This window comes from Roseiconus lacunae (assembly GCF_008312935.1).
GTDB lineage: Bacteria > Planctomycetota > Planctomycetia > Pirellulales > Pirellulaceae > Stieleria > Stieleria lacunae.
Window position 1 is genome coordinate 57,672 of sequence record NZ_VSZO01000003.1, and the last position, 46,059, is coordinate 103,730.

The following is a 46,059-nucleotide window of genomic DNA, read 5'->3' on the forward strand; positions in this document are numbered from 1 at the left end:
GGATGGCTGGACCGGTTCTCCGCTAGAGGACATCGCGTTATGGACCTTGGCAATGATCGATGCAACACGATTCCATTCAGCTTTGTCGTGCTCGTGTGCCATCAACACGAGCTGTCCGAAGGTCAGTTCGTGGGGGAGGATTGCAAGGAGTCCGGCAAGTCGCCAGACGTCGGGCCAGATGGATTTGAGGGGTTCTCGCGAAACACCTTTTCGATGAGCTGGTCCATCTTGTCCAGGACCTGCTTCCCCCACGGAAAAAAATCAATGATCGCGCCTCGCATTGCGTCTTCAATGATGCGTGATGTTGGTCCGTCCATCGACTCTTGTAGCTGTTCGTAATTCTCGATCTCGATCGACTGCAGGCGGTCTTGGTAGTGGTTCCAGACGACTTGGCAGAGTACTTCGGGGTCCATGAAGATCTGCTGGTGAATGCCGCTTTCCAAGTTTCCAAGGTCGGTGCCGTTTTGCTTACCAAGATGTTTTCGGCCGACAGTGAGGGCGAGGCTGATTTGCGAGCCGTTGATGGTGGCAGTGGTGGGAGAGTTCATTGGGGGCGGATGTTGCGAGAGGCGTGGCGGAGGGGGCCGCGGCTGATGAGGGAAGCGACAAGAGAAACGCGTGGCTATTTGCCAGTGGGCTTGGCGGCTCGGTTGATGCCGCCTTTACGTGGCGGGTCGGGTTTGTAGTCTTGGAGCTTGTTCAAGTAGTCGGCGCAATCGACGAGTTGAACGACATCGTTTGAACGGCCACGGATTGGACGCTGCTTGCTTTGTTCCTGCAGGGCGGCTTGGGTTTCCGGTGTCAGCTCGAATCCGAGCTCCTGCAGGATTTTTGCACTGACGGGGATTTTCTTATCCAGCATTTCGTCTTCGTGCTTGTGGACGCTTCGCTCGGCGGCACGAAGCAGGTGGGCGTGAACCTTGGCCGAAATGCGTTTGGTAGTCATGAGAGTTGCGAGAAGGAGGGGGGGCTGTTGCCGGTGAATTGCGGCTGATGAGGGCGGAGAGTTAGGCGACAGTGACGCTATGCCAGCGTGGGGCAAGGTTGCTACTGGTTTCGAGATTGAGCACGAGTTCGACGTCAATGACGACGCCATCTTCCATTTGGCGTTCTTTTCCGAAGTTGGAGATCTCGAATGCGGCGAGCAGCCCGTACCAGGTGCCGGTTTCGGTTGCGTCACCGTCCGCCAAAAACAGCACGACCTGCGTGTCGTTGAAAAACGCTTCTTGGAATTCCTGGTAGTCGGCGTCGTCTGGGTCGTAGGTCATCGTGATCGTGACCGTCCCTTCCTTGAGCGTCGGTTTCTGCAAACGCCAGCCGTCTGATCGACGGTCGGTGACATCGGCCAAGGATTTGGACAGGCCGATCGATTCATCTTTGATGACGCCAACAGGGTTGTCGTAGACGGGGGTGCCGACGGAATCGGCGAGGTAAGTGACGAGATCAAGACCGGTTCGTGCGCCCATCGTTTTGGCTCGCTAGGAAAGTGGATAAGTGACTAGAAAAGAAGTTTGGAAAACGAGGGCTTGCCTGAGCTGACGCCAGCCGAGCCGCTGCATGAACCGGATCGATTTGGCTTTGCGGCCGTCGACTTTTCGATTGCGAATCAAGGCGAGCAATTCATCGTCGATGAATTCCAGCCAGGCGTCCTTTTCTGCTTCGGTTTCCGGATCCCCGTCGTCGCCGGGTTTGCCTTGTGGGGCGTTGGCAATGATTCGCAGTGTGGGAATCACGCCCCAGCGATCGCGAGCGATCCGGACATGTTCAACGCTGCCATCGACGTAGATGGTTGGTTTGTTGATCGACGTTTTTTCCACGGACGCGTTGCGTGCGTAGACGATTGATGGAGCGTTGCTAAATGGTGCATCGCCGAGCAACGTGACCATTGCCTTGGCGAGGGTGACGTCGATTGCGGGCATGAGCGATCGTAGGCGGGGATAGCTAAGGCAGGATCAAATCGCGTTTCAGCACTGATAGTCGATTTCGTCCACATGGACCCTGTGAAACGCTGCCGAAGCATCACTGGGGGTCGTGCAAGTGTTTGTGGACGGATCGTCGACGACAACGAATTGTCGCTGGAGCGTGTGAAAGGTGATGAGGTCGCCGATTTTGGCTTTCTCGAAAACCGGAGTTAGAAAAACCGGTCGGATCAGGATTTGCGTTTGTTGGTGCCGGATCGCGAACCCGTCGTCGTCAAACCCACGGGTCTTTGGGTCGCTGATCGTGGCTTGGATTGATTCGAAGATGTCGCCGCGACGGTATTCGGCCGGGTCTTCGGATTGCTGGGCCGTGCGGCCGTAGCCGGCACGGACGCGGTCATGAAAGCGAGACACGGAAAGGTGAGAGCTTGTGACGCTGATTCGCGGACGCCGGCGATTAGCTGGCGTCGATGATTTTCAGCTTCTTGGTTTTGGGGGCTTCGTTGGCGAGCTTTGCGGCGGCTTCGGATCCGCTGACGCGGACGAATTCGTCCTTCCACTTGACTCGCCCGGGTTGCTCTTCGAAGCACAAGCGAAAGTTGCCTCGCTTGACCTGGTCTTTGCCAGTGGATTCGAGGTCCGCATGGGCTTCGGCCAGGATCTGCTTGCGTTCGCTAGCCAAGGCGGAGCTGTCTTTGGCGATGGTGGCAAGCTGGGATTCAATCTGGCGAAGTCGAATCAGGCGATCGGGTTTGATGCGTGGCATGGAGCGGCTAGAGGCTAGAGGCAAGTTGCTAGAGGAGAGAGGAGAGAGGCCCGTAGTGAGGAGTGGCCGATTAGGCGTTGAGGGCGACGTAGACTTCGGTTTCGCCGTTGGCTTTGCCGCCGCGGCGTGCGGCGCCAACCTTGTAACCGCCGCTTGCGGCGACAGTGTCCGATGCGATGTGCACGGCGGCGCCGTCGGCAAGGACCAATGCGGACGGTGCCGGCAGGACGACAATCCCCTGGGTCCGGACTCTGGCCGGTTTGCCGGAGACTAGCGTGTTGTTGCTGTTGTTGATCGCGGCGCGTCCGTCATCGAGTTCGATGACTTCGCCCGGTGCGATGTCTGCGGCCGGGGTGATCAACGCTTCAAAGTCGTCGTTTTCGCGGAAGGTTCCAATCATTGGTCAGGCGTCCGAATTAGGAGAGGTTGTCAAAAGGTTGGGCGGTCGATGAATTACAGTCCCAAGGATTCGACCGCGGCAGTGTTTTGTTCGTCGCTAAGGAAGTCGGCCAGGTTGCCCGCATCGGCAAAGTGTTTGCGGATGTCGCCCAGCGTTTCAATTCCGCCCGCGGTTAGTGCGGCCGTGGTTTCATCATCGAGACCCAACGCGTCGACGGCGATGGCGTTGTCAGGATCCGCGTCGTCTGGCGTTCCGTCGGCGGTCGGATCGGCCTGCGGTTCGCTGGCCTCTGTTTTCGATTTGCGGCTGGTCGACTTTCGCTTCGTCTTCGCCGACGTCGTCTTTCGCGACGTCGTCTTTCGTGCGGTCGGCTGAGGGTTTGCTTCGCCGGATCCGGCATCGTCCGGTGGGGTTTCGTCCGACGGGGGTTCATCTGATTCGCCAGCGATAGCGATCATGTTTGCCATGCGCAGCGATGCGACGGTCCCAGCTGGCAATTGGCTGATGGGCGTCCCGGGTTTGATCTTCTTTCGATCGATGACGATTTCGGATTTGAGGACTTCTTTCATCGCTGGCTTTGGAGTTGTGAGTTGCTAGTTGCTGGAGGGAGAGAACGGCGGCCGGCAGGTGCTTCGTCAGCATCTGAAATTAGGATTAGCCGATTGGCGTTAGCCACGGTTTCGCTAACCGGGGCTAACGCCCGTCGGCTGATGAGTCGAACCCAAATCTTTGTTCTAGACGGATCACTACGCTTCGCTGCGGAAACGAATGATGCCGAGAGCCGCTAGGAACGCGAATCCGAAAATGTGCATCACGTCATAGTGATAGCCCCACCTGCCCTGGGTCAGTCGTGAGACGCGGACCATCGGAGCGCGGCTTGTACCACGTTGATAGACCCGGACCGCGACTTCGACGCTGTTGGTGGCAAGGTAGTGCGTCGTGACTGAACCGGTTTGGAATTCCTTGGTCATCGGGTGACGGGCACCGGCCGAGAGTCGAGAGCTTCCCACCGCACGGACGCCATAGTCGGCGATTGCGTTTTTGATGCCGTCGCCCCCATCTTCACCGATGGACGCGGATTGATAGATCTGCTTGCCCTTGGTCAACAGCTGGGTCGGCAGGAGTGCAAAACCGGCTTCGAAGTCCAGCGTTTCTTCGCCCATTGTCTGGCTCATCAACGCGGCGACGGCAAAGTCCGCGTTGTCGTGCGTCAACGGTTTTAATCCGTAGTCGGTTCCGTCGGTCGAATTGAACAACGCACGGCCCGTCGATTGCATCGTTGGGTTTGACAACAGGGTCGCATAGCCGAGTTTTTCCTCGGTGCGATAAGCTGCGGTTCCCATTCGCTTGGGGATCCGGTTGATGATGCCGAGGTTGTTGTCTTTCCAATCGTGGTAGCCGACCTCCTGTTCGCGTGTGAACATGTCGACGGCGATCGCTTCGTAGTCGGCGCCAATCGTGGTGTGTTCGGCGCGTCCGTTGCGTGGCGTGTGTGCCAGGTCCTCGGGCATGTCTTCGCGGAAACGTTGAACTTCCTTGAAGTCGTCGACTTCATCAACGCCGGTCCACATCGGCAGCGTTGCCGGTGCTTCTCGGTAGCCGAGCAACAACGATGCACCTACGGAAGCCTGGTAAACCTTTTGCAGGGTTCCCGAGCTGCTGGCCGCTTCCATCAACGCCCTTTCACCGCGAGGGATCGGCTTGCCATCGGCACGCAGGGCATCGATCGCCAGTTGTTTGTGGCTGACCGTTCCGTAGGCGTGTGCGGCTTCGAGTGCTTTCTGACGCGAATCGTCATTCAAGCCAGCCCGCAATTCCTTGGGGATCCCCATTTCGATCGCGGCGGGGTCCTGAAAGTGTTTTGAGTCCAACTTGTGACCGGCTTCTAGGAGGCAGGCGGCGGTCATCGCGTGGACGGTGCTGTTTTCGTCGCCCGAATGCGAGTGGATTGCGGGACCACGGGGGGCGCTGTTTCGATAGATGGTCAATTCGACTTCCTGGGCTTCCATGCCGGTTTCGATCGCGTGTGCCAGCAGATCAACCGATTCACCGTCGACGGTGATTTCTGGGCTTTTGTGCAAGGCGCACAATCGTGTGATCGTGCTGATGCGTTTCTGTTCGGCGGCGACGGCAGATCGCTGGGAAGCGACCAGGTCGATTTCGTCGTCCTGCGCTTCGACGCGTGCCGGGCCGTTGCCGGCTTTGATGTCGGCCGGTTTGCGCTGGGGCGTTTTGGGGTTGGACCGCGCAGGGCCCGAATCGCCGCTACCGTCGGAGTCGTCCGGATACTGGGCGTCGAAGGCCGCTTGCAAATTGGCGGTTTGTTCGGCAGAGATTTCGCCGGCATCGACGCCGCAGGCTTCCAGGAATTCTTCGAAGGTGGGAGGCATTTCGGTATCCGTTCCGATGGGAGAGAGTTCGGCGGCGATCGACGCGCGAGCGCTGGTGTCGCCGGCCGTGGTGACGAAACCGAAGCCGGTAAAGACACCGGCTCGGAGGAGTAGAAAAGGGCCTTTGATGCGTCGACCGTTGACGGTGACGATTTGGTTCTCTTGAATTGCTTCGATCTTGGTCTCGTCGGGCGAGCCTTCGACCGAGGTCCGCCAGATGTATCCGTTGCGGCTAGCGGCGACGATCTTTTCCCGTGATTCGCCGGGGACACTGAGCGGTCCTTCGCAGATCACGCGATTGTTGATTTGGTGGTTTTCAATGTGGCCAACGGGATCGGTGCGATCGTGTTGCCAGTTGCACGCGCTTTGTCCCGGTTGGAATTTCCAGCCCGCCAAGTCCAACACGACGCCGCGGCCGTAGTAACCGATACCGGACAAACGCGGCCGCATCAGTCCACCGCTGTAAACGATCGTGCGATAAGTCGGCGTCTTGGGTTCGTCGGTTTCATCGCCTCCCGCTTGCAGGTCGATCTCCGCTTCACCAGTGAGCCAAATCGTTTTCAGTGATTCGGGAAGTTTTGGTGCGGGTTTTCGACGTCTTGGTTTTTGGCGGGTGGGTTTGCGTGTTTTCGGCATGTCGCGTTATTGGTCCGAATCAGAATCGTCGTCGCTGGATTGGCGTTGCTTGTCGCTGGAGGGACGCGGTGACGGGGTGCGGATCCGGATCTTGTCTAATTCCGCATCACGCCGGCGTTGCTGGCGAATGTCGTCCCAGTGGGCTTCGGGATCGCGGCCGCGTTCGAGTAACGCTTCGTTTTTGGTCATCAGTTCCGCGTCGACGAGCGTGACGAGTGAGTCGGCATGCTTTTGTTCGTCGATGTGCGGTTGGCCGTCGAAGTACCAAACGTGATCTGGTAAATCGTCGGGATCGATCGAGCGGAATTCCGGGTACACCAATCGGGCATCGCGGAAGTACCAGCTGGCGATTTTGTCGAGTCCTTCGTTGCCGAGGTCGAAACGCTCGGTCTTTTGCATCGACCAGTAGGGTTGGTTGTCTGCGCGGACGGACGAATAGTTGTAGCCGGCTGCGGATCCGCGGCTGATGTTTGATGGTGCGACCTGGCCGCGGCCGGCTTCATCGATGATGGAGCCTTTGAAGTCCGGGTAGGTCGTGGTGGGTTGTTCGGCCTTGATCTGGCTGACCTTGTGACCTCGTGGGACGCCTAGAATCGTGCCGTGTTCGATCGGCATGGATTCGAGGGCTTCGAAGTCGTTGTCGTAGTCAGGGATACCGTCTTCACCGAGCGGCATTGATTGGGTTTCGAAGTAGGCGGCGATCGCGGCGGCGGTTTCGGCGGCGGTCAGTGATGCGAGCGACAGGCGTCGAGCTTGCGCGTACAGTGACAAGCTTTGGCACATTTCGCTGACGAAGCGGACCTGGTCACCACGTTCGAAACGCCCCCAATGAAACAAGTCGTCGGCGTCGATCGTGTCGGTGGCCAGGTCCGCATAAAACGTGTCACCCGGATGGGTGCGCATCATGGTGTAGCGGCTTGGTTCGCCATCGAGTGGGTCGATGTGGACACCACCGGTATAGTTTTCCTCTTCGCGTCCCATGGGATCATCGAAGTAGTCGCATTCGCACAGGCGGACTGAGGTTTTGACCTTGTTCTTGAGTCGCGGCGAGTATTGACGCAAGAACATCGATTCGCCGTCGACGCTGCGCATCACACGGCCGGTGCGAAGCTTGCGAGCCAGGTTTGTCACACGCATCCATTTCATCAACCGACGTTCGAGCAGTCGGTCTAGGTCGGATTCACCCGATTTGAATTGGACGCGTACTTCGCTGCCGATCAGGTCGTTGGACAGTGTCCACGCCAGGCCCTTGGCATAGCCGTTGTTGGCATATTCATACCGGGCGCGTTCGCGAATGCGTTTTCTGACGCTGGGGCTGTTGGCAGCACGGGCGGACAGTCCGTCCGCCATCTTCCAATGCTCTTCATTCCGGCCGCCATCGCTGGCAACGTCGTACAAGGCCTGGAGCGTCGGATGCTTGTTTGCGACCAGCGATTGGTATTCGCGTTCCGAGCGAACGGTGATGCGAAAGTTTTGCCCATGCTGGTCGACAATTTGGCTCTTGAAAGTCTGGCTCATCCTGAGCTTGAAAAGTACCGCGTCGGCATCGTGCCGGCAAAATTGGGAATCGTTCCCAGACGCGGTAAAGAGGGAGAGGCGTGATTAGGAGGCGCCAGGCATCCGAGCCTTGGCAAAGGCGAATCCGAATCCACGTCGCCTGAGCGATTTGGTCGATGCGATTCGCTCTTCCGCATCGAGATGGTCTTTTAACGAATGTTCAACATTGGTGGTCCCATCGACGGTGGTCTGTTTCGGCGCCGCCGCGGCTTGGCGGAGCGAGTCTTCGGTGGCTTGATCCATGCATCGACGATACCAGCCGCTCCGATGTTTGAGGGTGGAAGGATTTACAAACGAGCGGCAATTTTTTCATTTGTAAAACGATGAGCCTACGTCGGATGCGGGTTTCCGCGATGTTTTGCGGCATCTTCACTACGTGATGGCTTTTACAAAACGAACGAAGTGACCAGGTTTGTAAACCGCGATGAAAGGGATTCACGAGCGAGGTGGTATCGTGAGTTCCGTCGGAAGCATTGACGGGGTGACAGTCAGGTCGCAGTTGCATTCCTTCCATGATCGCGATCGCATGACTTGCGATGAACATGGATCACGGCGGTTTCTTGCCGACCGCCAGCACGTCATTGAGCGTGTCTTGTCTCGCTTGTCTTTCTCTTGCTCGTTCTGAGCTCGCCCACCATCAAGATGAGCCCACCGAAGCAGCTATGTCCCGATCGGTCGCCCCGTCGATGCAACCAAGTTAGTTCCCGTTTTCGAATGAATGTTCGTTGAGTCACCCGAGTCCGGATCCCCGATGTCCAAGCAACCCAAGTCCCTTGGCCTGTATTCGTGGTTGAAGTTCGATTCACGCAAGCAAACGCGATTGATCGGACGCGACCTGTATATGACGAAGGCGTTGAGTGTTTGGGCGTCGCTTGAGGACAGTGAAATCCGAGCGATCGCAAAACAAAGGTTGGTCAAACGTCACGCGTTTCGTGGCGTCACTAAATCGATCTGGATTGCGATCGCCACGCGTTTGATCACCGAGCTGATCAAACAGTGGGTGATCAACAACGTGTTCACGCCATCGTTTACCTACCAACCCAACGAGCCAGGGTATGAATCAAGTTCCAAGTGAAGTCCGGGGCTGGCGATTGTTGATCGGCTATCTGGGCATCATCGTTTTCACGTTCTGGTTTTTCACCGGGCGTGTCTTTAACCCGCTGTCCGGGGCGTTCGTCGCGATGGCCGGTGGATCGGCGGAGGCACCGGTCTACGGTGACCCGTTGTCGGATGTCGCCGACATCTTGTCCGCGATCGCTTATGTCATCGGCACCGTTTTGTGGTGGACCTTTTTCAAGGGCTATCGCGTGGCGTCGAGTCTGACGGACATGATCGCGTCTCGATTGCGTCAGTCACGTCAAGTGACCGATGACGCGGTGTCGTCGAACGCAAACGCCGACGCTGGGGATTCGGCAGCGGATCCGGATCCGCTGGAAGCGGTCATCCTGCGGTTCGATGAGGCCGCCAGAAAGGTCGATGTGACCGCAAAACGAGTCGATGAATTCGAGGCCCGAATCATCCGTTTAGAAGAGGCACGACATGGACAGTGAATCAACAAAAGCCATGGCGGAATTGCTGCGATCGATTCGTAGTCAACCATCATCCAGCCACGTGACGCGTGAGCCGGTCGCGATGCGATTGGTTTGGCCAATCGCGTTTGTCGTGGTCGCGATCTCGGCGATCATCATGCTGCCCGGACGGTCGATCGGTCCACAGCCAGGTCCGGAGCCAGGTCCGGAGCCAACGCCAGTGGTGGCCGATGTCGCCGAGCTGACCGAGTCATTGTGCGCGAAGTACATGGCGGCGATGGCGGAGGGGCAAACGTACCTGGCAGAGGAAGTCGCGGCCGGTCGTGTTGCCAATCAAGAGCAGTACTTTGCGATGAGCAAAGCGCTTTCCACGGCGGCACGCAAGGATGCGTTCATGCCGCTGTCAGATCATGAGAACGTGGCCATGCCACACAACCCGATGGGCGATTGGGACGCGAGCCAACGCGAAACTGTCGTCCGTCACACCCAGCAAGTAGCGGAAGGATTCCGGAGGGCATCGCAGTGAGCGAAGAAAAACCAAGCCAGGAACAGGACGTCGCGTTTGACGAGTACTCGCACTTGGTCGGCGGATTTGATCCGGACCGCGAAGATCGTGAGCAGCTGGAGCAAACGAAGGCTGAACCGGTGGTGTTGATGATGGGGGATCTGCCCGAGGAGGTTGACCCGCGAAATCATCCCGAGGCCGGCAAAGGTTTTTTGCGAGTCGAAAATCAGGGATCCATCGGTAGCTGCCAAGGCAACGCACTGACCGATTGTGCCGAGTTTTGTTTCTTCCTGGTCACCGGAAAGGTGGTGCAGTTCAGCCGGATGTTTGCGTACCTGGTTTCGCAAATGTTTGATCGGTTGCGCGGCGATCGCGGAAGTTCGCTGAGTGCCGGCACGAAGGCGGCAAAGGAAGTCGGATTCTGCCCCGAGGATGACGCGCCCTATCCGAACAGTTATCCCGGTTGGGGTTGGGTGACGGACAAGATGCGAAAGCTGGCGGAGAAAGCCCGCTTGATGTCGCACACGTTGCCCAAATCGGCGATGGAGTGCAAGCAGTTTCTGGGGTCCGGGCTTGGGGTGCTGCAGATCGGCATTTCCTGGGGGCCCGCCATGCAGCCAGACAAGTACGGCTGCATTCGCAAGTTCTTTACCACCCGGCGTGATGGCGGGCATAGCGTCGTGATCGTGGGTTACGTCACTGATGCGACCGTCGGACAACGCAGCACGGCCGGGTATTGGTTCTTGGTCAAGAACAGCTGGGGGCTGCGATGGGGAATCAAGGGGTACGCGTATTTGGATCCGGCAGCAGTCGACCAAATGCTGAAACATCCCTGGACGGTGATCATTGGCCGTAGCGATATGGAGACACCGACGCCGAGACCGATTCGCGTTGATTTCACAAAGCAAAGTCGATTCGGTCGCACCTCGATCGAACTAGTGATCGCGGCGGCGATCGCGATCACGTTGGCCGGTTCGGTGATCCATGCCGGGCCGCCCAGTTGGTTCTCGCCAGATGTGACCGAGCAGGCGGATGTGACTGAGCAGGCGGATGTGACTGAGCAGGCGGATGTGACTGAGCAGGCGGCCAGTTATCGAGATCTCGAGAACAACCCCGCGAAGGGCATCCAGCCGGTCAGTTGCGATTGTGATTGCCAGGCGAAGCTGGATGGGTTGGCCAAGCGGATCGCAGAGCTGGAGCGTGAAGTTGCGTCGATACGATCACGATTGGTTGAAAAGGCGCCGCCACGAGTGACGAAGCAAGCCGAGCCCCGGGTGGTCGTGACGATGCGCAGTTTCAAAGATGGGGAATGCCCCGCATGTGCTAGGTGGATGATTGCCGAAGCACCTAAGTTGCGAGCCAAGGGAATTGAGGTTTTCGAAGTCAAAGACATCGAAGGCGAGCCGGCACCGCAGTTGGAATTCAGCGTTGACAATCAAACGTTCCAGTTGAAAACCGGTTACTTCTTTGCCGAACAGATCCTCAAGACGATCGACACGAAGCGATGATCTGGATTCAAATTCTTGCCGCATGGTTGCTGGCCGATTTTATCACCGGTGTTTTTCATTGGTTCGAGGATCGTTATTTAGACGATACCCAGTCGCTTGAATTCGCACGCGGATTGGCGACGGACAATCAATTGCACCACGAACGCCCGACGGCAATGTTGTTGTCGACGCATTGGCAAAACATGCGATCGGCCGCAATCGTCGCTTGGCCACTTGCCATGCTCGCGTGGTCGATGGGAGCGCCGGTGTGGTTCTGGTTGGGATTGGCATTTGCAGCGTTCGGGAACCTGGTTCACCGATTTGCACATGAGCCGAGACGAAAGCTACCGCGGTGGATTCGCGGCCTGCAGGAGTTCGGATTGTTTATCAGTCGCGAGCACCACGATTCGCATCATCGCGAAATGGGGCGGCTGATCCCCAAGAGCCGGGCGGCGATCGCGTATTGCCCTATGACCGATTGGGTCAATCCGCTGCTGGACCGCGTCCAATTCTGAGCTCGGTTGGAATCGTTGTTGCGGATGATCGGAGTACGGACCGTCGGAGATCGGTTTCAATGATCGGACAAGTTGAACAAGGCGTTGATGCGCTGGTCAAGGTGACCGATGGCCGAAGCGAAATTTTTGTCGCTGGCGTGCTGTTGTTCGTTGGGGCAATCCTAGCGGTGTTCTTTTCATGGAAGTTTCGGACCGACGCGATCGAACGCGAAGACCGCAGGGAAACCGAGCGACAGAAGATGGAAAAAGAGCGTTCGGCGAAAGAAGAACAGCGGATGCAATCGATGATTGATCACGCTAATTCGATGGCTGCTCGCAACGCGGATCAGTTGGACGTGTTGTGCGGTGCGATGGATCGAACATCGCGATGCATGGAATCAATGGCCAAGACATCCGCCAACATGGAGACGGCGGTCCTGGAGTTGTCCGAGCAACAACGCAAAGATCGTTCGGCAATTGGATCCATCATCGACGCGACCGAGCTGGCACATCGCGGTGAATCGGATCGGTTTCAGGATGCGATCCGCGATGCGCGAACGGCCCTGCAGAGTAGCAATTGAATCAGGAACCGATGATCGCCCACCTGCAACCAACGATTTACGAGCTACGGATCTTTGAAGATGGTGGCCAGTACCCGCACGATTCACCGATCGCGGTCGCGATGGTTGCGGTTCGCGATCACGGAAAAACGGCCGAAGTACGGATGGCAATGACTAAACGCCGGATGCGGCCGTTTGAGACTCGCCGGCTGGTGTTCGATGCACTGCGTGCACATGGATTTTGCCGCTGCATTTGGGATCGGGGCGGCGACACTGAACCGGAGTTGATTGAACTATGACTATTTATGTGTCCACATCTGGCAACGATAGCAACCCAGGAACGATCGGATCCCCAAAGCGTGCGATCGCGGCGGCCATCAATACAGCCAGCAGTGCTGGAGATTCGCACGTGATCGTAGAGTCCGGTACCTACCGAGAAGGCAGTACCTACGGGTTAGACGTGCCTAGCATCAGCCTCGACATCACGGTCACCAGTGACACTGACGACTACGACGATGTGACCATATCACCCGGCACTGACAATGCCTCTACGGCACTTAGGTGCGCGCAGAACATGTCGCATAAGCTGACATTGCGGGGCATTACGCTTGCTCCGCACGGGGACGCTGACGCATTCAACTTCGGAACGGTTTTTTTGCATCAGAATGCAGGCAAGATTCGGTTCGAGAACTGCCACATTGCACACACCGGCGTAAACGATGAAGCCGTCGAAGCCCGAACAAGCTGGTCCGGCGTTGACGCAGTAGCAGAGTTCATCGACACGAAGATCACGGGCGGCAAAAGTGGTAACCCGCTTGTCAATTTCTTCGGCTCATCTTCCGCGACTCGGCGGGTCGTTTTCGAAGATTGTGAAGTCATTCACGGGGGCGATTCTGCAGCCATTCAATGTGCCAATGTTGGCGACGTAACCGCAAGCGGTGGTGACAACGAGACCATCATCCGCCGTGGAATCTGGAAAACAACGTCGGGGAGCTACGCGATTCATATCGGCCCGGTCGATGCAGCACAGCCAACATTCAACACGTTCGATTACCTGATCGAAGACGTGAAGATCTCTGTCAACGAGGTCGCCGGTGCGCATGGACTGCTCGTTGGTGGTGGCGTTAGCAATTACGTGTTACGCAGGGTTGCGGTGGGAAATGCACCTAGCGGTGCTGACACTTGTTACGGGATCGTTGACAAGGGCCAGAATGGGCTACATGAAGACTGTGTCTACATGGTTAGCAACGCGGGTTCCTTCGGCTGTGTCTTACTAAAAGGCGCAAAGAACGTTCGCTACGAACGGTGCCTCATGACAGTACAAACCGGTGGCGTCATCCGAACGGCACCGGGTTCGAGACTGGGAGGTGCTGGCCTGAACCAGGATGAGACTGAAGAAATCACGTTCAGCGATTGCACTCTCATCGCCGCGAATGACGTGGCTACATCGCAGTTGTTCCTGGAGATGAGCGATGCCGACACTCACAACATTAGCTTTGAGAACTGCCGGCTGATGGGCAATGCTGATGGCTTGGGCGCGGCTCCGCAAACCGTCTGGCCGTTATCAGGCGAAAACGCAAACACGTGGTCGCGTACTGCCGCCGTAGAAGGTGCTACTGGAGGCATTGAAGATCCGCCGGCATTGCCCGCCGAGGCCGCAGTGTTAGCAAACGTAGAGTACGGGTACGCGAGTGATCCTCGCACCGGATCACTCGCAGTGGGAGGAGTAACAGGATTTTCCGCTGCAGCGCTTAGCGAAATACTAACTGCGATGGGGCTAACTGAAGGATCACTTGATTCGAAACTAGGCAGTGTGGGTTCAACGACGAGTAAAGTCCTGGTGGCTGTCGATAGCATTGCGAAATCAACCAACCTTTCGGACACCCCTCTTGCCACACTGACAGCTAATGGCGGCGTAGATCAGGCTGCCTGGCAGATGGATACTTCGGTCTCCGAAGGCGCGTCCGGCATTGGCAGAACATTTTGGCAAGTTGGTAATTCGCAACGCGTTCGCCGCGTTGGAAAGCTGGTACAGGTGCAGCTACAAACTGCCGCGGTGCACGATTTTGGTGTCCCCGCAAAGATCAAGGTATTTCGATCTGGATCGGTTGTATCGGAATCAGAATGGTTCGATCTAAGCGACTCTGCCGGAGTTCGCCAAGTGATTGACTTAGTTACACCAATTGGTGTCCAAGTTGGCGACTATCTTGGGATCTATGTTTCCGACGCCGGGGCGGGAGATGCATCTGGTCTGGCTCTGACGAATGCGGCAGGCGAATCCGTCAAGTATGTCGACGGCGATGTGAATTCGGACGCAGTGTCGGCAACGCTCACCAATTACTCGATTAATCTTGCTGCTATGAGTATCGCGCCTCGACTCGCGATCACTGGCGACTCGATCGCAGAGGGTCACAATGGTGCAAGCGACTACCACGGTTTTCTTCATACCAGCAGTACACCTGGAGGTAATGAGGCGAGCGAGATTGGGCATGCGATTCGGAAAATCAAGGGGGACGCATTTGGGTACGAAAACCATGCACTGGGATCGCAAACTTTTGCATGGGTCCGATCGACCGGTGTGCCTTCCGCCGTGGCATCGCGGGCGCCGAATATTTTGATTCATTGCGGCGTCAACGACATCGCTCAGTCGCGGGAATGGTCGGACGTTGAGGCAGACCTAGACGCGATCCGCGCCGCAGTGCCAGCAAGCACGGCCCTGTACATAAACGAAATCCTACCGTGGACAGCGGGCAGCGACACACAAGCCGCGACGATCCGCGATTGGAACACCCGGCTTGCTGTGTGGTGCGATGAAAACAACGTATTGCTAATTCGGTGCCACGACGCGATGGGCCAAGTACGTGGAACCACTGGCGAAATTGACGATTTAGCAACCCAATACAATCAAGATGGCGTGCACCTTACCGAAGCCGGTGTAAACAAGATCGCCGAAATTGTTTCGTTCGTGCTTGCCGGTTCCGATATCGAAAGCTTGGGGCAAAAGATTGACGAAGTCGCCAACAGAACGAGCAAGTCTGCGATTCGCCAAAGCATTGGTGGCCGTTGGACCGACGAAGATGGCAAGACATTCGATTTGGAGATCACCGATACGCCATGAGTTTTGCGGATGTGTTCGGACAGGGGACGTCGGGTAGTGATCCCGCAGAAATTGCCGCTGCGATTATTGCGGAGCTTGGCGATCGACCGATCGTGGTGACTCGGAAGTCGCCCCAGTTCGATCCGAAGCAGGCGAAGTTTCGGTTGGTCGTCGGCGACGATTACTTGGTCGCGAATCATCGCCAAACATCGTTTGCGGTGGATTTTGATCGGACGCCGACTCCAGCTTGGACAGTTGAGGTCGCTGCGAAAGACAAGTACGGCAATCAGTTTGCCGGCGTCGGATCAATCGATGCGAATCCGGATCCAGAATCGGATTACATGATCACAATCCAGTGGCCCAGGGCGGACCTAATCCCAATGGATGCAACCGCCAACGGTGTGTGGATGGCTCGCGTGAAAGACGCCGAGGGCAACCAACAAACGGAAGTGTCCGGGCCGATTACCGTGGCGAATAGTTCGATCGATTAAGTTTTGCGCGCCCGACGCGTGAAGCAAACGCTGCCTACAATCAATACTACTCGATCCCCAAAGGAGGCCATTCATGGCCAAATTTTTGAGATCGGGCTAAAAACCTCGGTCACGAGGCCCACGGCACCTGCCCGATGGATTGACAGCGAATCCTGAAAGGTGAATCACACGTGGTTTCGTGGCGAGGCAAGGCATGGGGCCAGCCGGTGCGTTGTCGACCGGCTGGCTTTTTCTAACGAAACAAAATTCGGGCGATGTCGACTCAACCGTGGCCGGCGCCGATCGGTCAACCCTTGGAGAGTGGGCTAGCGATCGCGTTTCTTGTTCTTCATCGCGGCACGTCGCTCGGCAAGCGTGGGTTTGCGTTTCTTGTTGGCCGATGCATCGGCCTGGGCCTTGTTGCTGATGCCGGGGATCGATTTTGGTTTCCCACCGGATGTTTTCTTGTCGCCCGGGATGGTGATGCCGGCGATGCTGGCGGCGACGGCCGCCATCCGCTCGGCGTCTTTCCAGTGGTTTTCGCAACCGGGTTTTAGCGACCATTCGAAAAGCTTGCGGCCGCGTCCGTAGGTTTCGGTCGCAGTTTCCGCGGACAGCTGATCGGATAGCATGCGGTTGAGCGCATGCGGGGCTTTGTACAACGACCAAGACCCGGGGGTGCCGATCGGCGTGGCCCATCGCATGGCCATCCGTGTGGCCCAATCGTTGGTGTCGATCATGACGTGGCGTGATTGATCGGTACCGATGACGGTGGGCATTTTCCATCCGGGGCCACGGCGTTCGCCAGGCTTTCGCCGGGTGACGGCCCAGGGAGTGCTTTTGGAAGTGACGCCGACGCCCTTTGCCGGCAGGACGGCCAGCGGCGACGATCGGCAGAAGGATTGAACGACGCGGGTCAGGTAGCCATCGTCGATCAGGCATAGCTCGAGCTTCAACTTGCGTGAACGATCGGCGGTGTAGACGTCGCGATCGAACAGACCACGCGTCAGCGTTTCGAGGGCGATTCGTAGTGCGCCCTCGGGACGGCCGTCGCCGGTGACGTCCATCATTGTGCGGCCGCCTTGTTCGACCTGGTTTAACGTGAAGTACGGCCCCAGGGCGGGTTGCTCGGGCCAGACGCCACGGTCGACCACGTATCCGGTGAAGTCTTCGGTGACGGCGACGATGTACCACCACAGCGATGACATTTGGACGTCGATTCCGCAAAACATTCGCGTGGCGTCGTCGGGCACGGTGCCGCGGCGATGCGTGTATTGCTTGATGACGATTTCGTCGCTGGATGGAATGTGGATCCCGGTGACCGACGCGTTGTTGTCTTTGGGATTGTTCTGATACTCGGCGTCGAACGTATCGGGATTGTCGGATCGCAAACCGAACGCATGCTGCAGCGCACTGATTTCGTGTGGGTACTTGCGAGCTTCCCAGCTGGCGCGTCCGCCCTTTTCAATGGTCTTTTGGTGCTTGCGATAGAACGCGGTCGCTTTGGGGTGATCTTCGATTCCCTGGGCCAGTTCGCCGGCACGGATTTCCAGATAGGTTTCCAGTTTTTCGAGTGCGGTTTTAGCGGTGGGCCACTTCTCGACCAATTTGAACACGTCCGCTCGCCACTGGGGATAGAGCGTTCGATTGGACAGGCGTGATGCACTGTCGCCGTGCCGAATGATGGTGGACGACGCTAGGCCGGCGATCTTTTTGCCGGGGCCGCCTAGACCCATCACGGCGCCGTTGAGTGTCAGTTCGCGAGTGCTGCACTGGACGTCGCTGCGGGCGGAGGCGTCGGTTTGAAAGTCGTCGATCAGGAAGCAGTCGGGACGCTGGGTTTTGCCGCTTTGCGCGTTGACCTTGGCCATTCCGCGGATACGGCCCAGGATGCCGGCACATTTGATGACGGCGCCGGCCGCGGCGGATCCTTCGACGGCCGGGAAAACGATTTCTTTGGTGGTCCACGTGATGTGGGTGCGTTTTCCGCCGCAGGTTTGCCCCTTGGCTCGCTGGTTGATTCCCTCGAGCGCACGGATCGGGATAGCGATTTCGGGAAAGTCTTCGGCGAGTCGCTGGTTGGTTTCCCATTCGGCGATCAGGATTTCGGCCAGCTCCTCGGCGGCGGATTCTTCGGCGGCGATCAGCGCGATGAAGTTGCGATAACCGTAGCTGATACCCCAGTTGGTCGCCCGTGTCAGCATTTGTGTTTTGCCGCTGCCCCGCGGCATCATGACACATTTTCGCCCACCGTGAAGGATTACGTTTTGGACGTCCGCTAAGAACGCGATGTGATTGGGCGACCAATCCAGGGCAAAGGTTTCGGGGTAGTACGTTTTCAGATACAGCGGCAAATCTTTGCGACACCGATCACGACGTTGCTTGTTCTTTGGCGGCGGGATGCTGCCGATGTCGCGCCCCTTTTGCGATTGTTCCTTTTGTCGCTCGGCGGCTCGTTGCTTGTGCTGATCGTATCCGTGATCTGTCATTGGGAGAGTTGCTAGATGCTAGATGCTAGAAGCAAGAGGAGAGAGGCGATCGCTAGAACGGGATGTCGGCGTTGCGATCGTTGGTGATGACTTCTTGCACCTGGCGTCGGAGCTCGTCACGTGATTCGACGAGATCGCGGATGGTGTCGTGGCAGTTCGCGAGTTCGCGGCTGATGCCTTCGTTTTGGGTTTCCAATGCGATGCAGCGATTGCCGGCGTTGTTGGCCTTCTGACGCTCGTAAGAGCTTTCTTCGACGGACCTGTGATACGCACGGCGACAGTCTTCAATTTTCAACGCTTGGGAGGCATTGGCCTCTTTGATGGTTTGGATCTCGCGTGCCTGGCGACGGTTGAGGAACGCCAGGGCAGCGATCAAGACGATCGCGAAAAGGGGACAAAGGATCATGTTTTGATGACGCGTTTGATCACGTCTCCGGAGGCGGGGAAGAAATGGGAGTCCTGGACGCAGGTGATCGCGTCATCCGGATCGGTGGCGCGAACGGTTCGCTGGATCGATCTTGCATCGCCCGAGGGTTTTTCGATGACGACGATCCAGTTTTGATACTTGCGATGAGGGTTGGTCTGGGGCGTGGCTTGGTTTGGCATCACTTTTCGACGTCGCGTCCACATTCGGGGCACACCTGTTGCCGCATGACTTTTTTGCTTCGCCCGCAGCTGCAGTAGTAGTAGGTCAGCATGCGTTGGGTGCTGCCGGCCGTCATTTTTTTGCCGCAAACGCATCGCGGTCGTTGGTCCGGACGAAGTCGCGCGAACGTTTCCCGTCGGGTTTCGGATTCCCGGCCGGGTTGATTGATCACCGCAATCACGCGGGCGTTGCCTTGCGAAGGGTTTCGAAATCCAATCGATGGGGACGCGTGCAAACGCCAAGCTGGACGAGTCGATCGTTCAGCGTGTGGTTTTCGTCCAGATAGATGACGCCGGGATGCTTGGAATTCGCCTTGATCGTGTCTTCCCAGCCGCGGCGGCTGACGGGGCCGGGCGGCGGCGGAAGCCAGACGGTGACTTTTCCGCCGACACGACCGAGGAGTCGTGCAACGGTATGACAGGCGGTGATCGCGGCCGGATTGGATTGCTCTTCGAATCCCGGCATTTTGATCGACGCCGGCGGGGCGGCGACGTCCAACAGGGCGATGATCATGGCCCGGTTGTCGATCATGACTTCGACCAGGTCGGCGTTCAGGCCAACGTTGGTCATTGCTTTGCAGTGTCGCACATGACCGACGGGCGGCCGCTGAGCGGGCACGGTGACCCGTCGCAACATGATAGGCGTCTCTCTCCGAAATCCATTCGTCAGCGGCGTTTGCCAATGCCCACCTGGGCCGGCCGCCTACGCCAGTGATCGTACCACAGGAATAGTCGAATCCCGTAAATTCGGGGCTCGTTTGTAAAACAGCCCCCGTAATCGGGTGGGGCTCGCGTCGGGGTAGGCAAGATAGGAGAATGCAGCACGGATCATCCCTTGTATCAACCACGGTCTTTGGCCAATGACGCTAGCTTTTGCGATCGACGGACCGGCAAAAAACACGCAAATCCGCTTAGATGAGATGCATACGCGGGTCTTCGTCGCTGACCCGGATGACTTGCGATTCGCCATCGAACATGAAGCCCGACCGCTGCCAGTTGCCGAAACCTTCTACCACCGAAGACAATTTGCATTCGCTCAGTTTGATTGCCCGACCTATCGGATCGACGTGTCGGCAACCATCGCGACGGTCGATCCGACATTGAAACTGAAACGCCTTCCCAAGGGTGCGCCCCTGCAGGTTCACCGTACCGAAAAGCCAGTCCCGAACATTGCCACGGACTTTGATGCCTGGTGGCGTTTCACTTGTTTTCGGCTGGGCATCCAGAATGATCGCGACACCGCGATAGAGCTGCAGCGGGAAGCGGAATTCTTGGAAGCGTTGCGACGGGAGCAACGACGTGTCTTGTCACGGCTCAAGGGGAAGTAGGTCAACCGTTGCGTTGCCACGCCAGCTCTCGCTCTCGCTGTCGTTTTTCGGAGAGTTCGACCTGGAATTGGATCTCGTCGACCGTATCGATGCAGTATCGCCAGCCGCCGCGACATCGATAGTGCCGATGGATGACGTCGAAGTCGCTGGCGTTGCAGATAAGTTGCACGATGTTGTGAACGCGATCGCGATCCGGGCGGAGGACTCAAAGTGATCAAGAGTTGAATGAGCGGTAATGATCGGGGGCGAGTCCTTGGCCGTCGCGAGCCTTTGGGTTTGAAAGCGAACCAGTGCTCACGTACTGTGCCAGACCGGTTGGAAATTCAATAGCACAGATCACCTAATATTTGCGGTGCCCCTGTCGTTAGTGACCACTGACGAGCCCAATCTTATTCGCAGCGACGGCGGTGGCGTACAAGCCTATGCCGAATACGAGATGTGCCATAAAGCTCTTTGCGATAAGAATCGAAGGATGAGGCGTTTGGCAGGCTGCGACCCCAAGTCCGAAACACGGCCACATCAAAAATAGTGGAAACACCATTGTCGCAAGCCCCACAACTATCGCCGGAACGATGCTGGGTGATTCCAACCAGTGCGTTCCCCGCCAACAGAGAAGAAGCATCCCAAACATGCTCCCGATACAGTAGTGAGCCAACAGGCCAACCGATGACTCGCCATACACCGGCGGACTCGCGAAAATTGTAGGGTTAGTATGCACCAACTTGCCTTCAAGCATGTAGCCAATCCAGCGACCGAGAACCGCGAGATCCAATCCTGAAACTCTAAAGACAACTTTCAGAAATTTCCCCCAGATATCCATCATGGCGGTCGCGCCGAAACCAATGATCGAACCGGATAAAATAACGCCGATTGTTCGTGGAAGATTTTCAAGCATGGCCTTCTCCTTCCGATGACGTCGCAATGTTCGAATCACATGGGAGCGGAGCAGAAACTTTTGCAATCCCGTATTCCTCGGCCAACGTCGGGCATTGAATACCCGGACGAGACTCAACGTCCGAGGCTTTTGTGCCACGATCCACCACCTTTCCCGAACGCTCGATCATCTCTTCTACCCCCGCTGAACTATAAAGGAGAAGTGCCCTGGCGACGGCGTCTGTGTTGTTGCGGAAACCTCGTACTACCCCGGGAGGGCACGAAACGAAGTCCTCCTTATAGGCACGAAACTCTTTGTTCCCGAGATAGAACGAAAGGCAACCTTCGAGCACAAAGAATGACTCATCCTCGCGGTCATGGGTGTGGAACGGAGCGCCTTGGCCTGGTTCAAGTACCATTTCGATGGCCGAAAACCGCTGCTCCGTCTGGCTCCCTGACGCAATGATTCGATACAAGTTTCCCGCCGACACAACATGAATTCCCTCGGTTCTTTTCAACGTAATCGTATTCTGTCTCGTCTTCAAAACTGTCTCCTCTGGTGCCGAAATGATGTTGTTTACTAACCCGAAACACCTGTTCTCAGGCAGCTAAAAGCCGTTGATTCGCGTTGCTGGAAGTTATAGGTCCTCAAGTGCACTTGAGGTCAAGCATCGTTTGGTCTAATAATTATCAGAGATGATGAAATTTTCTTTCTCAACGCGGCTGTCTTAGCAGATGGCAAGTGGGTCTCCGTACTCGCGAGGTTCTGACAATTCCATTCTCAGTTCTTACTAATGGCGCGTTGGAGCATTTTTTTGAGAGGTAGACATGCTCGATATCGGTGAGGTCTCAAGGCAATCCGGGTTGCCTGCGTCGGCTTTGAGATTTTATGAAGAGAAGGGGCTTATCAAGTCCGTCGGCAGAAACGGCCTGAGGAGAGTTTTTGACGCCGGAGTCGTCGAAAGACTTCAGTTCATTGCATTGGCCCGTGCGGCAAGTTTTTCGCTTGCGGAAGTTGCCGAGATGTTTCGCACTGACGGTTCGTACGAAGTCAATAGAGTTTCATTGAATGAGAAGGCTGATGAGCTGGACCAACGAATAAAACAGTTGCGATCTGTGCGTGATGCACTAAGACATGCCGCAGAATGCCCATCTCCCAGCCACAAAGAGTGCCCAAAATTTCAGAAGCTGTTGCGTATCGCTGGCAGTAAACGGTTTCAGGATCGATTGCGAAATTCCTAAAACCGCGGCCAGCGCCGGTACTAATTCACCGTTGCCGATCCGTCGAAGTAAATTCAAAACCGCGATGCTAGAAACACCACGCGAGAATGTTGCGTGGATCGGCCGAACGTTTGAAGTGTTGCCAAATGGATGGCTCATGCTCGGACACCGTTTCGGTAGAGGTACTCGGCGGCTTGTTCTGGGTTGCAAAAGTTGTGTAGGTTGTGAAGTGACCACAACCAAGCGTTGCCGGTTCCCGGTTGGTCGATGGTCGGGTCAATTTCAAAGGTATCTTTCGTCGCTATGCAGAATGCCACGAACTGTTCAGGCCAGGGCTCGCCGGCTGATTCATCCCAGCACGATCCGGTGGCGCCGGTGAACAAGTCTTCGAGTCGTTGCAGCAATCGCGCCTTGGCTTCGGCTTCACGTTGCTGTTTCGTTTTGCGTTTGCTCATTGGGACCTCCTGTTTGATCAGTGATTGTGCCAGGCCAGCAACGGCCGGTTAGCCCTTCGAACAGCTTGGCAATCTCCCAGCGGAAATAGATGGTTCGAACGTGAATGCTGCGATAGGGTTCATCTTGATGGATCCAGCAAAACCACTTCCTCCAAACGCCCAAACGCTGATCCCAGGTTTCTTTGTGAGGGGCTAGGTCAATGCACAAATCGGAATGGCATGTTCCAAACGACGCATCTCGTTGGATGGTTTTCCAGCCAATCTCCATTCGGCGAACCGGCATACGGTCGTCTCGGCGATTGCCAACAATCCGAAACTCATGTTGTCTAAGCCACTCTTCGCTGATCGGTTGATCGATCCGGCCACAGGGGTCTCTTGGGTTTGGCCAGGTTGGCGATGCGATTTCGCGTTTGCTCATTGGGGGCACCTGTTTGATCAGTGTTATGCCGCGTCGGTTGCAGCCTTGATAGCGTCGCGGACGCCCTGTAACTCTTCGTTGGGGATTCCGTCTCGCACGGCCATCACGGATGCAATTGCATGATCCGCAGCACGACACGCACGAACCAGATCGTCAACGATCTTCGCACGCTCGCCTTCGGACGCGAAACGGTAGTCCTGATGCGTCGTTGCGTCGCTCATGTCAGCGCCGATTGTTTCGAGGCACTTGTCTCGCACGCGTACGGCTCCCTCTTTGTCTGCCGGATCGCGTCCCCAGGTCGTCGCGTGGGTCCTTTGGCTTTCGTGATCGTACGCCAGAATCACCACCCAATCCTTGCGGTAGTCTTCGCCAATCGCACGGGCCACGGAAACGGGAATCGCGGCATAACCAGCGGATGATCTGGAGATGCAGTCGTCCGGTTGGCTTGTGTTTTCATTCATGGCTTGCCTCTCTGCGATGGTTCGTTTGGGTCAATCAATTGAACTGTCCATTGGTTTGCGTTGCTACATCGATTCTTCGCTGGCCAGGCTCTTCCACCAATCGTCGCCTTGCCACGGTTCACGGTGGAGTAGGTCGATCGTGACGAAGCACTGGAACGTTTCGGCTCCATCGGGCAGCATGCAGAATTGTTGAGCGTTCATCCCTTCACGAAGGATGATCTGTCGCTCGTCGGGCGAGGTGAGGTGTTGCCGCAAATATCGCAGTAACAGTTCGTCACCGTCGCTGTTGCTGCAAAGGATCAGGCCCGGCCGGCCATCGTTTGTGACCATGTCGCGGAGTTCCATTGAGACATCCGTGGAGTGTTGAGGGTTGGTTTTCGTGTTTAAGACATCACAAGATCAGAGGGATGGCTATTCGCCGCTTTGGTCGTCAGTGTCGTCGGGAAGTTCGTCGCTGGCGAAGACGCGATCTTGATGATTGCCGGGCAATGGTTCGTTGGGATCGCCAAGCCGAGGGGCGGCCGATCTCGGGTCCAATGTTGTGTGTGCCCAATGGCGGGCAACCGGGTCGGGATGGCGTGCGATGGATGCGTTTGCCCAGAAGATCGCTTCTTCGATCCGAGATAACGCCGAAGATCTCTCTCGTGAGTCTGGACACGATTCCAGTAGGAGCTCGGCGAGCTCCTTTCCCTTGGACCGAATCGCGGCAAACTTGGCGACCTGGCCGGCTGTCGGTGAGTGGTAGGTGAAGTTATTGTCAACGTCGTACATAGGTTCTCACTAGGTTGTTTCAGTTCAAATTTCCAACGCCTTGGCAGGCAAGGCATCCACGTCGTAGCCGCGATCGGCAAAGGAAGTTGGCTCAGAAAAACACACCGAAGTATTTGGAAACGTCGATTTCAGAAGAGCACTTTAGATTCGCAAGTTCCTTTAACGCGGCGTCGACCTGCCGTGCTAGTGACAATGATTCGCTTGAGTCGAAGTCGACCACGTAATCAAGCCATGTGAGTGCGAGGAGTTGTTCCAGAAATGCTGTTTGATTTCGCGACCCGGGGCCTGTTGAATCGGTAAACAGAAGACAGAATTCAACACCTGAGTCGCCGAATGTTAATGCGCTAACATCAAGCCAGCATGCTCCGTCCGAAATCTGATTGACAGAGGTTTCAGTCATGGCGTGAAGCTTGACCAAGGCGTCGTCTTGGAAAACAAGATCGATCACCGGCACTTGCCGATCGCTCACGTGAAAGCAGATTTCAACTTCAAAGCTTTCTTGTTCATCAAGCATCTGTTGACTCCTGATCGGGTGGTTGAAAACAGGTTGATTCCATCGGAGATAGGTTCTCCCTAGGTTGAATGTGAGATTGAGTCGGCCCGGTGGTGCTCGATACGCAGGGTTCGATTGCCTACCGCGGCGACAAGGTCATCGAGGTTTTTTCGGGCGGTCGGTAGGTACTTCAAAACTCGCCTGAAATCTTGGCGACAAATCGTGGAAACAAACACTCCAACACGTGACCGGCGCACGGAGTGATCGGGCATCCGGGCGGCATACAGGCCGCAAGCGATCACGATCAACAAGTGGGCTTCGGTGGGGATGGCGATGATCGGTTCGGGAGCCGCCAGCTGGCGGCGGAACCACAGGGTCATCGCTTTGCAGTCGGCCAAGTCAGCAGGTCGCAACTGCGTAAAGACACCCCGAATCAGGTCGCCGGCGTCCAATCGATCGACAGGTTGATCGACCGCGTCGGCGATCTCCGGTTGCTGGATCACGTAGTCAGGAAGTGATTCCAAAATCACCGGCCCGGTTTCGGCATTGGTCGTCGGATCCGGGGCACCGTCAGATGGCGATCCCGTCAGTCCGCCAGGCGGACTGGTCGACGCATCCGGTACCGGAACCGAGTTGTTAGAGTTGTTAGATATATACGTGCGAATCCGCGACGCGGACTGGGGAGTCCGCGAGGCGGATTGATTCGTCCGCGTCGCGGATTTTTCCTCCTGTCCGCGAGGCGGACAATTGCGGGTCATCCGCGAAGATTTCGACGCCTGGCTTTCCTTCGCCCGGTCGATTTCGGCCCTCATCTCAACCGTGGGCAACTCGCCATTGAGCCACAACCGCACAGCGAAGCGGTTTAACGTGAGCTCGCCGAGCTTGCCCTCTAAGAATCCGGCCGCCTTGGCAACTGCCATGCACTTGTGAATGAGGGTCCGCCCTGCACGCAGCTCGCGTGACCAGTCTGCAGTCGACCAGTCAACCGGCGCGAGCTTTTGCAGGTCCCTGCTGCTCCCAAGTCTGGCACACACCATCACGAGCTCGCGCAGTTGTAGCTCGCTAGGTCCCATTTTGACCGTGTCCATCAACCGTTCAGTCGCACAGCGGACACCGGTGATGAATTCGGTCCGGTCCCGATCGAATCGATCGAGATCGAATTCCATTTGATTTGTAGATACGCCACGCGGCATCGTTCTATCCCTTCATCATCGCCATGCTAGAACAGCATTCCGGCCGGTGCGTCGTTTGCGTCGGTCGCTAGATCGGTTCGATTCTGTTTTGGCAGATACCGATCCATGACCGACATGAGGTCTTTGTCGTTTTCGATGAAGACAGGCTTGTCGGCCCCATCAATGGCGATGCTGATTTTCCAAGGCGTTGACGCCTTGACGCTACAAGGTGGAACGAATCGGCCTACGGCGATGACGTCGACACCGACACAACTGTTGTGGATGTGTGCCGCAAGCCGGACACATTGATCAAAGGTCATGTTGCGGGCTCCCATCCGTCGGGCAGTGGTACGTCGTTGCGAAGATGGATCAGTTGACGCGTGCGATCGAGTCCGCCTGATTTTTTCCATCCCGATAGCCGGGCTCGATGGCGATCGCTGAGCCCGCCGCGAAAGGGGCTGCGAAAATGGTTGTCGATCGAGCCAGCCGAGACGAGTAGTTGACGAGCGGTTTTTTCGCCGATGCCATCACATCCCGACACGTTGTCGACCGAATCACCGACGAGGGTGAGATAGTCAGACCATTGGTGAGGATGAAGGGATTGGTCGGCGTGCAGATCACTGGCGTTGTACCAGGTGACACCGGTTTTGACGCTGACGTCGCGGATGATGATGACGCGGCCTTCGATCAGAAGTTGGAACAGATCTTTGTCGCTGCTGCAGACGATGACTTGTCCATCGCTGGCTAAGGCCAGGTCGGTGACGGTGGCAATGCAGTCGTCGGCTTCGAATCCGTCGGCACTGAGGTTGTCCCACGCGTTTTCAATGGCTTGCTGCCGAATCCGGTTGATCAGTTCCGGTAAGCCGATCGGTTCATCGCGACGGCCGGCTTTGTAGTCGCCTGCAATTTGGTGGCGGAACGAGGGGCCGTCGGTGTCGTAGCACAGGACGACGCGGTGCGGCTGGGTGGCTTGCTCGCATACCTCTGCCCAGCGAAAGAACATTCGCAGGGAACGTTCGCCCGGGCCGCAGGCGTAGAGCAATCGATAGGCCCAATTGCTAACGTCGATGATCAACCAACGATTCACGATTGTCCCTCCGGTTTAAGGCGAAACCAGTAGGCGGTTTCGCCGCCTGGGTAGGCTCGATGTTCAAGCCCGAAGTAAACGAAGCCAATCGATTTGAGGAACAGATGCGCGTCGAGTCGGTCTTCGCGGCATCGGCATTTGACTTGGCCGATCCGCGCAAAGATTCGTTGGGCAAAGAGTGTGTCGAGCATTTCCCGTGCGATGCCGTGTCGACGATGGCTCTTGGTGACGGCGATCGATCGCAAACGGACGTAGTCATTGTCGGCGTCATAGATCATGAATCCAACGACGCGATCCCCTTCAATCGCTACCCAAATGTGGGCAACGTCGATCATGACTAGCCAATCAAGCGATTGCGGTTGCCAGTCCGGAAAGCACTCGGCGGCGATGTCAACGAGGTCCGGTATCTGGGATGCAACGACGGGCCAGACTTGAACCGATGGCGAGCGCCGATGCTTGTCGCGGGCGTGGTCGCGTTTTTCAGTGATCATGACGCTGGATCCTCTTTGGGGTTGCCAGGGGGAAGCGGGCCGAAGTTAGGCGGTCTGTGTCAAACGGCGATGCGATAGCCAGCCGTCGACGTAGCCGGTTGCGATGTATCGAAGGAACGATTCACATTCTGGAAGGACGATGGCGTGAAATCGGTTCCCATGCCCATCGTGATACGGACCGATGGTGAGGCGAAGCTGGTATCGCTTGGGATGGTCGGCGCTGCGGAATTGATCGGCTTCCTCTTGCGATAGTCCAAAAGCGTCGAGCGGTACGTCTTTCATGATTGAGTTGCGAGGTAGCGAGTAACCGCGGCTAACGCCGTTCGGCTGATGGATCGGACGAGGAAGCCCGGCAACGGCGTCCCAGACGCTTGCCGCCGCTTGGAATGTGTTCGGGCAGGGCCGGTTCAAGGAGTTTGCTGATCGCGAGCCGGTTCAAGCTGATTTCCAACGCATCAGATTCACGGGCCAATCGATGGTGCATCGATTCTGGCAGCCGAATCGTGAGGATGCGTTGCGGTTCGACGGCGGAAGCCTTTGACCGGTCGATTGCCCGAAGGTGGGCCAGTTGTTCCAGGACGTTGCCGTTTTCGTCGCTGCGTTCAAATAATCCGCGGGCGGCGGGATCGGGGAACAGCCGATCGATCAATTCGCCGATCGCGTAGACCTGGCGATAGGCGGCGACCCATCGCATGTTTTGCCCGATCATGTCGACAGCTTGATCGCGTGCCGAGGCGAAGCTGATTGGCACTTGGTTCATCAGATGGTTTCCTGACCGAGTGGCTGTGATGTGATCTTTGGAATTGATTCACGACGGAACTGCTGTTCGGTCATGATGGGACGCGAAGGCGATGCGACGTGGCATTCGATATCGTTGGCGTTCTGGACATAGACGTGTTCGGTTTCGTCGCCAACGCCGAGCACTTCAAAACGCAGTTCGCAACAGCCAACGCAAGCACGCTGGATCGCTTGCAGCTTGGTCAGCGGGCCGGCGATGGTGGTGTAGCCGATTTGCAGGATGTATCGCTTGCGTTTCGCCATGGCTAATTCTTTTTCTCTCTGATCCAACCAATGAATTTGCCGCACGTTCGGCAAAGGTAGTACTCGCCATCGTCACACACGACTCGTTTCCAACGCTCATGTTTCATCGCACAGTTGTCATCACACGTGGGATAACCGAGCAGGGTCGATAATGAAACGCCGAGGGCGTGGCACAATCGCCAAGCTTGAATCCAATCGCTTGCACGGTCCGGATCGTAGGCTTTGGATCGCGATCGACTTTCGACGTACGGTTTGCCGCTCATCGACCGGACTTTTGCAGGCTGCGGGATAGCTGGGTTTCGACGGTCATGTTGGAACCGGAGCACGTCGTCTTGAACTTTCGCCAATCCGGATGGACGCTGAACCAGGGGGACGCACCGGTCGATCGACCGTCTTGACGCGGATCGATGACACGGACTCGCTTGCCACAAACGGGACAGTTCTTTCGCATCGCTGATGCTCCTTCGTATCGGGATCGAAACTGAAAATCAAAACAGGAACGGTTGCCGTGGCCGGTCGCTGGGCGATCGCTGGAAGCACTCGGGGACTTCAAGCAACGGGGCGGCTTCGATTAGGTCGCGTTCGCGTTGCATGTAGTTGCGTTCGTTGACATCGCGGGCGGCGTGACCAAGGACCCATTTGCCAAGGTCCGGGTCGCCGATCTTGCTGCCGGCTCGACCCCAGCGGTTGGTTGCGGTCGATCGCAGGTGTTTGCGTTTGACGTGTGACAGGCCGGCTTGGTCGACGATGCGATCCCATTGGCGACGGAAGGGGCGTTGCAGGCTGCTATCCCAGGTGAAGAGTTGGCCGTGCGATGAAAGGCATGCGTCGATGTGTGATCGCAGACAGGGAGCCAGGGGAACGATCAATCGGCCTTTGTGACGACGAGTCTTTTCCGGTGTGAAGACCAACCATCCGGATTCGCATCGCCTGGTGGATCGTTTGAGCGGGCTTTCGGGGAAGAGCCGAAAATCGCCGGTGGTCATGGTGGCGCTGTCTTCGACGCGTGCACCGACGCAAACGCATAGCACGATGTAGGTTCGCCATTGCAAGGAGGCGTTTGCATCGGGCCAGGTGGCGACGTCGCAGGCATCGTACAGTCGAGCGAGCTCTTTGTCGGTCAGATCGACCGGTTCACCGCCATCGTCGTCGGCCTGGGCGAGCTCAGCAATGGGGTCCATGGTGGGGACGAATTCGAGCAGTCCGACGCCTTTGTTGTTGCCCTTTTCACGGGGACCGAGTCGACGAAGGATGGCCCGGATTTTCTTCCATTGCTTCTCGGCGGTGCTGATGGCCATGCGCCGAGTGGGCTTGGCTGATTCACACGTTGGATCAGACGCCGGGGAAATCTCCGCCGTAAGCCATCGCCCGAATTGGTTCAGGTGATCGTCCCGAATTTGTGAAACTGCGTCGATTGGGACGGATAGGGGCACGGTCTCGGGTGCGCGAGTACTAGCAGTACTCGCGCACCCGGCGATGAACGCTTCCCAGTGGGCGATCGCGTTGGTGTAGTCGGATGTGGTCGATTTCGCCCTTCGGCTTTTCAGCCCCGGTGCCAGGTAGGTCGTGTACGCCTGGCGCAGGGTTAGGTCGGGGCATTCGTTTTCGGCGTCCTGCCGATGATCGTGGTCGTCCATGATGACGCGCAATTCCATCGCATTGTCCTTGGGATCACGATCATCGTTTTGGGGTGCATCATCAAGCGGCACGGGATCCAGGATGGAGGGTCCGACGTCGCCGATCGGTGGCAAGGCGGGGGCCGGTATCGGCCGGAGGTCACGCGGGTCGGTGGTTTCCAGCGGTCGACGGATCGCGGTGATACGTTGATCGCGGGTTTGTGAACCGGGTCCGGTGTGATGAACGGGTAGGTGCATCAGGCGCCGGATCGTGCGTTGTGCGTGATCCTGGGCCGGTGCGACCGGGGCCAGATTGGCCAGAAGAGTCCAAAAGACGAGGCCCAGGCTGCGATTTGCCAGGGCTGTGATCGTGGTCGATCGGCCTGGGTTGGCCGAGTCATGATCGATCATACCACACCTCCGTTGCAGGTCTTTCGCTGCGGAAGCGGGGCGGCCGGGGGCCGATGCGTCTGGGAGGGCAGACGCGCGTCAGCGGGGACGAAGGAAGGAAATCCCGTGCTGACACGCAACGCACCACGCATCGAGCCCCAGGCCACACACCGGTGCAGCGAGGAAGGCAGACGATGGTGGAATCGCCCGCCGAGTTGGCCCTGGCAGTGTGATTGGGTCAATCACACTGCCCCATGGTGTCAACCGGTCGGGATTGGCCTAGCAAGTGACGCGCTAGTGATGAACGGGTACCTCCCCCGAAGGTCAACGCGGGGGATTCTTGCAAAGTACAAAACTATGTGCAATACGGCAAAGTACAAAATTTTGTACTTTGTTACGCGGGTTTTTTGAGGGCGATTTGGCGGAGGCTCTCAGCAATGACACCGAACGCTGCGATGAAAAGCGAGGATAGAAACCCGGCAATATAGAGATCAATTTTCATCGAGTTGAATTGGCGTAGGATCAATTCCTCGTCTGTTTGATGACTTTCAGCGAGCAATCCATCGGCAACGTGGACCAGAATTCCAACGAGAAAGATCCCCGCAAAAACAAAGCCGACCCAGAAGAGAATGAAGCCGACGCTTTTCGCAGGTAAGCGATCTAGAAAGTTTCGTTTGGCTGATAGCGAAGACGCCTTCTTGCGTGTTGATCGCGGAACCGGTGAAGCTTCTGACGGTGCCGGCTTTCGCTCAGTCACCCAGAGTTTTGAATCCGAAGTGAGCTTGCAGTTTCGGCACTTCAAACTGCCGGGAGTTGTCGAAGTAACTTCTGAAACGGCACCACATTCCGGACATGTCTTTTTCATTTATCCACGATGATCCAGGTCTTTCCACACGCCTCCAAAAGGCGAATGCATTTTTCTAGGGTTGGTGAGCTTGGGTAATCGCCAGTCTTCAAAAGTTGGACAAGGTTGCGATGCACACCTGCCCGCTTGGCAAAGTCGCCGACGGTCTCACCCGACTCTTCTAGGTGGTCGATGATGATGTCACGGAGTTCGTCAAGTTGGCTTTTAGAGACTGTAGTTGGCACGATCATGCCCCCAGCTTAAAAAGAGGTACTGAACACGTCCACTGGAAAGGGGGGACATCCCGAAATGAAAAAGTTGTTAGGGCAACTCTTCGTCGGCTTGGCTGGTTCGCCAAAGCGAGATCCCAAGTACACGACAGCGATGATTTGGTCCCAGCAGATAAATGGTCCTTCGCGCGATGAAGAAGGGCTCGCACAGCTTTCAAAGGAGCTTTTTGAGTACGGTAGAAGCGTTCTCGATATGGAGATCGACACACTGAACAAGAATCGAGAAGCGGCGCGCGGCTTGATGCAATTCAATGCATATCTATGCGCTGCCGTCTTTGCCGCTTTCAAGGTTGGCGATCGGTCAGCAGATGGTTTTGCGATCGGCGCCGTAGTGTGCTGGATCCTTGCGATCGCTTTACTTGCAATCGCATTCAAGCGACAGCGGATTCCATTCATGCCATCTGTTGATGGCCCATACGACTTGTTGACCGACTCTGAAGACAGGAGGTTGCACGCGTATCTGACGCCTGCTCTGCACACCGCGATTGTTGAACTAGAGATCATTATCAATCGCCAGTCTTCAGTTGTTAACGCGTCACTACTGATCACAGCAATCGGCCTCGGCTCAGTGCTAGGATCGATTGTCTTTGCGTAGCGACTCCTGGACCTTATCAACGATCTGATCGATGAGTCGGTCACCGCCAGTGTTTTCACTGGCATTTACATTCCGCGTTGTTGGAGGCGGTTTATCAAAAGGACTGCTTGGCTTCGAACTACCTTTCGGGGTGTTCTTGTTTCCATCTGCAGACCCTGACATACGCTCCTCCAATAGTGGCTGGATGTGTAGCTTGCGTCTGAATAGCGAGGGACTATCCTTTGGACCGGTCAACTCAAGTTGACTATCTGCGATGCGGCCGAGAGGACTCGAACCTCCACGGGATTAACTCCCACTAGGCCCTCAACCTAGCGCGTCTGCCAGTTCCGCCACGGCCGCGTGGTGACTGGAGCGAGAAGTTTCCGAGAAACTTGCTCGCTCGTCAACCTCTCTCCACTTCGTTTGCGCAAATCGGCTTTCTTTTGACGCAGCAGAATCATTTCATCCGGCAAAATACGCGATTGCGATTGATCAGATGAGCCCCGTCATGTCCTTTTTGCCAGGGATCTGTGGGAGTCGGCTTCCGATCGAACTCGACTCCGAGGGAAAGTTCACCTTCGGTCGCCGCTCGGAGAGGCGTCGCCGTTCGGTTTGTTTTTGACGGCGCGAGAGACCGATCCGCCGGTCTGCGCCAACGAGTTTCTCTAGGGAGAGTACAATGCCCCCCATTGAACGCCTTCCTGAGGTAGTGGGCTCGGTTTCTGTGGATATGTTCACGGTGGCAATCGGGCGTTTGAAGCGGCCGCCGTTGGGTGGAAAAAGACAGGCCGCGGATTGATTTGGTTCAACACCACGTTGAGTTCTTAAACGATGAATAACTCACGGGATCTTTCTGGCTCGGATGACCAGAGCCGGGACGACGCGACGACAGGGAATCAACGGCAGGAGGCTCAAGACGATTCGAGCAAGCAGTTCTTTTTCGACGCGGACAAGCCTGTCTTGGGGGATGCAAACGCGATTGATGCGACACTGCAAACCAAGGCTCACGAGACGGTTAGTCCAGACCAGCAACGACGTTTACCGGTAACGCTTGAGCCGACGACGCGCCACGATTCACTAGGGCGACTGGGGCACTACGAAGTCCTGAATATTATCGGCCGAGGTGGTATGGGCGTCGTCGCGCGTGCTTTCGATGAGCAATTGCATCGGAATGTGGCGATTAAGGTGATGTCGGATCGCCTGATGACCAGTGAACGCGCCCGGAAGCGTTTTTTGCGTGAAGCGCGTGCGGCGGCAAGCGTGAATCATCCCAACGTGGTGACCATTCATGCGGTCGCTCAGAAAGATGGTATCCCGTATCTCGTCATGGAGTTTGTCGACGGACAATCGCTCTTAGAGCGAATTAATAACGATGCCCCGATGTGCTACGAAGACGTTTTACGGATCGGTGCACAAATTGCATCCGGGTTAGCGGCAGCCCATCGGCATGGGATCATTCACCGTGATGTCAAACCGGGCAACGTGATGTTGGAAGACGGCATCGAACGCGTCAAGTTGTCTGATTTCGGGTTGGCTCGATTGCTTGTCGAAAACTCTGACCTGACCAGTATGGGCGATATGGTGGGGACACCTTCTTACATGTCACCGGAGCAAGTCGATGGAGAAGAATTGACCGAGGCAAGCGACCTCTTTAGCCTGGGCTGTGTTTTGTATGCGATGTTTCGTGGGCGAAGTCCGTTTCAGGCAGGGTCGACGTATGCTAGTGCGGCGCGCGTTCGAGGTTTCGAGCCTCCGCCCGTGTCGTCATTTGTCGAAGGCATCCCACCGGAATTTGATCAGCTGATGTCAACGCTGTTCAGCAAACATGCCAAAGGGCGACCGAAGACGGCCAAGCAGGTTGCCGACCTCTTGTTGCAATGGTCCGCGCAGTCGCATCAACAGCGGATGCCCAGTCATCGACTCTATCCACTTCGCCCGCGACCTTGGTACCGCTTGGATTTCAGCTCAGATACGACTCTGAAATGGATAGCCGCAGTCCTGTTGCTCTGCAGTGGATCGTTAATTTTCGCCGCGATCTGGCTTGCAAATCGCCCCGAAATCACCGCCGACCAAGTCGCCGAAACGACTGAGCCGACGGCAACCGAAGTCTTAGCCGATGGGATTATCGATGTCGGGGCGGCCGATGGTGAGGTGGCTACTTTTCAAGAAGCGGTCGGGTTTCTATCACCGAATACGCTGATACGGTTTTCAGGTGAGCGACACTTCGGGCCGTTCGAGTTGTTCGATCCGGTCAATCACGCGGGCGTGACCTTTCAAGGCAAGAAAGGCACTGTTTTGGTTGGCCCGGCAGGGGAACCCGTGGTGCGGATTTCTGGTGTCCCGGACGTCAAGTTACGGGGAATAGAGGTCCGGGCAAGCGGGATGCAAATCGCCATGCGAGTTTCGGGGCAATGTCCGGGGCTCTCGCTCAAGAAGATGCACTTTGTTTCAAATAATCCTGCGGCGCACCGGGTTGAGTTGGTTCGGTTTGATTTCGGTGCATCTGGAACGAAAGCGTCACCGATTGTGATCGAAGAATGCCAGTTCGACTCCGGCGCGGTCGGATTAGTCATCGGATCGCATGACGCTACCGAATCGCCGGTTCGTCATCTGCACGTGCATCACAATCATCTCCATGGTGAGTCGCTGCAGTATGGTATTCCGTTGGTCATCCAAGGACAGGTACGTTCTGTATTAGTCGAACGCAACTGGCTGTCACGTGGCAAGGGTGGGATGAGTTTTCTGTTTCCTGTCTCACGCGCCGCCGAACATGTCGTCGTTCGGTACAACACTATCTCGCAGGTCGACGTCGGCTTGTACTTGAATGGCTCGGAATTAGATCAGGATTTTCGGTTCGATGATAATCTCATCGTCGATGCGTCGGCGCTGCATACTGTCAATCGGCCGATCTCGGAATATTTTCAGTGGTTCGCGGAAAATCAATGGATCAAGACAACTTCTCTCGCGACTCCAGAAATCAGTCAGTGTTTTTATGTCGAATCATCCGACGTCGTCAAATCTCTTGATCCGAATGCGTCAGAGTATTTGGAACCGGCCAATCCCGATGCCAAAGTTATTGCGGGTTTTTACGCGAGATCTCGTTAAACTGTGCGTTCGATTCGAATACCGTTCCGGTCGAATTGCGTCTCCCAACGGACCGGTTTGATGTCGCAGACCATTTGACCTATTCGCGTTCGTTGATTCGATCACAATCGCACTCTTGATCATAGGTTGGAGAGGCTGGTGTCTTTCATCTGATGACGTGTGTGACTTAGCAGCTTGTTGATTTTCTATTGTCGCCTTTCGCTCCGCGAAAGCAGCGTCCCACAACGAAAACTTTGCAGAGCATAAGGCGACATCGGGAGAGGCCAAACCTGAAATTTAACAGACCCTTAGAGCGTTTATTGATTCTGTTGTAATGTGATGCTATCCGTCTAACCAAAGTGATGAACACGATGACTCGGAAAACGAATGACCAAGACGGTCATGAAGAATCTTCGAATCCAACTCAACCGAAGTCCAATTCGATTGATGACGTAGCAGAGGAGGCAACACAGACCACTGATCATGTCGACGCCCCGCGTTCGATGTACAGTCCGCGTTCGATGTACAGTCCGCGTTCGATGTACAACCCCCGTTCGATGTACAGCCCCCGTACGAATGAGTATTCAGCTCAAGCGTCCTCGGTGTCGCGATCTTCTCTTTTAACCTCGGGAACGACTCAGGATCCGTTGCCTTTTTTAGAGTGGTCAATTGGGCGTCCGCTTCGAATCGCTCATTTGAATGCCGCGTTAATACCGGCGGGGATCGAATACTGGCTGGCTTCGTTGGCACGCTATGCCGACCCGGAGCGGTTGCAGTTTCTACGAAGTGTGATTGTGACCGATTGGGTTGACCCACGGCAGGTTTCACGAATGGGAATGCCGATCGAAGTGGGGGGCCGAGAGAGTGTGATGCAAGCGGCTCGAGACTGTGACATCTTGTTTGTTTCCGACCCGGGGCAAGTTTCACATGACGTTTGTCGCTGGTTACAGGAGTCCCCGCCTCCGATTTCAATCTTCATCGCCCACGGTGACGCCGAGTACACACGGGATCGGCTTTCGAAGATTGGACCTGTGATCGATCATATTATCGCGGTAACCGAGCATGTCCGCCGCGAGGTGTGCGACGGTTGGCCGGTCTCGGTAGTGCTCAACGGCGTAGACCCCCATCGTCTCGTGAAGACGCGTCCTCGGTCGGTCTCGCGCGACGCATTGGGTTTTTCACAGGACGACTTCGTGGTTGGATTTGTTGGCAGGTTGAGTGAAGAGAAGAATCCACAACTTGTGATCGATGCCGTCGCCCGTTTGCCTCGTCACTGTAAAGCTTTGTTGGTGGGCTATGGTGTGATGCGGGATTTCATTCTTGAGCACGGGATGAAGCTATTGCCCGGACGTTTCGTTCTCGCCGAAGGTGACGGAGATCTTGGAGACCTTTATTCAGCGATGGATGCTTTTGTAATGCCGTCTCGGTTTGAAGGTTATGGGTTGGTCGCGATGGAAGCGATGATGGCAGGGGTTCCGGTGGTCGGAACTCCGTATGGGATGGTATCGGATCTGATCGTCGACGGCGTCAATGGAATGGTCGTCGATCCAAATGCCGAATCGATTGCGGCGGCGATTGAAAAGCTGCAGCGATTTCCGCGGTTTCGCAGGGCGATGATCGAAGCCGGCCATGAACTCGCAGAGCGAGTCGGATATGCCAGCGATATGGCACGGAACTATGAGCAGTTGTTACAGAAGCTGTGGTTCGATCGTGGAGGTACGCGTTGATGCCAATCGGTAGCTATATGGCAATTCCTACGTTCGCGACGGAATTGATCCGCCAGAATCCGGGCACGGTTCTCGATCTGGGAATGGGGTTTGGGATGCTCGGCGTCGCGGTTCGGCAATGGCTTGACCTGGGGGTTCAGCCTTGGAGGACACATTTGGTCGGCGTCGAAATTTGGCCCGCATACCGAAATCCCGTCTGGGATCTTTACAACCTCATTTTCGTCCGTGACTTGCGTGAGCATTTGAATCTCGATCGCCAGCAGTACGCGATGGTACTGATCGGTGATGTGATCGAGCACTTTGAAGATGAAGTTGCGATAGAAGTCCTAGAACAAGCTCGCCGGTTGGTTTGTCCCAATGGATCATTGATGGTCATCACTCCAGACGATGCGATGGAGCAAGGTGCCGCTCACGGCAATCCGTATGAGCGGCATCGATCGGTTTGGACGTCAGATCGTTTTGTCGAACGAGGCTTTGAAATTTTGATCGATTCCAAGACGCCCCAATTGCCTCCGGCGACGCCGACAGTGGTTGCCAGGTGGACAAACGCATGAGCACTGGTAGCTAGCCAAGCGTGTGCCAGGCAAGTCATGCCTGCGCGAGGGTGCTAAGCCGGCGGCTTCTGCATGTCGTCTTCAGTGGCGGCGGGCGGTGCTTCTTCCGCTGAATCCCGTTTGACTCGCAGGATGAATCGATTGTCTTCGATACGGATGTCTTCGAACTTCCGCATGAATTCTGCGTTCTCGGGTTTCTTGTAGATTTCGTTGGCGAGATTTTCGCTGCGAAATCCTTGCATCACGGATTCGGGAACCGGGTCGCCATTGACTTCGGCTTGTTGCATCGTGACGATCAAAACGCCGCCTTCCATCGAAACGTCGAATGTTCCGGAACCATTGAAGTACCGCCCTTCACCCATGGGCATTCCGTCGAGCGGTAAGCTGACGTCGCCGTGAACCTGGTCGTCCTTGATCTCGACAAAGAATTTACCTTTCAGGTTCTCATCCGTTGCGATCCAGGCGTTGATATCGTCCGCGGTTAGCTCAAGATCCTCTTCGGGGGTTTCGCCAGCGTTCAACTTTTCGCGAAAGCTTTCGACGCGACTCTTTAGCGCCGCCATTTCTTCTTCGGTGTATTCGACCGTTTCAAGTTTTGCCGGCGTCGTCGACGTGTAGGTATCAACGGCCTTTGACGCGAGCATGTAGATACCGACGCCGGCGCAGAGAATTGCTCCAACGAACAGGCCGCCGGCAACCAAGCATCCGATCAGGCAACCTTTGTTGGTTCCGGAGGAATGCTCTTGTACGGGGGCATCGGTGAATTGTGGTTCGAAAGCGTTCGACATCGGATCCGTGCCTTGGACTGAGTGAATTCGGTTCCAAGTGAATCACGAGACTCTCGCCCATTGAACGCGCTGCCGTCAACAACCGACAACGGGGGGCATTACGTCGAACTCGTGAGACACCCGTCTCTCGGGCACGACTGGCGAACGATCGAGGCGCCGGTCGACCCGAGGCTTTCGTTTTACCGAATTCTTTGGCGTCGGGATACGCGTCTAGAAAGACCGCTCACGCGCTGCGGCTAAGTGGTCGGGCGGCGAGTTCGTTGACATTGACCGCGGTTCGCCAAGTCGATTGACCGGCGATCTGCAAAAAGGTTTTTAAGTGCGAAAGCTCTGAAAGTTGGCAAACCAGTTCGGCGGTGGAGTCGACACCATAGTGGTTCATGACCGAGGCACGTCGGCGGTCGACGGTTCGTTCTGAAACCTGTAGCTCTTCCGCGATCTCACGATTGAGCATACCGTTAACAATTCGTTCAGCGACCTGGTGTTCCTGATCGGAGAGACCGCGTTGAATCGATTGAAGCGTTTCCAGCCGCGATTTGAGCGTTTGGTACTGACGAACTTCGTCGGTCACATCGGAGAGAAGGTTGTGATAGCGATCGTCCTGTCCGCTTCCGATCGATCGGTTGCGGTAGACCGAAAAGACGCGTGACTCGCCGCTGGAGCTAAGCAAGCTCAGCAGCAGGTGGGTTGGCCGACGGTCGCTGGCAAACCGAAAGTAATCATTTGCCCTGCAGTCGGGTGAAAAGATCGTGTTGATCGGCCGCCCGACAAGTGTTTCGGGTGAGTAGCCGAGTACTTCGGTGATCGAATGGCTGACTTCGGTGATGTTCCCACTGAGGTCTTGTGAGATAAAGGCATGGGGGGCGACAAAATCGGTAAGTCGCGGTTGGTCTGGAGCAGCAGTCGAGTAAACCATGGCATTCCTCGGTCAACAGTCATTATGAGCCTGCTGGGTGGAGCAACGCTTAGGGCGGCGATCCGCCGTAGATTCTGGTAAAACTCTCATTTTTTTGGGAAATTTGATCGGCCGCCTATCTAGGGGGGCTGAGTTTAGTTGCGGCCGTGCGGTTTTGGTGTGTTTGTTGTGGTTGAAACACTACACACAAACCGCAACCACAACTGTGAGGACGATCAACAATCCGACACTGAACTTTCCGATCGTACCGAACAGTTTGCCCCAGAATGCTGCCTGCCCAACGTTCCAGTTATCTCGCCATGCTCGCCCGTCGGTCCATTCGCCGTACATCGCTCCGAAAGCCGCACCGAGTCCGCCAAAGATGATGGCAGCGAAGATTTGGCCGACCACAGGAATTGGAACGCCAACAATTCCACCGACGACCGCACCTACGATAGAACCAAAGATCGAATAGATCGTTGACTTGGTGCTCGCGCCGGCGTTCTTTGCACCGGCTGCTGAAGCGACAAACTCGATCACTTCGCCAACAAAAGCAATCGCAAAGGTGACTCCCAGTGTCATCAGCGAGATCGATAGTCGTCCGCTCTGCGGTCCCAACCAAGCATACAGACCTATCAAAAGCACGCAGATCCAGTTGCCAGGTAACGTGATCAAATTGGTCAGCCAGCTAAGAAAGCAAGCCAAGACCAAGCCTATCGCGAGCAAGTACAGTGATCCGCCGGAGAGTAGACTTACCCACTCGGTTGCGGCAAGGGGCAGCCAACTTGGTTCGTCGAGGTGCATAGCGAAGGTTTCAGCGGGCTTGGTTCGGGATCGGTTTTTGATTCGAGCGTTTTCGTCGGTTGAAGACTCGCACCCGTATTTTCAAACGGAACGAACCGTTAGTGCGGCACGCAGGCACGCAGACACTGCACCGCTTTTCTTCCTCGGTGTGGAACGCAGTGTGTCCGCGCCGGGCAACGTTGCAGATTGCCGAAAGAACCATTGTCCAAACATCGAACGTGATGCTGATCTGCCCAGCGATCGAGGCTTGCAGGCTGTGCTCGTCATCACATCCTTCAATCATTGATTTGCAATCCAATCACTGTACCTCAAAGATCCGCATCAAAGAGCAAATCGATCCTAACTCTAAGGTAGTGAAGGATGGCTCTAACCGGCCGCCTAATACTGGAACGCCTCGAGGTCTTCCTTGGGTGCTGGTTGATAGCCGAGTGGCTCCATGCTGCTGCCGGCGCGACCTTGGCTGAGGCTTCGTACGGCACTGGAGTAGCCGAACAGTTCTTTCAGTGGCGCGTTCGCCGTGATCACCGTCATCGCTCCGCGTGTTTCGGTGGCGGCGATTAAGGCGCGTCGCTGTTGGAGGTCACCTACTAGCTCGCCCATGTAATCTTCCGGCGTTGTGACTTCGACTTTCATCACAGGTTCGAGCAAGACCGGGCCGGCTTCGTTCATCGCTTTGTCGAACGCGTCACCGGCGGCAATTCGGAATGCGACTTCATCGCTTCCCTCTTCATGAACTTCGACGTCATAGGCTTCAATTTTGATCCCGGAAAGTGGGAAGCCCGCAAGGACTCCACCGCCGGCGGCCCGTTCGCGAAGTTCTTCAATCGCTGCGGTGCGAACGTCGTTGGGCAGCGGGCAGTCCGGCGGCAAGCGATCAAAAACGAGGGGGGCGGTGGAGGAGTCTTCGGTTGCTTCGACACGGATCTTCAGCCGGGCAAACATTTGCGACGCGCCCATCTGGCGATTGCAAACACCGGTCACGTCGGCTTTTCCGCCGATCGTTTCGCGGTAGTTCACGCGAGGCTTGTAAAACTTGACATTCAGTCCGAAGTCGCGAGTTAAGCGGTGCTGGATGACTTCGAGGTGCAATTCGCCCATCCCGCTGATCAATGTCTGTCCGAGTTCTTCATTCTCGACCGCTTTGAACGTCGGGTCTTGGCGGCGAAGCATGTCGAGTGTTTCGTCAAGCTTCTTTCGGTCGCCAGTGTTCTCGGGTTCAATCGCCATCGACAAAACTGTGTCGGCAAATTTAATGCTCGGCAGTTCGATCTGGTCTTTCGAGTCGCAAAGCGTGTCGCCGGTGATTGCAAAGCGAGGACCGATCACACAGCAGATATCGCCCGCGGTGATAGTCTCTACCTGGCCATCGCGTTCCTTTTTGGAGGCATGGATCTGCCAGAGTTGTGCGACGTTTTCTTTCTTGTCGCGGTTCGGGCAAAAGACTCGCGAGTTCTGTTTGAGTGCCCCGCTATAAATTCGTATCCAATAGTTGTCGCCGGTTTTGGCGGGCAAGATCTTGAAGACGAGCGCGCTGAATGGCTCACTGGGGTCCGGCTTTCGGAGCAGTGACTTTTCGGGCTTCTTCGGATCCACGCCTTCCACCGGTGGGCGGTCGATTGGGCTGGGTAGGTAATGCCCGACGGCCGTCATCAGGGGTTGGACGCCGATGCCATGTAGCGCCGACCCACAGAGGACGGGTTGAATCGTTTGTTCGATACAGCCTTTGCGCAATGCCGAGCGGATCAATTCGACCGGAATTTCTTGATCTTCCATCACCAGCGCCATCGCTTCTTCATCGATTTCGCAGACGGTTTCGAGTAATTGTTCGCGCCACAGCAGGGCGTCATCGATCAGTTCATCCGGAATGTCAGTCTCGGTGACCGACTTGCCTTCCGTTTCCGGGTCGAACTGCAAAGCTTTCATTTCCACCAAGTCGATGACACCTCGGAACGGGTCGTTCACATGGGCGGGGCCTTGGCCGACCGGCAGTTCCACCGCGACGGGCCGTCCGCCAAGCCTTGGTTCGATATCGCTAAAGACGGAATCAAAGTTTGCGCCTTCGCGGTCCATCTTGTTGATGAAAACGATCCGCGGCACGTTGTAGCGATCGGCCTGGCGCCACACCGTTTCGCTTTGTGCTTCGACGCCTTCGCGAGCAGAAAAGACGACGACGGCCCCATCGAGGACTCGCAAGCAGCGTTCGACTTCGGCGGTAAAGTCGACGTGACCAGGGGTGTCGAGCAGGTTGATGTTGTGATCGTTCCAGTGGAATTTCACGCACGCACTGAAGATCGTGATTCCGCGTTCTTGTTCCTCGGGATCGTCGTCAGTGTCGGTCGTTCCGTGGTCGACGCGGCCGACACGGTGCTTGGCCCCGCTGAGGAAAAGCATTCGTTCGGTGACGGTGGTCTTGCCGGCATCGATGTGGGCAATGATCCCGATGTTTCGCAGTTTGGTAATGTCAGCGGACATGGAGGTAGATCAGGGTGCGTGGTGAAAGTGAGCGGCGAACGTCAGCGAATTCCGGCAGGCGGCGGAACGGCGAGACCGAATGGATTGGATCAAAAAAACCGCGACGCCGGCAAGTGGATGCCGAGGTCGCGGTATTGAAAATTGTTAATGCTGTGTGTCGCGTGTGAATGTGATCGAAAGGTCGATCACCATGCGAAGTGCGAGAACGCCTTGTTGGCTTCGGCCATCCGGTGGGTGTTTTCGCGTTTGGTGTAGGCGACACCTTCTTTCTTGTAACCGGCCATTAGTTCGTCGGCGAGCTTGAGGTGCATCGGGCGACCTTTCTTGCTGCGAACGGCTTCGAGGATCCAGCGAATCGCGAGGCTCTGTTGGCGGGCGCGGTTGACCTGCATCGGAACTTGATAGCTGGCACCACCGACTCGCTTGCTGCGAACTTCGATGTAGGGTTTGATGTTTTCGAGGGCCTGCTCGAAGACTTCGATAGGTTCTTGGCCTTCGGCACCATCTCGCTTGGAGATTTCTTCGAGGGCGTCATAGAAAACTTTCTGTGCGACGGTTTTCTTGCCGTCCAGCATGAGGCAATTAATGAACTTGCTTGCCAGCAGCGAACCGTGTCGCGGGTCGCCTTTCATCTGCTTTCTACTTGCAGTGATCCGTCCCATATCAGATCTTTTCTATTTCGTATGCGTGTATCGGGTTGACTATCAAACAACGGGTGCGGCGTGACGATTCAACACTGCACCGGCGGACATGCGTTGCGGAGCGAACGCGGGTGGCGACTACTTCTTCGCCCCGTAACGGCTGCGTGAACGCTTGCGGCCTTCGACACCCAATGCGTCGCGGCTTCCGCGAACGACTTGGTAGCGAACACCGGGAAGGTCACGGATCCGTCCACCGCGGACAAGAACGATCGAGTGCTCTTGCAGGTTGTGGCCTTCACCCGGAATGTAAACGGTGACCTCTTTACCGTTGCTCAACTTGACCCGCGAAATCTTACGCAGAGCCGAGTTCGGCTTCTTGGGAGTCATCGTCCGGACTTGCAAACACACCCCTTGCTTTTGGGGGCACTTCTCCAGAACGGGCGACTTACTTTGTCTGCGTTTGGTTTTGCGTCGTTTTCGGACGAGTTGGTTGATCGTTGGCATGAGGTTAGATCGGTAGGTTTTCCGGACGTTTTCCGTGTTTCGAAGCGTGCAAGTATCGGGCCAATCCCGTTGGTGTCAAGGCCTGATTCAAGTTAAGCTCTCGGGATGCCAATTCTCACACTTGAATCGACTTGCGACGAAACCGCTGCGGCCGTGATTGCCGATGATGGAGCGGTTTTGGGGCAGTGTATCGCAACCCAGGAATCCTTGCACGAGCGTTTTGGGGGCGTTGTTCCCGAAGTTGCCGCGCGAGCCCATTTAGAGCGTTTGTTGCCGGTGATTGACACCGCGATCACGCAGGCCGGCGTGACGGCGGACGATTTAACGGCGATTGCGGTCGCCGATCGCCCGGGACTGGCCGGTTCCTTGTTGGTCGGCGTTGTCGCCGCCAAAACTTTGGCCGTAGCTTGGCAAAAACCGCTCGTTTCCATCAATCACCTGCACGCACATCTTTACGCTTGCCAAATGGCCAGCGGCCAGAGCGTGTATCCTGCGATCGGGCTGGTCGTCAGCGGTGGCCACACCAGCCTGTATCACTGCACCAGCCCACTCGATCTGGAATACCTCGGCGGCACCATCGATGACGCCGCGGGTGAGGCGTTCGATAAAGTCGGCGCGATGTTGGGGCTCGGGTTTCCCGGCGGGCCGGCGGTCAGTCGGCTTGCGGGCGAAGGGAATCCGAAGGCCCACGCCTACCCCCGCTCGATGATCGGTGAGTCGGGTTACCGCTTCAGCTTCAGCGGCCTCAAGACCGCCGTCCGGTACACCATCTCGCCGCCTCCGGCAAAAGAAGTCTCCGCCGATCACCTCGATCGGCAAGCGAAGGCGGATATCTGCGCTTCTTTTCAAGCCGCCGTGGTCGATGTCTTGGTCCGCAAAAGCGTGCGGGCAATCAAGCAATACCGGGCCGGCCACCTCATCGTCGGGGGTGGTGTTGCCGCAAACCCAGCCCTTCGCGACCGACTGAGGGAGGCCTCGGAAAAGCATGCGTTCCGGCTCGTCATCGCCCCTCCCGAACTGTGCACCGACAACGCCGCGATGGGGGCGATCGCACTCGAAAAGATTAAACGCGGCGAGTTCGCCGGCTTGGATCTCGATATCACCGCCGGGCTGCAACGCGGTTTTTAATTGTTGGTTTGCCTAGCGCTAGGGCATAAGTGGATGCCGGAGCTTATTTCGCTCAGCAGTCTATTTCGTACAGCGATAAACGAACGCGGGGGGCAGGTTCCGCCAAACCGTCTCCGATCGTCGCACGTCGGAGAAATTCTCTCGCAGTCGCTTAGAAAATCGTCTCCCGGCCGGCAAAATCACGCCCTGCCAGTATGCAAAGGTTGCGAATTTTGCATTGGGTGCCATGCGATTGAGGGTGACTGACATAATCTCCCGCTGCAGTGAATCGGGGAACGACGCCCATGGCAGCCCACACAAGACAGCGTCGACTTGGCCGATCCCAGCGGCATCGCAAATGGCGTCTAGGTTGGTCACGCTGTCTTCGATGACCGTTGCCGATGGGCATCGCCGACGCGTCAGTTCTGCCATGTCGTGACTGCGTTCGATCGCGACGAACTTGGCATCGGGGTGCAATTTCTTGACGATGGCCTCGGTGAACACGCCGGTTCCCGGGCCGAACTCCACGACGCCGCGCGCTTTTTGCCAATCGAATCCATGAGTCATCACGCGAACCAACCCGGGGCTGCTCGGAGCGATCGCGCCGACTTTGGTGGGGTTTTTAGCAAATTCCCTAAGGAAGGTGATCGATTCTCGCAATCGTCTTTCCGTTCGTGAGGCTTTGGGCCGTCGAGGCAGTGCGCCGGGGCAAAGTGAAACCAAGGTGTCAGCCGTAGGTGCTTCGTCGCCGATGCGGGGTCAGTTGTGAATTCGTTACGCTGCGGTCCCGCTGGTTCGTCTCTGCAGCATCGTCTTTTGTTCTGCAAAAGGTGCGTCGTGGGACGCTGTTTTCGCGTGGCAAGAGGCGACTTTGGCTAGAGATCTTCACGGCCTAAGCAGGCAAACACGAGTCTTTGGGGTTAAACATCTGGATAACACCTTCCCGCTTGCGGGAGGGTCGGACGAGCAAACGGCCGGGGAGGGTGCCCTCTCCGGGCCTGAAGGCCCGACTCT

Annotated in this window: 59 protein-coding genes and 1 tRNA gene; 16 read left to right on the forward strand and 44 right to left on the reverse strand. The window is 56.4% G+C overall.

Features of this window, described 5'->3' with window-relative positions:
* Positions 1-122: 122 nt before the first annotated feature.
* The 11 genes from FYC48_RS08005 to FYC48_RS08055 all read right to left on the reverse strand — a co-directional run bounded on the left by FYC48_RS08005 (position 123) and on the right by FYC48_RS08055 (position 7,911).
* Positions 123-548 (reverse strand): hypothetical protein, encoded by a 426-nt coding sequence (locus FYC48_RS08005; protein WP_149496191.1) that lies wholly within the window; start codon positions 546-548, stop codon positions 123-125.
* 74 nt (positions 549-622) lie between these two features.
* Positions 623-946, reverse strand: coding sequence for a hypothetical protein (locus FYC48_RS08010; protein ID WP_149496192.1), 324 nt, complete (start codon positions 944-946; stop codon positions 623-625).
* Between the two features lie 61 nt (positions 947-1,007).
* A complete protein-coding gene (locus tag FYC48_RS08015; RefSeq protein WP_149496193.1) occupies positions 1,008-1,466 on the reverse strand; it encodes a hypothetical protein in 459 nt (152 codons plus the stop codon).
* A gap of 12 nt (positions 1,467-1,478) precedes the next feature.
* On the reverse strand, positions 1,479-1,919 hold the full coding sequence (locus tag FYC48_RS08020; RefSeq protein WP_149496194.1) for a hypothetical protein: 441 nt from the start codon (positions 1,917-1,919) through the stop codon (positions 1,479-1,481).
* A gap of 45 nt (positions 1,920-1,964) precedes the next feature.
* Entirely contained in the window at positions 1,965-2,333 is a 369-nt protein-coding gene (locus FYC48_RS08025; RefSeq protein ID WP_149496195.1) for a hypothetical protein, read from the reverse strand.
* Between the two features lie 43 nt (positions 2,334-2,376).
* Positions 2,377-2,685, reverse strand: a complete 309-nt coding sequence (locus tag FYC48_RS08030; protein WP_149496196.1) for a hypothetical protein — start codon at positions 2,683-2,685, stop codon at positions 2,377-2,379.
* Positions 2,686-2,755: 70 nt separating this feature from the next.
* Positions 2,756-3,085, reverse strand: a complete 330-nt coding sequence (locus tag FYC48_RS08035) for a capsid cement protein (RefSeq protein ID WP_149496197.1) — start codon at positions 3,083-3,085, stop codon at positions 2,756-2,758.
* 53 nt (positions 3,086-3,138) lie between these two features.
* A complete protein-coding gene (locus tag FYC48_RS08040) occupies positions 3,139-3,654 on the reverse strand; it encodes a hypothetical protein (protein ID WP_149496198.1) in 516 nt (171 codons plus the stop codon).
* 177 nt (positions 3,655-3,831) lie between these two features.
* Entirely contained in the window at positions 3,832-6,111 is a 2,280-nt protein-coding gene (locus FYC48_RS08045; protein WP_149496199.1) for a phage major capsid protein, read from the reverse strand.
* A gap of 6 nt (positions 6,112-6,117) precedes the next feature.
* Positions 6,118-7,629, reverse strand: a complete 1,512-nt coding sequence (locus tag FYC48_RS08050) for a phage portal protein (RefSeq protein WP_149496200.1) — start codon at positions 7,627-7,629, stop codon at positions 6,118-6,120.
* An 84-nt stretch (positions 7,630-7,713) separates the two neighbouring features.
* Positions 7,714-7,911: a hypothetical protein gene (locus FYC48_RS08055; protein ID WP_149496201.1), complete on the reverse strand. Its 198-nt coding sequence runs from the start codon at positions 7,909-7,911 to the stop codon at positions 7,714-7,716.
* Between the two features lie 508 nt (positions 7,912-8,419).
* Between FYC48_RS08055 and FYC48_RS08060 the strand changes: the two genes are divergently transcribed.
* Genes FYC48_RS08060 through FYC48_RS08100 form a run of 9 tightly spaced genes read left to right on the forward strand, consistent with a single transcriptional unit; the run spans position 8,420 to position 15,831 of the window.
* Positions 8,420-8,743, forward strand: coding sequence for a hypothetical protein (locus tag FYC48_RS08060; protein ID WP_149496202.1), 324 nt, complete (start codon positions 8,420-8,422; stop codon positions 8,741-8,743).
* Positions 8,724-9,218 (forward strand): hypothetical protein, encoded by a 495-nt coding sequence (locus FYC48_RS08065; protein WP_149496203.1) that lies wholly within the window; start codon positions 8,724-8,726, stop codon positions 9,216-9,218. The genes FYC48_RS08060 and FYC48_RS08065 overlap by 20 nt, the downstream gene beginning before the upstream one ends.
* Positions 9,208-9,723, forward strand: a complete 516-nt coding sequence (locus tag FYC48_RS08070) for a hypothetical protein (protein ID WP_149496204.1) — start codon at positions 9,208-9,210, stop codon at positions 9,721-9,723. Before FYC48_RS08065 ends, FYC48_RS08070 begins: the two co-directional genes overlap by 11 nt.
* Entirely contained in the window at positions 9,720-11,210 is a 1,491-nt protein-coding gene (locus FYC48_RS08075; protein ID WP_149496205.1) for a C1 family peptidase, read from the forward strand. Before FYC48_RS08070 ends, FYC48_RS08075 begins: the two co-directional genes overlap by 4 nt.
* The gene (locus FYC48_RS08080) at positions 11,207-11,704 is read left to right on the forward strand and encodes a fatty acid desaturase CarF family protein (RefSeq protein WP_149496206.1); all 498 of its coding nucleotides are present in this window, start codon (positions 11,207-11,209) and stop codon (positions 11,702-11,704) included. Before FYC48_RS08075 ends, FYC48_RS08080 begins: the two co-directional genes overlap by 4 nt.
* A gap of 59 nt (positions 11,705-11,763) precedes the next feature.
* Complete coding sequence (locus FYC48_RS08085) at positions 11,764-12,264, forward strand: hypothetical protein (protein WP_149496207.1); 501 nt, start codon at positions 11,764-11,766, stop codon at positions 12,262-12,264.
* Between the two features lie 11 nt (positions 12,265-12,275).
* Complete coding sequence (locus tag FYC48_RS08090) at positions 12,276-12,542, forward strand: hypothetical protein (RefSeq protein ID WP_149496208.1); 267 nt, start codon at positions 12,276-12,278, stop codon at positions 12,540-12,542.
* Positions 12,539-15,361, forward strand: coding sequence for an SGNH/GDSL hydrolase family protein (locus FYC48_RS08095; RefSeq protein ID WP_149496209.1), 2,823 nt, complete (start codon positions 12,539-12,541; stop codon positions 15,359-15,361). Before FYC48_RS08090 ends, FYC48_RS08095 begins: the two co-directional genes overlap by 4 nt.
* Positions 15,358-15,831, forward strand: coding sequence for a hypothetical protein (locus FYC48_RS08100; RefSeq protein WP_149496210.1), 474 nt, complete (start codon positions 15,358-15,360; stop codon positions 15,829-15,831). Before FYC48_RS08095 ends, FYC48_RS08100 begins: the two co-directional genes overlap by 4 nt.
* 305 nt (positions 15,832-16,136) lie before the next feature.
* On the opposite strand, the gene FYC48_RS08105 is transcribed toward FYC48_RS08100, so the two are convergent.
* The 4 genes from FYC48_RS08105 to FYC48_RS08120 all read right to left on the reverse strand — a co-directional run bounded on the left by FYC48_RS08105 (position 16,137) and on the right by FYC48_RS08120 (position 19,581).
* Complete coding sequence (locus FYC48_RS08105; RefSeq protein WP_149496211.1) at positions 16,137-18,299, reverse strand: terminase gpA endonuclease subunit; 2,163 nt, start codon at positions 18,297-18,299, stop codon at positions 16,137-16,139.
* 52 nt (positions 18,300-18,351) lie between these two features.
* On the reverse strand, positions 18,352-18,705 hold the full coding sequence (locus FYC48_RS08110) for a hypothetical protein (protein ID WP_149496212.1): 354 nt from the start codon (positions 18,703-18,705) through the stop codon (positions 18,352-18,354).
* Positions 18,702-18,905, reverse strand: coding sequence for a hypothetical protein (locus tag FYC48_RS08115; protein WP_149496213.1), 204 nt, complete (start codon positions 18,903-18,905; stop codon positions 18,702-18,704). Before FYC48_RS08115 ends, FYC48_RS08110 begins: the two co-directional genes overlap by 4 nt.
* A 217-nt stretch (positions 18,906-19,122) precedes the next feature.
* Complete coding sequence (locus FYC48_RS08120) at positions 19,123-19,581, reverse strand: hypothetical protein (protein ID WP_149496214.1); 459 nt, start codon at positions 19,579-19,581, stop codon at positions 19,123-19,125.
* A 223-nt stretch (positions 19,582-19,804) separates the two neighbouring features.
* Between FYC48_RS08120 and FYC48_RS08125 the strand changes: the two genes are divergently transcribed.
* Positions 19,805-20,272 carry a hypothetical protein gene (locus tag FYC48_RS08125; protein ID WP_149496215.1) on the forward strand — a complete coding sequence of 156 codons (468 nt, stop codon included), beginning with the start codon at positions 19,805-19,807 and terminating at the stop codon, positions 20,270-20,272.
* A 1-nt stretch (position 20,273) separates the two neighbouring features.
* Here FYC48_RS08125 and FYC48_RS27650 read toward each other — a convergent pair whose 3' ends face one another.
* The 3 genes from FYC48_RS27650 to FYC48_RS08135 form a co-directional block, all read right to left on the reverse strand.
* On the reverse strand, positions 20,274-20,441 hold the full coding sequence (locus FYC48_RS27650; protein WP_160149391.1) for a hypothetical protein: 168 nt from the start codon (positions 20,439-20,441) through the stop codon (positions 20,274-20,276).
* Between the two features lie 195 nt (positions 20,442-20,636).
* The gene (locus FYC48_RS08130) at positions 20,637-21,167 is read right to left on the reverse strand and encodes a DUF2938 family protein (RefSeq protein ID WP_149496216.1); all 531 of its coding nucleotides are present in this window, start codon (positions 21,165-21,167) and stop codon (positions 20,637-20,639) included.
* Complete coding sequence (locus FYC48_RS08135) at positions 21,160-21,690, reverse strand: cupin domain-containing protein (RefSeq protein WP_160149392.1); 531 nt, start codon at positions 21,688-21,690, stop codon at positions 21,160-21,162. The genes FYC48_RS08130 and FYC48_RS08135 overlap by 8 nt, the downstream gene beginning before the upstream one ends.
* 283 nt (positions 21,691-21,973) lie before the next feature.
* Here FYC48_RS08135 and FYC48_RS08140 point away from each other — a divergent pair, with 283 nt between their 5' ends.
* On the forward strand, positions 21,974-22,387 hold the full coding sequence (locus FYC48_RS08140) for a helix-turn-helix domain-containing protein (RefSeq protein ID WP_149496218.1): 414 nt from the start codon (positions 21,974-21,976) through the stop codon (positions 22,385-22,387).
* Positions 22,388-22,521: 134 nt separating this feature from the next.
* On the opposite strand, the gene FYC48_RS08145 is transcribed toward FYC48_RS08140, so the two are convergent.
* From FYC48_RS08145 to FYC48_RS27660, 18 genes are all read right to left on the reverse strand, one after another.
* Positions 22,522-22,821 carry a hypothetical protein gene (locus FYC48_RS08145; protein WP_149496219.1) on the reverse strand — a complete coding sequence of 100 codons (300 nt, stop codon included), beginning with the start codon at positions 22,819-22,821 and terminating at the stop codon, positions 22,522-22,524.
* Positions 22,790-23,239: a hypothetical protein gene (locus tag FYC48_RS08150; protein ID WP_149496220.1), complete on the reverse strand. Its 450-nt coding sequence runs from the start codon at positions 23,237-23,239 to the stop codon at positions 22,790-22,792. The genes FYC48_RS08145 and FYC48_RS08150 overlap by 32 nt, the downstream gene beginning before the upstream one ends.
* Positions 23,240-23,262: 23 nt before the next feature.
* Positions 23,263-23,700, reverse strand: coding sequence for a hypothetical protein (locus FYC48_RS08155; protein ID WP_149496221.1), 438 nt, complete (start codon positions 23,698-23,700; stop codon positions 23,263-23,265).
* A gap of 63 nt (positions 23,701-23,763) precedes the next feature.
* Entirely contained in the window at positions 23,764-24,045 is a 282-nt protein-coding gene (locus tag FYC48_RS08160; protein WP_149496222.1) for a hypothetical protein, read from the reverse strand.
* Positions 24,046-24,111: 66 nt separating this feature from the next.
* Complete coding sequence (locus FYC48_RS28110) at positions 24,112-24,471, reverse strand: Acb2/Tad1 domain-containing protein (RefSeq protein WP_200836563.1); 360 nt, start codon at positions 24,469-24,471, stop codon at positions 24,112-24,114.
* A 91-nt stretch (positions 24,472-24,562) separates the two neighbouring features.
* Positions 24,563-24,985: a hypothetical protein gene (locus FYC48_RS08170; RefSeq protein ID WP_149496223.1), complete on the reverse strand. Its 423-nt coding sequence runs from the start codon at positions 24,983-24,985 to the stop codon at positions 24,563-24,565.
* 59 nt (positions 24,986-25,044) lie between these two features.
* Complete coding sequence (locus tag FYC48_RS08175) at positions 25,045-26,157, reverse strand: hypothetical protein (protein ID WP_160149393.1); 1,113 nt, start codon at positions 26,155-26,157, stop codon at positions 25,045-25,047.
* 26 nt (positions 26,158-26,183) lie between these two features.
* Positions 26,184-26,456: a hypothetical protein gene (locus tag FYC48_RS08180; protein WP_149496225.1), complete on the reverse strand. Its 273-nt coding sequence runs from the start codon at positions 26,454-26,456 to the stop codon at positions 26,184-26,186.
* Positions 26,453-27,223, reverse strand: coding sequence for a 5'-3' exonuclease (locus FYC48_RS08185; protein ID WP_149496226.1), 771 nt, complete (start codon positions 27,221-27,223; stop codon positions 26,453-26,455). Before FYC48_RS08185 ends, FYC48_RS08180 begins: the two co-directional genes overlap by 4 nt.
* On the reverse strand, positions 27,220-27,714 hold the full coding sequence (locus tag FYC48_RS08190) for a GNAT family N-acetyltransferase (protein WP_149496227.1): 495 nt from the start codon (positions 27,712-27,714) through the stop codon (positions 27,220-27,222). The genes FYC48_RS08185 and FYC48_RS08190 overlap by 4 nt, the downstream gene beginning before the upstream one ends.
* Before the next feature lie 45 nt (positions 27,715-27,759).
* Positions 27,760-27,996, reverse strand: coding sequence for a hypothetical protein (locus tag FYC48_RS08195; protein WP_149496228.1), 237 nt, complete (start codon positions 27,994-27,996; stop codon positions 27,760-27,762).
* 31 nt (positions 27,997-28,027) lie between these two features.
* Positions 28,028-28,474, reverse strand: a complete 447-nt coding sequence (locus FYC48_RS08200) for a type II toxin-antitoxin system HicB family antitoxin (protein ID WP_149496229.1) — start codon at positions 28,472-28,474, stop codon at positions 28,028-28,030.
* Entirely contained in the window at positions 28,474-28,755 is a 282-nt protein-coding gene (locus FYC48_RS08205; RefSeq protein ID WP_149496230.1) for a hypothetical protein, read from the reverse strand. The genes FYC48_RS08200 and FYC48_RS08205 overlap by 1 nt, the downstream gene beginning before the upstream one ends.
* Before the next feature lie 2 nt (positions 28,756-28,757).
* Positions 28,758-29,018 carry a hypothetical protein gene (locus FYC48_RS27655; RefSeq protein ID WP_160149394.1) on the reverse strand — a complete coding sequence of 87 codons (261 nt, stop codon included), beginning with the start codon at positions 29,016-29,018 and terminating at the stop codon, positions 28,758-28,760.
* A complete protein-coding gene (locus FYC48_RS08210) occupies positions 29,015-29,206 on the reverse strand; it encodes a hypothetical protein (protein ID WP_149496231.1) in 192 nt (63 codons plus the stop codon). Before FYC48_RS08210 ends, FYC48_RS27655 begins: the two co-directional genes overlap by 4 nt.
* Before the next feature lie 37 nt (positions 29,207-29,243).
* Positions 29,244-30,782: a site-specific integrase gene (locus FYC48_RS08215; protein WP_149496232.1), complete on the reverse strand. Its 1,539-nt coding sequence runs from the start codon at positions 30,780-30,782 to the stop codon at positions 29,244-29,246.
* Positions 30,783-31,155: 373 nt separating this feature from the next.
* Positions 31,156-31,626 carry a hypothetical protein gene (locus tag FYC48_RS08220; protein ID WP_149496233.1) on the reverse strand — a complete coding sequence of 157 codons (471 nt, stop codon included), beginning with the start codon at positions 31,624-31,626 and terminating at the stop codon, positions 31,156-31,158.
* Positions 31,623-31,856 carry a helix-turn-helix domain-containing protein gene (locus FYC48_RS27660; protein ID WP_160149395.1) on the reverse strand — a complete coding sequence of 78 codons (234 nt, stop codon included), beginning with the start codon at positions 31,854-31,856 and terminating at the stop codon, positions 31,623-31,625. Before FYC48_RS27660 ends, FYC48_RS08220 begins: the two co-directional genes overlap by 4 nt.
* 58 nt (positions 31,857-31,914) lie before the next feature.
* Here FYC48_RS27660 and FYC48_RS08225 point away from each other — a divergent pair, with 58 nt between their 5' ends.
* On the forward strand, positions 31,915-32,490 hold the full coding sequence (locus FYC48_RS08225; RefSeq protein WP_149496234.1) for a hypothetical protein: 576 nt from the start codon (positions 31,915-31,917) through the stop codon (positions 32,488-32,490).
* Positions 32,491-32,744: 254 nt separating this feature from the next.
* On the opposite strand, the gene FYC48_RS08230 is transcribed toward FYC48_RS08225, so the two are convergent.
* Positions 32,745-32,829: transfer RNA gene (locus FYC48_RS08230), tRNA-Leu, on the reverse strand.
* 471 nt (positions 32,830-33,300) lie between these two features.
* Here FYC48_RS08230 and FYC48_RS08235 point away from each other — a divergent pair.
* From FYC48_RS08235 to FYC48_RS08245, 3 genes are all read left to right on the forward strand, one after another.
* Positions 33,301-35,574, forward strand: coding sequence for a serine/threonine-protein kinase (locus FYC48_RS08235; RefSeq protein WP_149496235.1), 2,274 nt, complete (start codon positions 33,301-33,303; stop codon positions 35,572-35,574).
* Between the two features lie 350 nt (positions 35,575-35,924).
* Positions 35,925-37,280 (forward strand): glycosyltransferase family 4 protein, encoded by a 1,356-nt coding sequence (locus tag FYC48_RS08240; protein ID WP_160149396.1) that lies wholly within the window; start codon positions 35,925-35,927, stop codon positions 37,278-37,280.
* The gene (locus FYC48_RS08245) at positions 37,280-37,834 is read left to right on the forward strand and encodes a methyltransferase domain-containing protein (protein ID WP_149496237.1); all 555 of its coding nucleotides are present in this window, start codon (positions 37,280-37,282) and stop codon (positions 37,832-37,834) included. The genes FYC48_RS08240 and FYC48_RS08245 overlap by 1 nt, the downstream gene beginning before the upstream one ends.
* A gap of 53 nt (positions 37,835-37,887) precedes the next feature.
* On the opposite strand, the gene FYC48_RS08250 is transcribed toward FYC48_RS08245, so the two are convergent.
* From FYC48_RS08250 to rpsL, 6 genes are all read right to left on the reverse strand, one after another.
* Positions 37,888-38,622, reverse strand: a complete 735-nt coding sequence (locus FYC48_RS08250) for a hypothetical protein (protein ID WP_149496238.1) — start codon at positions 38,620-38,622, stop codon at positions 37,888-37,890.
* A 223-nt stretch (positions 38,623-38,845) separates the two neighbouring features.
* Positions 38,846-39,538, reverse strand: a complete 693-nt coding sequence (locus FYC48_RS08255; protein ID WP_149496239.1) for a LuxR C-terminal-related transcriptional regulator — start codon at positions 39,536-39,538, stop codon at positions 38,846-38,848.
* 180 nt (positions 39,539-39,718) lie between these two features.
* The gene (locus FYC48_RS08260) at positions 39,719-40,321 is read right to left on the reverse strand and encodes a DUF456 domain-containing protein (protein ID WP_149496240.1); all 603 of its coding nucleotides are present in this window, start codon (positions 40,319-40,321) and stop codon (positions 39,719-39,721) included.
* A 378-nt stretch (positions 40,322-40,699) separates the two neighbouring features.
* Complete coding sequence (gene fusA / locus FYC48_RS08265) at positions 40,700-42,793, reverse strand: elongation factor G (RefSeq protein ID WP_149496241.1); 2,094 nt, start codon at positions 42,791-42,793, stop codon at positions 40,700-40,702.
* A 185-nt stretch (positions 42,794-42,978) separates the two neighbouring features.
* Positions 42,979-43,455: a 30S ribosomal protein S7 gene (gene rpsG / locus FYC48_RS08270; RefSeq protein ID WP_149496242.1), complete on the reverse strand. Its 477-nt coding sequence runs from the start codon at positions 43,453-43,455 to the stop codon at positions 42,979-42,981.
* Between the two features lie 117 nt (positions 43,456-43,572).
* Positions 43,573-43,938 (reverse strand): 30S ribosomal protein S12, encoded by a 366-nt coding sequence (gene rpsL, locus FYC48_RS08275; protein ID WP_149496243.1) that lies wholly within the window; start codon positions 43,936-43,938, stop codon positions 43,573-43,575.
* Between the two features lie 105 nt (positions 43,939-44,043).
* Here rpsL and tsaD point away from each other — a divergent pair, with 105 nt between their 5' ends.
* Complete coding sequence (gene tsaD / locus FYC48_RS08280; RefSeq protein WP_149496244.1) at positions 44,044-45,066, forward strand: tRNA (adenosine(37)-N6)-threonylcarbamoyltransferase complex transferase subunit TsaD; 1,023 nt, start codon at positions 44,044-44,046, stop codon at positions 45,064-45,066.
* Positions 45,067-45,126: 60 nt separating this feature from the next.
* Here tsaD and FYC48_RS08285 read toward each other — a convergent pair whose 3' ends face one another.
* Positions 45,127-45,705, reverse strand: a complete 579-nt coding sequence (locus tag FYC48_RS08285; protein WP_230776343.1) for a class I SAM-dependent methyltransferase — start codon at positions 45,703-45,705, stop codon at positions 45,127-45,129.
* Between the last annotated feature and the right edge of the window lie 354 nt (positions 45,706-46,059).

Excerpts from the sequence above, each read along its gene's own strand:
- FYC48_RS08150 (WP_149496220.1), bottom strand. The coding sequence starts at position 23,239 with ATGAGCAAACGCGAAATCGCATCGCCAACCTGGCCAAACCCAAGAGAC.
- FYC48_RS08240 (WP_160149396.1), top strand. The coding sequence starts at position 35,925 with ATGACTCGGAAAACGAATGACCAAGACGGTCATGAAGAATCTTCGAAT.
- FYC48_RS28110 (WP_200836563.1), bottom strand. The coding sequence starts at position 24,471 with ATGTACGACGTTGACAATAACTTCACCTACCACTCACCGACAGCCGGC.
- FYC48_RS08245 (WP_149496237.1), top strand. The coding sequence starts at position 37,280 with ATGCCAATCGGTAGCTATATGGCAATTCCTACGTTCGCGACGGAATTG.
- FYC48_RS08260 (WP_149496240.1), bottom strand. The coding sequence starts at position 40,321 with ATGCACCTCGACGAACCAAGTTGGCTGCCCCTTGCCGCAACCGAGTGG.
- FYC48_RS08160 (WP_149496222.1), bottom strand. The coding sequence starts at position 24,045 with ATGGAACTCCGCGACATGGTCACAAACGATGGCCGGCCGGGCCTGATC.
- FYC48_RS08020 (WP_149496194.1), bottom strand. The coding sequence starts at position 1,919 with ATGCCCGCAATCGACGTCACCCTCGCCAAGGCAATGGTCACGTTGCTC.
- FYC48_RS08100 (WP_149496210.1), top strand. The coding sequence starts at position 15,358 with ATGAGTTTTGCGGATGTGTTCGGACAGGGGACGTCGGGTAGTGATCCC.
- FYC48_RS08205 (WP_149496230.1), bottom strand. The coding sequence starts at position 28,755 with ATGGCGAAACGCAAGCGATACATCCTGCAAATCGGCTACACCACCATC.
- FYC48_RS08030 (WP_149496196.1), bottom strand. The coding sequence starts at position 2,685 with ATGCCACGCATCAAACCCGATCGCCTGATTCGACTTCGCCAGATTGAA.
- FYC48_RS08180 (WP_149496225.1), bottom strand. The coding sequence starts at position 26,456 with ATGACCTTTGATCAATGTGTCCGGCTTGCGGCACACATCCACAACAGT.
- FYC48_RS08225 (WP_149496234.1), top strand. The coding sequence starts at position 31,915 with ATGAAAAAGTTGTTAGGGCAACTCTTCGTCGGCTTGGCTGGTTCGCCA.
- FYC48_RS08050 (WP_149496200.1), bottom strand. The coding sequence starts at position 7,629 with ATGAGCCAGACTTTCAAGAGCCAAATTGTCGACCAGCATGGGCAAAAC.
- FYC48_RS08255 (WP_149496239.1), bottom strand. The coding sequence starts at position 39,538 with ATGGTTTACTCGACTGCTGCTCCAGACCAACCGCGACTTACCGATTTT.
- FYC48_RS08190 (WP_149496227.1), bottom strand. The coding sequence starts at position 27,714 with ATGATCACTGAAAAACGCGACCACGCCCGCGACAAGCATCGGCGCTCG.
- FYC48_RS08080 (WP_149496206.1), top strand. The coding sequence starts at position 11,207 with ATGATCTGGATTCAAATTCTTGCCGCATGGTTGCTGGCCGATTTTATC.
- fusA (WP_149496241.1), bottom strand. The coding sequence starts at position 42,793 with ATGTCCGCTGACATTACCAAACTGCGAAACATCGGGATCATTGCCCAC.
- FYC48_RS08175 (WP_160149393.1), bottom strand. The coding sequence starts at position 26,157 with ATGCCGCGTGGCGTATCTACAAATCAAATGGAATTCGATCTCGATCGA.
- FYC48_RS08015 (WP_149496193.1), bottom strand. The coding sequence starts at position 1,466 with ATGGGCGCACGAACCGGTCTTGATCTCGTCACTTACCTCGCCGATTCC.
- FYC48_RS08040 (WP_149496198.1), bottom strand. The coding sequence starts at position 3,654 with ATGAAAGAAGTCCTCAAATCCGAAATCGTCATCGATCGAAAGAAGATC.
- FYC48_RS08210 (WP_149496231.1), bottom strand. The coding sequence starts at position 29,206 with ATGCGAAAGAACTGTCCCGTTTGTGGCAAGCGAGTCCGTGTCATCGAT.
- FYC48_RS08095 (WP_149496209.1), top strand. The coding sequence starts at position 12,539 with ATGACTATTTATGTGTCCACATCTGGCAACGATAGCAACCCAGGAACG.
- FYC48_RS08070 (WP_149496204.1), top strand. The coding sequence starts at position 9,208 with ATGGACAGTGAATCAACAAAAGCCATGGCGGAATTGCTGCGATCGATT.
- FYC48_RS08215 (WP_149496232.1), bottom strand. The coding sequence starts at position 30,782 with ATGATCGATCATGACTCGGCCAACCCAGGCCGATCGACCACGATCACA.
- rpsG (WP_149496242.1), bottom strand. The coding sequence starts at position 43,455 with ATGGGACGGATCACTGCAAGTAGAAAGCAGATGAAAGGCGACCCGCGA.
- FYC48_RS08220 (WP_149496233.1), bottom strand. The coding sequence starts at position 31,626 with ATGAAAAAGACATGTCCGGAATGTGGTGCCGTTTCAGAAGTTACTTCG.
- FYC48_RS08235 (WP_149496235.1), top strand. The coding sequence starts at position 33,301 with ATGAATAACTCACGGGATCTTTCTGGCTCGGATGACCAGAGCCGGGAC.
- FYC48_RS08005 (WP_149496191.1), bottom strand. The coding sequence starts at position 548 with ATGAACTCTCCCACCACTGCCACCATCAACGGCTCGCAAATCAGCCTC.
- FYC48_RS08170 (WP_149496223.1), bottom strand. The coding sequence starts at position 24,985 with ATGCTTGATGAACAAGAAAGCTTTGAAGTTGAAATCTGCTTTCACGTG.
- FYC48_RS08035 (WP_149496197.1), bottom strand. The coding sequence starts at position 3,085 with ATGATTGGAACCTTCCGCGAAAACGACGACTTTGAAGCGTTGATCACC.
- FYC48_RS08010 (WP_149496192.1), bottom strand. The coding sequence starts at position 946 with ATGACTACCAAACGCATTTCGGCCAAGGTTCACGCCCACCTGCTTCGT.
- FYC48_RS08105 (WP_149496211.1), bottom strand. The coding sequence starts at position 18,299 with ATGACAGATCACGGATACGATCAGCACAAGCAACGAGCCGCCGAGCGA.
- rpsL (WP_149496243.1), bottom strand. The coding sequence starts at position 43,938 with ATGCCAACGATCAACCAACTCGTCCGAAAACGACGCAAAACCAAACGC.
- FYC48_RS08090 (WP_149496208.1), top strand. The coding sequence starts at position 12,276 with ATGATCGCCCACCTGCAACCAACGATTTACGAGCTACGGATCTTTGAA.
- FYC48_RS08130 (WP_149496216.1), bottom strand. The coding sequence starts at position 21,167 with ATGCTTGAAAATCTTCCACGAACAATCGGCGTTATTTTATCCGGTTCG.
- FYC48_RS08120 (WP_149496214.1), bottom strand. The coding sequence starts at position 19,581 with ATGTTGCGACGGGTCACCGTGCCCGCTCAGCGGCCGCCCGTCGGTCAT.
- FYC48_RS08045 (WP_149496199.1), bottom strand. The coding sequence starts at position 6,111 with ATGCCGAAAACACGCAAACCCACCCGCCAAAAACCAAGACGTCGAAAA.
- FYC48_RS08115 (WP_149496213.1), bottom strand. The coding sequence starts at position 18,905 with ATGCCAAACCAAGCCACGCCCCAGACCAACCCTCATCGCAAGTATCAA.
- FYC48_RS08060 (WP_149496202.1), top strand. The coding sequence starts at position 8,420 with ATGTCCAAGCAACCCAAGTCCCTTGGCCTGTATTCGTGGTTGAAGTTC.
- FYC48_RS08250 (WP_149496238.1), bottom strand. The coding sequence starts at position 38,622 with ATGTCGAACGCTTTCGAACCACAATTCACCGATGCCCCCGTACAAGAG.
- tsaD (WP_149496244.1), top strand. The coding sequence starts at position 44,044 with ATGCCAATTCTCACACTTGAATCGACTTGCGACGAAACCGCTGCGGCC.
- FYC48_RS08140 (WP_149496218.1), top strand. The coding sequence starts at position 21,974 with ATGCTCGATATCGGTGAGGTCTCAAGGCAATCCGGGTTGCCTGCGTCG.
- FYC48_RS08200 (WP_149496229.1), bottom strand. The coding sequence starts at position 28,474 with ATGAACCAAGTGCCAATCAGCTTCGCCTCGGCACGCGATCAAGCTGTC.
- FYC48_RS08155 (WP_149496221.1), bottom strand. The coding sequence starts at position 23,700 with ATGAATGAAAACACAAGCCAACCGGACGACTGCATCTCCAGATCATCC.
- FYC48_RS08085 (WP_149496207.1), top strand. The coding sequence starts at position 11,764 with ATGATCGGACAAGTTGAACAAGGCGTTGATGCGCTGGTCAAGGTGACC.
- FYC48_RS08110 (WP_149496212.1), bottom strand. The coding sequence starts at position 18,705 with ATGATCCTTTGTCCCCTTTTCGCGATCGTCTTGATCGCTGCCCTGGCG.
- FYC48_RS08195 (WP_149496228.1), bottom strand. The coding sequence starts at position 27,996 with ATGAAAGACGTACCGCTCGACGCTTTTGGACTATCGCAAGAGGAAGCC.
- FYC48_RS08145 (WP_149496219.1), bottom strand. The coding sequence starts at position 22,821 with ATGAGCAAACGCAAAACGAAACAGCAACGTGAAGCCGAAGCCAAGGCG.
- FYC48_RS08125 (WP_149496215.1), top strand. The coding sequence starts at position 19,805 with ATGACGCTAGCTTTTGCGATCGACGGACCGGCAAAAAACACGCAAATC.
- FYC48_RS27660 (WP_160149395.1), bottom strand. The coding sequence starts at position 31,856 with ATGATCGTGCCAACTACAGTCTCTAAAAGCCAACTTGACGAACTCCGT.
- FYC48_RS08055 (WP_149496201.1), bottom strand. The coding sequence starts at position 7,911 with ATGGATCAAGCCACCGAAGACTCGCTCCGCCAAGCCGCGGCGGCGCCG.
- FYC48_RS27655 (WP_160149394.1), bottom strand. The coding sequence starts at position 29,018 with ATGAGCGGCAAACCGTACGTCGAAAGTCGATCGCGATCCAAAGCCTAC.
- FYC48_RS08065 (WP_149496203.1), top strand. The coding sequence starts at position 8,724 with ATGAATCAAGTTCCAAGTGAAGTCCGGGGCTGGCGATTGTTGATCGGC.